The following is a 54,400-nucleotide window of genomic DNA, read 5'->3' on the forward strand; positions in this document are numbered from 1 at the left end:
ATGCCGAGTGACGGCGTCGGTGACAGCCTCTGGCAGGCCTGCGTCGACCAGCTCGCGCAGGAGCTGTCCGAACAGCAGTTCAATACCTGGATCAAGCCGCTGACCGCGAGGGTCGCGGACGATCTTTCACGGGTCACGGTCTTCGTCGCCAACCGCTTCAAGCTCGACTGGATCCGGGCCCAGTACGCCGGCAAGATCGCCTCCATGGCCGAGAAGCTCTATGGCCAGCCGGTGATCATCGAGTTAGCGCTCGCTCCTCGAGAAATCGTTGCCAGGCCTGTATCGATGGCCATCGTCTCCGAAACGGATGTGCCGCGCGACGTGGCCGGCCCGGGTGAGGACCTGAGCGGCACCGCATTCAAGAACAGGCTGAACTCCGGCCTCACCTTCGACACGCTGGTCGAAGGCACAGCCAACCGGATGGCGCGCGCAGCGGCGATGCACGTGGCCGGCATGCCCGGCCATCTTTACAACCCGCTTTTCATCTACGGCGGGGTCGGCCTGGGCAAGACCCACCTGATGCATGCGGTGGGCAACCGGCTCCTGTCCGACCGGCCGGACGCCAAAGTTCTCTACATCCATGCGGAGCAATTCGTTTCGGATGTGGTCAAAGCCTATCAGCGCAAGACTTTCGACGAGTTCAAGGAGCGCTATCACTCGCTCGACCTGCTCTTGATCGACGACGTCCAGTTCTTCGCCAACAAGGACCGGACGCAGGAGGAATTCTTCAACGCCTTCGAAGCCCTGCTCGCCAAGAAGTCGCACATCGTCATGACGAGCGACACCTATCCCAAGGGCCTGGCGGACATCCATGAGCGGCTGGTCTCGCGTTTCGATTCCGGCCTCACGGTCGCGATCGAGCCGCCCGAGCTCGAGATGCGCGTGGCGATCCTGATCAACAAGGCGCGCGCCGAAAGCGCAGAGATGCCCGAGGAAGTGGCCTTCTTCGTCGCCAAGAACGTCCGCTCCAACGTGCGCGAGCTCGAAGGCGCGCTGCGCAAGATCCTCGCCTACTCGCGCTTCAACCAGAAAGAAATTTCGATCGCGCTCGCGCGCGAAGCATTGCGTGACTTGCTCTCGATCCAGAATCGGCAGATCTCGGTCGAGAACATCCAGAAGACGGTGGCCGACTACTACAAGATCAAGGTCGCCGACATGTATTCGAAGAAGCGCCCGGCATCGATCGCCCGGCCGCGCCAGATCGCCATGTACCTGGCCAAGGAACTGACCCAGAAGAGCCTGCCGGAGATCGGCGAGCTGTTCGGCGGCCGCGATCACACGACGGTGCTGCACGCGGTGCGAAAGATCTCGGGCGAGCGCCAGCAGCTCACCGAGCTCAATCAGCAGCTGCACGTGCTGGAGCAAACCCTCAAGGGCTGAGGAATGAGCGTCATCGCAGATTCACGAAAGCCTGTCAAAGGACAACTCTGGGGACAGTTTCGGCACAAGCGGGTGCTTGTCCACAGCCGCGGTGCGCACCGCGAAGTTGTCCGCCTTTGCGCGACAGCAGCGAAGCGCGGCTGCACACAGCCAGCCGGCTCACCCAAGTGGCTGTCGCAAAAGCGGAAAATCGCCCTGTCCACAGCTGAGGGCATCCCTTATCTACTACTACTAAGTTGAATTAAAGAAATAAGGAAGAGGTAAGACACATGATCGTATTGAAGGCAACACAAGACAAAGTCCTCGCCGCGCTGCAATCGGTGGCAGGCATCGTGGAGCGACGCCACACGCTGCCGATCCTGGCCAATGTGCTGATCCGCAAGACCGGCGGCAACCTGCAGCTGACCACCAGCGACCTCGAGATCCAGATCCGCACCCATGCCGAACTCGGCGGGGACGAAGGCAACTTCACCACCACCATCGGCGCACGCAAGCTGATCGACATCCTGCGCACCATGCCGGCCGACCAGACAGTGAGTCTCGAATCGAGCGTGAGCAAGCTGGTGCTCAAGGGCGGCAAGAGCCGCTTCACGCTGCAGTCGCTGCCGGCCGAAGACTTCCCGCTGGTGCAGGAATCGGCCAACTTCGGCCCGGTGTTCAGCGTGCCGCAGAAGACGCTGAAAGACCTGCTGAGCCAGGTCTCGTTTGCGATGGCGGTGCATGACATCCGCTACTACCTCAACGGCATCCTGTTCGTGGCCGAGGGCAAGCAGCTGAGCCTGGTGGCCACTGACGGCCACCGCCTGGCCTTCGCATCGGCCATGCTCGACGTCGAGGTGCCGCGCCAGGAAGTCATCCTGCCGCGCAAGACCGTGCTCGAGATGCAGCGCCTGCTGTCGGACGCCGAAGGCGCGATCGAGATGCAGTTCGCGAACAACCAGGCCAAGTTCAGCTTCGGCGGCATGGAGTTCGTCACCAAGCTGGTCGAAGGCAAGTTCCCCGACTACAACCGCGTGATCCCCAAGACCCACAAGAACAGCGTGACTCTGGGCCGCGCGCCGCTCCTGGCCAGCCTGCAGCGCACTGCGATCCTGACCAGCGAGAAGTTCAAGGGCGTGCGGCTCAACATCGAGCCCGGCACCCTGCGCATCGCGTCGAACAACGCCGAGCAGGAAGAAGCGCAGGACGAGCTCGACATCGACTACGGCGGCGACGCCATCGAAATCGGCTTCAACGTGACCTACCTGATCGATGCGCTGGCCAACATGGGCCAGGACATGGTGAAGCTGGACCTCGCCGATTCCAACAGCTCGGTGCTGATGACGATTCCCGACAACGCGTCGTTCAAGTACGTCGTGATGCCGATGAGGATTTAGCACACCCCCAGGCTTGCCCACTTCGTGTGGCCTCCAACCCCCTTGCAGGGGGCAATACCAGCCGGCCGGCAAGGCCGGTTCCGCGGTATTCCTGGAATGGCGCAACAAACGCCGAGAGATAGAGAGAAGGATCCTGATGAGCGAAGAAAACAAGCCGGAAGTGCCGCACACCGAGCCGGTTTACACCCCCGAGATCGACAGCGCGATCCCGATCGAAGTGACACCGACCGCGGACAACTCCTACGGCGAAGGCTCCATCACGATCCTCGAAGGCCTGGAAGCCGTGCGCAAGCGCCCCGGCATGTACATCGGCGATACCTCCGACGGCACCGGCCTGCACCACCTCGTGTTCGAAGTGGTCGACAACTCGATCGACGAAGCGCTGGCGGGGTACTGCGACGACATTGTCGTGACCATCCATACCGACAACTCGATCTCGGTGGTCGACAACGGCCGCGGCATCCCGACCGGCGTGAAGATGGACGACAAGCACGAGCCCAAGCGCTCGGCGGCGGAGATCGCGCTCACCGAGCTGCACGCCGGCGGCAAGTTCAACCAGAACAGCTACAAGGTCTCGGGCGGCCTGCACGGCGTCGGCGTGAGCTGCGTGAACGCGCTCAGCAAGATGCTGCGCCTCACGGTGCGGCGCGAGGGCAAGGTGCACACGCTGGAGTTCAGCAAAGGCTTCGTGCAAAACCGCATCGTCGAGACGGTGAACGGCGTCGAGGTGTCACCGATGAAGATCACGGGCGATACCGAGAAGCGCGGCACCGAGGTGCACTTCCTGCCCGACGACGAAATCTTCAAGGAAAACGCCGACTTCCACTACGAGATCCTCAGCAAGCGCCTGCGCGAACTGAGCTTCCTGAACAACGGCGTGCGCATCCGCCTGCTCGACGAGCGCACCGGCAAGGAAGACGATTTCTCCGGTGCCGGCGGCGTCAAGGGCTTCGTCGAATTCATCAACAAGGGCAAGACGGTCCTGCATCCCAACGTGTTCTACGCGATGGGCGAGAAGCCGGCCGACACCTATGGCGGCATTCCGGGCACGCACATCGGCGTCGAGGTCGCGATGCAGTGGAACAGCGGCTACAACGAGCAGGTGCTGTGCTTCACCAACAACATTCCGCAGCGTGACGGCGGCACCCACCTGACCGGCCTGCGCGCCGCGATGACGCGCGTTATCAACAAGTACATCGAAGAGAACGAGTTCGCCAAGAAGGCCAAGGTCGAAGTCACCGGCGACGACATGCGCGAAGGCCTGTGCTGCGTGCTCAGCGTGAAGGTGCCCGAACCCAAGTTCTCGAGCCAGACCAAGGACAAGCTGGTGTCGAGCGAGGTGCGCGCGCCGGTGGAAGACATCGTCGGGCGGCTCCTCACCGACTACCTGCAGGAGCGCCCGAACGACGCCAAGATCATCTGCGGCAAGATCGTCGACGCCGCGCGGGCGCGCGAAGCGGCCCGCAAGGCGCGCGAGATGACGCGGCGCAAGGGCGTGCTCGACGGCATGGGCCTGCCCGGCAAGCTGGCCGACTGCCAGGAAAAGGACCCGGCGCTGTGCGAGGTGTACCTGGTGGAGGGCGACTCCGCCGGCGGCTCCGCCAAGCAGGGCCGCGACCGGAAGTTCCAGGCCATCCTGCCCTTGCGCGGCAAGATCCTGAACGTCGAGAAGGCACGCTACGAGAAGCTGCTGACCAGCAACGAAATCCTGACCATGATCACCGCGCTCGGCACCGGCATCGGCCGGGCCGGCGCGACGAGTGCGGGCGGCGGCGCCGACGACTTCAACGTCGCGAAGCTGCGCTACCACCGCATCATCATCATGACCGACGCCGACGTCGATGGCGCCCACATCCGCACGCTGCTTTTGACCTTCTTCTACCGGCAGATGCCGGAGCTGGTCGAGCGCGGCCACATCTACATCGCGCAGCCGCCGCTCTACAAAGTGAAGGTCGGCAAGGAAGAGCAGTACCTGAAGGACGGGCCGGCGCTCGATGCCTTCCTGCTCAAGGTCGCGCTCAAGGATGCCAGCGTCGAAACCGGTGGCGAGAAGCCGACCACTCTGAGCGGCGACACGCTGGCCGAGCTGGCACGCAAGCACCAGTTGGCCGAAGCGGTCATTGCACGCCTGGGCGTGTTCCTCGATGCGGCGGCCCTGCGTGCCATCGCCGATGGCGTGTCGCTGGATCTCGATACCACGGCCAGCGCCGAGGCTTCAGCCGTGGCGCTGCAGAACAAGCTGCGCGAACTCGACGCCACGGGCGTTCCCGCCGAGGTGGCCAGCGAGTTCGACGTGCGCACCGACAAGCCGCTCCTGCGCATCAGCCGCCGCCATCACGGCAACATCAAGAGCAGCGTGATCACGCAGGATTTCGTGCACGGCGCTGATTACGCGGCGCTGGCCGCTGCCGCCCAGACATTCCGCGGCCTGCTGGGCGAAGGGGCCGTGGTCAAGCGCGGCGAGGGCGACCGGGCCAAGGAAGAAAAGGTCAACGACTTCCGCGAGGCCGTGCGCTGGCTGATCGGCCAGGCCGAAAACGCCACCGCGCGCCAGCGCTACAAGGGCCTGGGCGAGATGAATCCCCAGCAGCTGTGGGAAACCACCATGGACCCGGCCGTGCGCCGGCTGCTGCGCGTGCAGATCGACGACGCGATCGAAGCCGACCGCGTGTTCACGATGCTGATGGGCGACGAGGTCGAGCCGCGCCGCGAGTTCATCGAGCAGAACGCGCTGCGGGCGTCGAACATCGACGTGTAATTGCGAACCCGGCTCAAGCCGGTTCGTGAAATACCGCATGCCGAGCCGCCCGCCGAGGCCGCTGCGCCGCGCCAATCCTCGTAAACGCTATACCTAGCCCGACTCTTGCTAAGCAAAATTCCGGCGGATTGACGCCGTTTTTTGGAGCGAGGACAGCAAGCGATGAAAGCAACCCGGTTTTGGTGGCCCACGGTGGCTCTGGCTTTCTTTGGTGCATGGACTTCGGCGCACGCACTGACGACGAACCCGCCCATCCGCATGGCGCAGGGCATCGAATACATGTGCGGCGGAAAAAGCAGCGCGGAGGCGGCGTTCATGCGCATGGTCTCGCCGCGCTGGGCGGCGACGCTGGAGTTCTCGGTCAACCGTGCCAAAACGGGCGAAGTACCGGCCGACGTGAAGGTGGTGGTGCGCGAACGCTATTCGGGCCGGCCGGTGATGGAGGCCGTTTCGAGCGCTCCCTTCATGCTGGCGCGGCTCGACCCCGGCGCCTACGAGGTCGAGGCCACGCTGGCCGGGATCACGCTGCAGCAGCCGCTGATCGTGTTCAACGGAATGGCGTCCCGCGCTGCCTTCGTCTGGCCATCCAACGTCGATTTCGCCGCCGCGACCGGGCAGCTCATGCCGGAACAACAAGCCGCAGCCCGCACCAGCGACTGAGAGTCCTCGCAGATTCAGCTTCGCCTAAGTCTTGCCGCCCATAGTCCGGGCGTGGAGTGCAGATGCCTGGCCTCCACCGATCTCATCAACCCGAGCAAGGACACGGCAATGAAGAACACAACCCGGATCTGGCGGCCCGTGGCCGCCCTGGCAATCGGTGGCGCGTCGCTTTTCGGTGCACTGGCGGCGCAGGCGGCCTACAACCCGCCGATCCGCATGACGAACGGCATCGAGTACATGAGCGGCGGCATCAGCAGCGACGAGGCGGTGCTGATGCAAAGCGTCGCGCCGCGATGGCCGGCGACCTTCGAATTCGCAATCAAGGACGGCACGCGCGCGGATTTCGCGGCCGACGTCTCCGTGTCGGTGCGCGATGCCGCCGGCCGCGACGTGCTGGCGCATGTGACGGCCGAAGGCCCGTTCATGGTGGCGCGCCTCGAGCCTGGCCGCTATGAGGTGCAAGCCACGCTGGCCGGCCGGACGCTGAAGCAGGCGGTCGAGATCCGCGCCGGCAGCCCGACCCGCACCCTCTTCCTGTGGCCCGCAGGCACGGACGTGAGCGCGCGTTCGTGATTCCGCGGATCCTCGAGAGCCGGGGCCTTTCGGCGCACATCCTGCCGACCTCGGCCACGATGATTGGCGTGTGCATGACGGTGCTGTCGATCGGCCACCTGCGTCCCGACGGCCACTCGCGCGTGCTGATCGACAAGCTGCTGGCCTTCGACGCGCTGATCTTCCTGGCGAGCGCGGTGCTGTCCTTCGTGTCGATGCGTTCCCGGCGCGAAGGACCGCGCCATGAGCGCCGTGCGGAACTGCTGTTTCTGGCCGGCCTCGCGATCCTGGCATTGGGCGCGGTCGCGATCGCCTTTGCCATCGACTGAGGCGCCATTTTCTTTGCTGGCACGCGCCTTGAATGTGAAGGCGGCGGCGCCCACATGCGGTGTCCGCACTGTGCGCACTGTTCAAGGCCTCGATGCCGCTCCCGCCCCTGATTCTTCTCACCACGCTGCTGCACGCCTATATCGGCCTGCGGCTGCTGCCGGCGCTCGCCTTGCTCACCGGCGCCTGGCCGATGCTGCTGGCGGCGCTGGTGCTCTCGGCCGCGACCATGCCACTGCCCTTTGTCGGTGCACGCTCCGCAGGCCGGGCGCCGCTGGCCGATGGGTGGAAATGGCTGGGCCTCCTCTGCATGGGATGGTTTTCGTCGATGTTCGTGCTCACGATGGCGCGTGACGCCGGCCTGCTGCTGACCTGGCTCGCCACCGCCCTCGGCGGCTGGGCCATCGATTGGCCGCGCGGGCAGGCCTGGAGCGCGGCGGCGGTGCCGCTGCTGGCGACGCTGATCTCGCTGATCGGCTTCTTCAACGCGCGGCGCACCGCCGGCGTGGTGCGGGTCGATGTGCCGATCCGCGACCTGCCCTCCGGGCTGAACGGCTTCACGATCGCCCAGCTCAGCGACATCCACGTCGGGCCGACCATCCGGCGCGGCTACATCCAGCGCATCGTCGATGCGGTCAATGCGCTGGGCGCGGACATGATCGCGATCACGGGCGACCTGGTCGACGGCACGGTGGCCGAGCTGCGCGAGCATGTCGCGCCGCTCGCCGGCCTGCGCGCGCGGCACGGCACCTTCGTGGTGACCGGCAACCACGAGTACTACGCGGGCGCACAGGCATGGATCGACGAGCTGCGCCGCCTGGGCCTGCGCGTGCTGCTCAACGAGCACGTGGTGCTGCAGACGCGCAATGTGCGGGGCGCGCAGACCGACGAGGAGGTGCTCGACAGCGCGCTGGTGGTGGCCGGCGTGACCGACTACACCGCCGCGCATTTCGATGCTGCGCATGCGAGCGATCCGCAGCGCGCGCTGCACGATGCGCCGCCGCTGGTGCGCACGCGCCTGCTGCTCGCGCACCAGCCGCGCAGCGCGCCGGCCGCGGCCGAAGCCGGCTACCAGCTGCAGCTTTCGGGCCACACGCACGGCGGCCAGTTCTTTCCGTGGAACCTGTTCGTGCCGCTGCAGCAGCCTTTCACGGCCGGGCTGCACCGGCTGCGCGAGATGTGGGTCTACACCAGCCGCGGCACCGGCTACTGGGGACCGCCCAAGCGCTTCGGCGCGCCTTCCGAAATCACCCTGCTGCGGCTGGTACCGGCGGCTTGATGTTGCGCGCCGTGCCCAGGAGCGTGGCACAGAGGCGTTCCTCCCCGTTCTCGCCAATGGCGTAGACCTCGGCCGCGCACACGGTGAGCAGCTGGCCGGCGCTCACCACGCGGCCGCGTGCGCGCACCGCGCGGCCCACAGCGGGTGCGACGAGCTTCAGCGTGGCGTCGACGGTCGCGTTGCTCCAGCCGTCAGGCAGCACGGAAGCGGCGGCGGACACCGCGGCGAAATCGGCGACCGCGAAGACCGGCGTCGCCTGAAGCTGGCCCGGCCTGAAGGTGAGCGGCTCGGTGATGGGCAGTTCGACTTCGACCTGTCCCGGTGCGAGTTGCGTGAAGCGCAGGCCCAGTGTGCGCGCCATCGGCATCGCGAGCACGGCCTGTTCGATCCGTTGAAGCTGAGGTGTGCGGGTCATCTCTTGTCCTTCGAGGAGGATGTGGTGGAGGTCTTGGGCCAGGGTGCTTTCTTCTTCGCCGCTGCCGGCGGCTTGCGCCGTTGCGCGCGCAGCCAGGCGGCGTGTTCGATCACCTGCGCGCGCAGGGCCTGCAGCTCGGCGATCTGCGCGTCCAGCGCGGCCACGCGTTCCTCCAGCGCATCGGTCATCCGCGTGATGCTGAGGCGGCCCGTACGATAGGCCGGCAGCAGCTCGGCGATCGCCGGAAGCGAGAAGCCGATGCGGCGCGCCATCGCGATGAACACCACTTCGCGTCGCATCGATTCAGGGTAATCGCGGTAGCCCGAATCGGTGCGTGCCGGCAGCAGCAGGCCGAGCCGCTCGTAGTGGCGCAGCGCGTGCACCGTGACGCCGGCGCGTTGGGCGAGTTCCGAGATCCGCATCGGCCCAAGGCTAGCAAGCCTCGCGTTGCACGAAGCTTGGAGCGGGCCGATTTTTTTCAGCCGGCGAGCCGTCGCGCGTTCGAGGTGGCCTTGGCGTGGATGGGCTTGAGCCCGCGTTGTGCGATGCGCGCGCCGGCGCTCGACAGCTGGGTCAGCGTGGCGGCGGAGCGGGCAGCGGCGCCGGCGAGCGCCCGGCCGTGTGTCTCGATCTGCGTCGGCGTGGTGCTGGTGCTGAGCGAAAAAAGCGCAACGGCGCCGCCCAGCCAGTGCTTGACGGCGCGGTTGACGAGCGCGAACTGGGTGCTGTGCAGCTGGTTCGCCATGGCCGCGCCCGATTCGCTCGCTGCCGCGAGTTTCTCGTGGCCCATGAGCTGCATTTCCGCCAGGTCCTCGGCACTGGGGGAGAGCCCGGCGCGGGCGATGCGTTCGGTGCGCAGCTGGATCACCGAGCCGGAAGACAGCAGCATCTCGTGGGTCTTGAAGGCGACGTCGACCCACAGCATGAGCGGATTGAAGAAGCGGGAAGAAGAGAAGCTGGGCGACATGGACGTTCTGGGTGGAAAGGTCCACCGACTATAGGCCTATCGACTGCTGCGTGCTGCACTGCAGCAACCGTTGAGCGAATATTTCCTACCTTTTGTCACGGCGAGCTTGGCCTGTCCGCTGCAGAGCGCGGAGGTCGCTCTCCCTTGCCGCTTCCGCCTTCGAAGATCGCAATGCCGCCATCAGGAAGCCGAACCCGGGCGAGAACTTCGTGCGGGTGCGCTATCTGCTATCTGTACCGCTTCTGAGCCCTGTCTCAGGCGAGGCATTCGCCGGCTCGCTCAAGATCGGCCAGCCATTGCGCGTAGGCCGATTCGCGTTCGGCTGGATCGCCGCGCAGCAGTGCCGACGGATGCAGCGTGACCAGCACCGGAAGCTCGCGCAGGCCGGTGTGCCAGCGGCCGCGTTCGCTCATGCAGGCCCTCTTGGGCGCGACGCCCGCAGGCGCTTGGCGTGCAGCTCGGTGACTGCATAGGCCACGGTGGCGATGGCGAGCGGCAGCAGATAGTAGATGGCGCGATAGGCGAGCAGCGCGCCGAGCAGCCGGCTCTGCGGAAACTGGTGCGCGAGCAGCGCGACGAAGACGGCTTCGAGCACGCCCAGGCCGGCCGGCACGTGGGTGATGACGCCCGCCACGGCGCCGACCAGCAGCACGCCGAGCACGTGCGGGTAGGGCAGTTGCCGCTGCAGCAGGAACCAGATCACGCCGCCGATCAGCGACCAGTTGATGCAGGACATCACGAGCTGCAGCAGCGCCATGCCCAGCGCCGGCGTCTCCAGCTCGTGGCCGCGGATGTTCCAGACATGCTCGCGCGCGATCGCGCACAGCGCCAGGTAGGCCGCGGCCAGCAGCAGCAGGGTGGCGCCGAGGATGCGCAGGCCGCCCTCTCCGATCTTCCAGTCGGGCGGCAGCGTCATCGGCCAGAAACAGAAGGCAGCGCCCGCGACCACCAGGTAGCCGAGCCAGTTGGTCAGCATGCTGAAGCCGAGTACCCGCGTGATGGTGATGCCGCCCAGGCCCAGGCGCGAATAGAGGCGGTAGCGGAAGGCCACGCCGCCGATCAGCGCGCCGAGGTTGAGGTTGAAGGCATAGCTGATGAAGGTGACGCCCATCACCGAGCCGGTGCCCAGCGTGTGGCCCGTCATGTGGCGCCCCAGCAGGTCGTAGCTGCTGTAGAGCGTGAAGCTGCAGGCGGCGAGGGCGGCCGCGGCGAGCAGCATCGGCAGCGGGATCTGGCCGACCGATTCGAAGACCTCGTCCCAGTCGATGGCGCGCGCCTGCCGCAGCAGCAGCCAGGCGACCAGGCCGAGGAAGACCCAGCTGCCGATCCGCTTCGCCCAGACCCACCAGGCGTGGCGTCGCGAGGGGTTCACGCCGTGTCCGTCTGCGTCGCGCCGCCGCCGCGCGGCGCGGGCGCTTCGAGGGGATGGAGTCGCGGCGCGTGGCGCGGCAGCCAGCCGACCCAGGATGGATACCAGCGCAGTAGGTGGAAGAGGAAGAAGCTGCGCACCAGGCGCCAGCCGCTCCATTCGGTGAGATCCGAGGTCTGGATCTGCTGGCAGTGGTCGCGCATAAGGCGATCGAGCCGCTCCGACATGAGCTGGTTGAAAGCCCGGTCGCGCACGACCACGTTCGCTTCCAGGTTCAGCGACAGGCTCAGCGGGTCCAGATTGCTGGATCCGACCGTGCTCCACTGTTCGTCCGCCAGCGCGACCTTGCCGTGCAGCGGGCGCTCGCAGTATTCGTAGATGCGCACGCCGGCGTGCAGCAGGTGGTGATACAGCATGCTGGCTGCCGTCTTGACGATCGGCATGTCGGGCTCGCCTTGCAGAATCAGCCGCACGTCGACGCCGCGCCGCGCCGCGCGCCGCATCTCCTTGATCAGCCGGTAGCCCGGGAAGAAATAGGCATTGGCGATCACGATGCGCTGCCGGGCGCTGCGGATGGCGGCGCGGTAGTGGCGCTCGATGTCGTTGGTGTGGCGGCGGTTGTCGCGGGTGACGAACTGCACCTCGGCATCGCCGGCCGGCGCGTTATCGTGCGGCGCGGCGGCGCGCAGGCGGCGCCTGAACCAGCCACGCCCCTTGCCTCCGATCGCGATCGCGCGCAGCACGAAGCGGTGGATCTCGGTGACGATCGGGCCCGCGAGTTCGACCGCATAGTCCTGCTTCGCCTTCGGGCCGAAGTCCATCACGTGGTCGGCGGAGAAGTTGATGCCGCCGACGAAGGCGCGCGTGCCGTCGACCACCATGATCTTGCGATGCATGCGCCGGAAGACATTGAGCCGCTGGCCGAGGAAGCGCTGGCCTGGATCGAAGACGCGCACCTTGACGCCCGCCGAGGTCAGCCCCTCGATGAATTCATCGGAAAGATCGGGCGAGCCGAAACCGTCGACCATGAGGTCGACCTTCACGCCGCGTTGCGCCGCCGCCCGCAAGGCGCCATGGAGCTCCTTGCCGACCTTGTCCTCGAACAGGATGAAGGTCTCGATGATCACTTCGCGCTGCGCGTGGCGGATGGCGTCGAACACGCGTGGGAAGAACTGCTCGCCGTTCTCGAGCAGCTCGACGCGATTGCCCCCGACCCAGCGATTGCCCATCATGGTCACAGCTCGATCTCTGCCACCAGCGGCGCGTGGTCCGACAGGTGCGACCAGGGCTTGCGCGGCAGCACCACCGGTGCGTGCACGCCGGCATTGCGCACGTAGATGCGGTCCAGCGGGAGCAGCGGAAAGCGCGCGGGGAAGGTCTTCGCCGCGCTGCCGTTGGCCTGCACGAACACCTCCCGCAGCGACGCGCCCTGTTCGAGGATCTCGTGCGCGCGGCCGCGCCAGTCGTTGAAGTCGCCGGCCACGATCAGCGGCGCATCGGCCGGCACCTCGTCGCGCACCATATGGCACAGCAGCTCCAGTTGCTGCAGCCGGTGGCCTTCGGCCAGGCCCAGGTGGGCGCAGATCACGTGCACGTCGACCGGCCGGCCGGGCAGGCGCAGCACGCAATGCAGGAGCCCGCGCTTCTCGGGGCCCACGATCGACACGTCGTGGTTCTTGAAATGGATGATCGGAAACTTCGACAACACGGCATTGCCGTGATGCCCCTTGGGATAGACCGCGTTGCGGCCGTAGGCGAACTGCGGCCACATGGTGTCGGCCAGGAATTCGTAGTGCGGTGCCTCCGGCCAGTTGTCGACCTTGCGGGAATGGCGCGAATGGGTCCCCAGCACCTCCTGCAGGAATACCACGTCGGCACCCACCGTGCGCACCGCCTCGCGCAGCTCCGGCAGGATGAACTTGCGGTTGAGCGCCGTGAAGCCTTTGTGGGTGTTCACGGTCATGACCTTGAGGGAGGTGGGCGATGCCGTCACGCCGGCCGAAGGGGAAGAGGGCTTCACATGTGCAGTTGTAAGCCGAGGTACGCATGGCGGCTGTAGGAACTTGCGCCGGCCTGCGCCCGGCGCGGGTCAACTCCTACAGGCAGGCCTGCCGCATCCCCACACGGGGCTGCCTTGGGTGCTCCTACGCTGAATCCGGAGTCTTGATGAAGAAGGGGCTCACATTCGTTGAACTCGAGAGACAAGGAGTCATCATGAAGCAAAGTTTCATCGCCACCACGCTTCTCGCCGGCCTGATGGGCTTGGCCGGCGTCGCCGTCGCGCAGAGCACCGCGACCCAGCGGCCCGACGGAAGCGAACCGGCTTCGCGCGAGGCCGTGAGGGCCGAGGCGCGCGCCCACAACCGCAACAACGCCAACAACCCGGTGCCCAAGGGCGAGGCGACCACCACCGTGAACAGCCAGCCCAACGCGATGCCGCAGCCGACCGGCGAGCAAACGCGCATGGACGTGAGTCAGCAGGCGCGCAAGGTCAAGCCGCGCTTTGGGGAGAGGGGTGAGCGGCCTGAGGTTCCGACCAACCCGACCGACAAGACCGGCACGCCGCAGTAAGGTGCGAGTCGACCAGGAAAAAGCCCGCATCGCTGCGGGCTTTTTTATGGGCCGGAGTCGGGCTCAGCTCTTGGCGGCTTCGCCATGGCCATGGTGGTGATGGCCGTGTCCGCGATGGCCGAAGCGCATGCCTTCCGCATCGAAGGTCTTTTGCTGCTCGGGCGTGAGCGCCGCATAGAAGCTGCGCGTGGCATCGATGCGCTTGGCGAACATCGCGCTGCGTTCGGCGTGGCGCGTCTGCATCAGATCCAGGCGCTGCGGCGTCGTCATCTTGGCCAGCTCGGCGCGATCGGGACGGGCTTGCCCTGCCTTGCGGGCCGGCGGCTGTTGCGCCGTCGCGAAGCTGCTCCAGGCGCCTTCCTGCGCCGGGGTGAGCTGGAGCTTCTGCTTCAGCGCGGCCAGGCGCTCGGCGCGATGGGCTTGCATGCGCTCGAAGCGCTCGGCCCGATCCATGCGCTTGGCTTGCGCCGGGGCCTTGGAGGCGCCCACCTGTGCCTCAGCAGCCGGCGGCGCCGGCGCCGCGAGGGGCGCCTGGGCGAAAGCAGCGGAGGAGGCGAAAGTGGCCGAGGCAAGCAGGCCGGCCAGGAGAAGGCTTTGGCGAGACGAAATCATGAGGGTGCTTCCTTTCGAAGAAGCCCGCCGCCGATGGGCAGCAGGTGAGAGGGAGTGTCGAAGCGCTCTGTATCCCGGCCGTGAGCTCAGCGTTGTGCCTGCGTAAAGAAAAATTTCGGCGCGTACCGAGGCGGGGGCTCTATTTGGGCCGCGGAGGCGCCAGGCCGGCATCGGGCACCTCGAGCCGGCCCGCGCGCAACCGGGCCACGCGCGGGCGACGGCACGCGTGATGTTGCGCACTTCTTCCTGCACGCCGGTGTCCTCGTCGAGCGCGTCGTGGCTGGTCGCGTAGGGCGTGTAGTAGCCGATGTAGCGGTCCAGCCGCGCCTGGGCCCCGGCATGGCCTTGCTGGTAGGCCTCCCAGGCGATGACTTCGATGCGGCCGAGCGCTTCGGCCTCGGCCTGGAAGGCCGGGTCCCGGTACGACTGCATGAAGCGTTCGTGGAATTCGGCGCGTTCGAGCATGGGCGGCGCCTGGCCCTTGCGGACTTCGGTCATGCGGCCGAATGTAAGCAGCCGCCGCGCATCGGTCCCGCGCCGCCACGGCCGAAATACCGTAGGCGCGCGACTACAGTTCAGCTCAGCTTGCCGTTTTGGAAATCGTGCACGGCCTGCATCACCTGTTCGCGCGTGTTCATGACGAAGGGGCCGTACTGCGCGATCGGCTCGTGCAAGGGCTTGCCCGCGATCAGCAGCGCGCGCGCCGGGCTGTGGTTGGAGGCGGGCGCACGCAGCAGCACGCCGTCGCTTTCGGGGTCGTTGGCGAGGATCGCCATGCGCTTGGTAGGGATCTCGCTGCTCCCGATAAAGAGCGATTCGCGAAACACGTGGAGCAACGCATTGCGGTCAGGCGCCAGCGGCTGGGCGAACTCGGTGCCGGGCGGCAGCGTGAGATCGAGGTAGAGCGGCTCGGTGTGCTCGCGCTGCACCGCGCCCTGGATGCCATGGCTTTCGCCCGCGATCACGCGCACGTGCACGCCCGCGGGTGTGGTGAACGCGGGAATCTCGTCGCTCTGAATGTCGCGGTACCAGGGCTTGCGCATCTTGTCCTTGGACGGCAGGTTGAGCCAGAGCTGGAAGCCTTCCATCAGCCCTTCTTCCTGCTCGGGCAGCTCGCTGTGCACCAGGCCGCGGCCGGCCGTCATCCACTGCACGCCGCCGTTTTCCAGCAGGCCTTCATGGCCCTCGCTGTCGCGGTGTCGCATGCGGCCCGCGATCATGTAAGTCACTGTTTCGAAGCCGCGGTGCGGGTGGCTCGGAAAGCCGCCGATGTAGTCGCCCGGGTTGTCGCTGCCGAAGGCGTCGAGCATCAGGTAGGGATCGAGCCGCTGCTGCAGCGTCTGGTTCAGCACGCGCGTGAGCTTGACGCCGTCGCCATCGCTGGTGGAGACGCCGGCGACGATCTGGTCGATGCCGCGCGGGCTGGCCAGCGCGGCAGGTTCGACGGCATGGGTGGTGGTCTTGGAGGTGCTCATGCAACCCATGGTGGCACGGAGCGGAGACCGCGTCAGGGGTGGGGCTGCCGCCCGTTCAGCGCCTCGAGCTCCCAGGACACGCCCTGCCAAGCCACCTCGGGGCCGGCCGCCCGCGGCCCGGCTGCTGCGCGCCCGGCCTCGATCGCCCAGCGCGCGCCTGCGCTCACGCTGTCGATCAAAGGCACTGCAAGCTCGGGCGCGATGGCGGCGGCCATGCCGGCCAGCCCGGCACCGCCCAGGATCACGGCCTGCGCGTCGAAACGCGCTGCCGCCTCGCGGCAGGCTTCGGCCAGCAGCGCGTGGGCGCCTGCCGGGTGGGCGGCGAGCTCGGCGCCGCTCGCAGCCACCGTGTGGATGCCGGCGAGCGAGGGCGCGTGACCGAGCGCCAGGGCCAGGCGCTCGAGCATCGGCCGCCAGCGCTCGCCGCCCGTCACGACGGCGAAGCGCCCGTGCCGGGCCGCGGCCGCGAAGGCCGCTTCCGCGAGGCTGCCAACCGGGACGCTGCAGGCCTCGCGCAGGGCGAACAGGCCCGGATCGCCGAAGCAGCCGATCAGCACCGCGTCGGGCCGCTCGCCGCGCGCCAGCGCTGCGGCCCAGGCATCGAGCACCGCGTGCTGCGCCACCGCGTAGCTGGCCTCGCTGGCGATGTAGGGCGCGCCGAAGCGGGCGGTGACGGTGTGCACCTTCAAGGCCGGGCTCACTTCGTTCTGCACGTGGCGCTGCAGCAGCGCGCTCACCGTCGCCGAGGTGTTGGGATTGATGACGAGCAGGCGGGGCATCAGCGCCGCCGTGTAGCGCGCCGGCGCAGCCAGGCGGCGGAACCGAGCGCAAGCGCCATCACCATGAAGGAGACCACGGTGGTGACCGTGCCGAGCGCGTAGATCGATGGCGTGGTGACGGTCGAGGTCAGGCCCTGGAGTTCGAGCGGCAGCGTGTTGACGTCGCCGATGGCCTGCGAGGTGCGAGCGATCTCGTCCCACGAAAGCGTGAAGCCGAACATGCCGATGCCGACGACGGACGGTCCGATCAATGGCAGCACCACATGGCAGAAGCCCTGCCAGGGGGTGGCGCCGAGGTCGCGCGCAGCTTCCTCGAAAGCCGGGTTGAAGCGGTTGAAGACCGCGAACATGATCAGCAGGCCGAAGGGCAGCGTCCACGTCAGGTGCGCGCCGAGTGCGGAGGTGAGCAGGCCCAGCGCGGTACCGTAGTTCTCGAGCGTCCCGTCGGCGCCCGCCGCCGCGAGCGCGCCCTTGATACCGCTGTCGAGCAGCCGGAACTGCAGCCCGATGCCCAGCGACACGATGATCGAAGGCATGATCAGGCTCGCGACCGTGACGAAGAACAGCGCGTTGCCGCCCGCGAGCTTCTTGCGGAAGGCGAGGCCCGCGAGCACCGAGAGCACGACGGTGAACAGCATCACCACCGCGCCCAGCATCAGCGAGCGCCGGAAAGCCGCGCCGATGTCGACCGTGCCCAGGCCCTCGGCGAGCTTGTAGAACCAGTGCAACGAGACGCCGCGCAGCGGAAAGGTCAGGCCGCCTTCGGGGCCCTGGAAGCTCAGCACGAAGATCGTGATCATCGGGCCGTAGAGAAAGAGCACGAAGAGCGCGAAGACGATCGCCAGCGGCCAGAAGCCTGCGCTGCGCTGCTCGCCGATCCTTGCGCTCACGTCAGAGCTCCTTGCGGATATCGACCAGGCGCGTCAGGCCCCAGATGATCATCAGCACCACGGCCAACAGGATCATCGCGTTGGCCGCCGCGAGCGGGAACTGCAGGTAGGAGGTCTGCACCTGGATGATCTTGCCGATCGAGGCGATCTGCTGGCCGCCCATCACGCCGATGGTCACGAAGTCGCCCATCACGATGGTGATGACGAAGATCGAGCCGATCAGGATGCCGGTTCGCGAGAGCGGCACGATCACGTTCCAAAGCGTCTGCCAGCCGGAGGCGCCGGCGTCGCTCGCGGCCTCGAGCAGCGAGCGGTCGATGCGCATCATCGAGTTGAAGATCGGCACGATCATGAACATCGTGTAGAGATGCACGAAGGCCAGCACCACCGAGAAGTTCGAGAACAGCAGCCACTCGACGGGCGCGTCGACCAGGCCCAGCCCCACCAGGCCCTGGTTGACGAGCCCGTTGCGCCCGAGCAGCGGCACCCACGAGATCATGCGGATCACGTTCGAGGTCCAGAAGGGCACGGTGCACAGCACGAAGAGCAGGGTCTGCATGCCCGGCGAGCGCACGTGGAAGGCCAGGAAGTAGGCGACCGCGAAGCCGATGACAAGCGTGATGCCCCAGACCAGGAGACAGAACTTGAGCGTGCTCAGGTAGGTGGAGAGCGTGACGCAGAAGTCGCCGTTGTCCGTGAGGTGCGAGCAGCCTTCGAAGATGCTCGCGTAGTTGCGCAGCGTGATTGCAGGAATCAGCTCGTACTCGTTGAAGTTCCAGAGGCTGACCATCGCGATCAGCGCCAGCGGGATCAGGAAGAAGAGCAGGAAGACCAGCGAGAAGGGCGCAGCCTGCCACCAAGGCTTGATGGCCTGAATGCTCGTTGCAGTTGCCGGTGGGTTCATGGTTTTGTTCCCTCTCCCTCTGGGAGAGGGCTAGGGTGAGGGCAGGTGATGGGCGCTGCTTGCCCTCACCCCCGCCCTCTCCCAGAGGGAGAGGGAGTCAAACCCCTCACGCTGCAACGAACTCGTTCCATTTCCTCACCATGTACTCGTTCTCGTCCATCACTGCGTTCCAGCACGCGATGCCGCCCATGCGCTGCTCGTAGCTGCCGCCGTCGCGCACCGAGCCGGTCTTGGCCAGCAGGTCGCCGTTGGGGCTCTTGATGTCCTGCGTGGCGGGCTTGCCTTCCATCCAGTAGGCCCACTCGTAGGACTCCATCTTGGCCTTGGCGGTCTCGAGCACGGCGCTGTAGTAGCCCTGGCGGTTGAGATACGCGCCGGCCCAGCCGTCGAGGAACCAGTTGATGAACTCGTAGGCGCCGTCGAGCTTCTTGCCCGAGAGCGTGGCCGGCAGGCCGAAGCCGGCGGCCCAGGCGCGGTAGCCCTCCTTGAGCGGCTGGAAGTTGCAGGCGATGCCCTTGGTGCGCACGGCCGTCACGGCGGGCGACCACATCGACTGGATCACGACCTCGCCCGAGGCCATCAGGTTGACCGACTCGTTGAAGTCCTTCCACAGTGCCCGGAACTGCCCGGCCTTCTTGGCTTCGATCAAGGTCTTGATCGTCAGGTCGATCTCCGCCTTGGTCATGTTGCCCTTGTCGGCGTATTTGTGGATGCCCTTGGACTCCACCACCATCGCCGCGTCCATGATGCCGATGGAGGGGATGTTCAGGATCGCGGCCTTGCCCTTGAACTCGGGGTTCAGCAGCTCGGCCCAGGATTCGATCGGGCGCTTGATCAGGTCGGGGCGGATGCCCAGCGTGTCGGCGTTGTAGACGGTCGGGATCAGCGACATGAACTGGGTCGGCGACTTCGCGAACACCTTGCTCTTCTCGCCCTCGAGAAAGATCACCTTCTTGGGCGCGGTGCCCTGGTCGCCCACTTTCTTGCCGGCCACTTCGCCCTTGGTGAAGAGCGAAGTGATCTTGTCGGCGTTCTTGATCTTCGTGGTGTCGATGCCCTTCAGGTTGCCGGTGGGCACGATCTTCTTGAGCGAGAAGTACTCGGTGTCGATCAGGTCGAAGCTGTTGGGCGCAGTGACGGCGCGCTTGGTGACGTCGTCGGTGGTGACGGCCACGTACTGGATCTCGATGCCGGTGTCGGCCTTGAACTTCTCGGCGATCGCCTTGTCCTGGTTGACGGCGGTGCCGAGGTAGCGCAGCACGATCTTTTCCTGCGCGTGGATGGCGGGGAACACGCCGGCCGCCAGGATGCCCGCGGTGCCCTGGAGCAGGGTGCGGCGCTGTACGCCCTTGTTGGTGGATGAATCGATCGGTTCGGACATGGCTTGGCTCCTGATGGTGCGGTGATGAATCTGGACAAATGAGCGGCGGCGATCAGGCCGCCATCGCCGCGAGTGCGGACAGGGGCGCAGGCCGCGACACCGGCCCGGCGGGCGGTTCGCCCTTGGGGCGGACGGCGCCGGGGCCCAGGGGACGCGCATCGGCCGGCGACCAAGAAAGGCACACGCCGTCGCCGACCGCATAGGGATGCATGCCGAAGGCCTTCTCCGACAACAGGACCGAGACGCCGCTGCGCTCCGGCGCCACGCCCGTGAGCCTGACGCCCATCAGCACGTAGGTGCCCTGGTATTCGACGTCCGTCACGTGGGCTGCGAGGCCGGCTTCGCCGTTGGCGCCGGCGGGCGCGATCTGCATGTGGTCGTTGCGCACCGCGATCAGTCCCTCGGGGGTGTCCAGCACGTTGTGGCCCCCCATGAAGCGCGCGACGAATTCGCTGGCCGGATGGTCGTAGACCTGGTGCGGCGAGCCGACCTGCTCGATCAGCCCGTGGTTCATCACCACCATGGTGTCGGCCAGCGCCATCGCCTCCTCCTGCGAGTGCGTGACATGGATGAAGGTGAGGCCCAGCTCCTTCTGCCAGCGCCGGAGTTCGGCGCGCATCTGGATGCGAAGAAAAGGGTCGAGTGCCGACAGCGGCTCGTCGAGCAGCAGCACGCGCGGCTCGGTGATGAGCGCCCGCGCCAGCGCCACGCGCTGCTGCTGGCCGCCCGAGAGCTCGCCCGGCTTGCGCTCGGCCAGGTGCCCCATGGCGACGCGCTCGAGCAGGTTCGCCGCCCGCTTGTGGCGCTCGGTCTTGGAGACGCCCTTCATCTTGAGGCTGAAGGCCACGTTGTCGAGCGCCGAGAGGTGCGGAAACAGCGCGAAGCTCTGGAACATCATCGCGGTGCCGCGCGCCGCGGCGGGCAGGTTGGTGATGTTGCGGTTGTCCAGCAGGATGTCGCCGCCGGACACCGACTCGTGCCCCGCGACCATGCGCAGCGTGGTGCTCTTGCCGCAGCCCGAGGGGCCGAGCAGGCAGCAGTAGCTGCCGCTGGCGATGCGCAAATCGATCTGGTCCACCGCCGGCGGTGCGCCGGAGGCATAGCGCTTGGAGAGCGCGACGATTTCAACGGCTGCGGGCGGGAGGGCGGTGACAGCATCCATTGATGCCGACTTCGCAAGACATGTGCCAGCGGTCCCAGGTCTTCGCAGAACGCCCGTGCGCCGACTTGGTGCGCCGGTCATCGCGGCCATTGCGTTCAATGGAACCTATGGGTAATAATTTATCCTAAATAAAGGAGCCTATGAGTTTCTTTATCTTATATTAAAAGAAATCTATGAGTATCGAAAACAGCCGCTTTCGAGACCTTCAGCTGCGTCAGACCGACGCGTCGCTTAAGGTGTGGAGAGAAGCGGCTCTTCCTCCCTCGCCGCTCGCCGGCTGGGCGAAGGCGATTCGCGAAGCCTTGGGCATGAGCGGGGCTGCGCTCGCGCGCCGGCTTGGCCTGACCCCTGCGGGTGTGCGCAAGCTCGAACAGGCCGAAGCGCAAGGCACCATCACATTGGCGAGCCTGCGCAAGCTCGCGCAGGCACTCGACTGCGAGCTCAAGTACGCGCTGGTCCCCCGGACATCGCTTTCGCAGCAGCTGCAGGACCGTGCACTCGAGGTCGCGCGCGAGCGCATGTACCCGGTCTCGCACTCGATGTCCCTGGAAGACCAGAAAGTAGGGGAAGCGATGAGCGACGTTCAAGGCGAACTTCTGGCCAGGGAACTGCTTCAGGGTTCGCGGCGGGAGCTGTGGTGACGGCGTTCGTGGACGCGAAGGGGGCGACACCCCTGGATCCGAACGAAGCCCGAGGCCTCATTCCCGCACACATCGCCACCCAGGCCGACCTCAACGCATGGGAAGAAGCCAACATCCTCCAGGGTGTGCGCTGGGCGGCACGCCAGCGAAAACGCGAACTGCTCGATGAAGGCTTCGTTCGCGATCTGCATCGCAAGATGTTCGACCGGACTTGGGCGTGGGCGGGCACTCTCCGCTCGAGCAACAAGAACATCGGCGTCGATTGGACGCAGGTTTCGATGCGCTTGCGCGACCTGCTCGACAACATGCGCTACCAGGTCGAACACCGAAGCACGGCGCCGGATGAAATGGCCGTGAGCTTCCACCACCGGCTGGTATCGATCCATGCCTTCCCCAACGGCAGCGGACGCCATGCGCGCCTGATGGCCGATGAGCTGGTGCTGCGGCTTGCCCGTCCGCGCTTCACCTGGGGCAGCAACTCGCTGGTGGGAAGCGGCGACCCGCGCACCCGTTACCTCGACGCGCTGCGGGCCGCCGATGCGGGCGAGGTGGCGCCCTTGCTCCGGTTCGCGCGAAGCTGAGCGTTACAGCGGGTCGCTTCAGGGTGGTGCAAAGCGCGCGTTGGCCACGTTCCGGATCAGCGCCTCGCGCTGGAGCCGCGTGATGCCGCGCAAGCCCTCGGCCACCGACTTGGCGCGTTCGCCGTCGATCCTGCCGTCGCGCTGCCACTTCTCGACCGCCAGGCCCGGGTTGTTCAGCATCGCGGCCAGCCAGACCGCCTGGGCCGGCTCGAGGTTGCGCGCGCTGCGCTTGAAGTAGCGGCGCGCGGCGGCCTCGGCGCCGCAGAGATTGGGGCCCCAAGGCGCGTTGTCGAGGTAGAGCTGCAGGATGCGCGCCTTGCCCAGGGTCTGCTCCATCTCGACCGCATAGAGCAGCTCGCGCAGCTTGCGCTCGGCGCTGCGCTCGCCGCCGGTCGCGACCAGTCGCGCGAGTTGCTGCGTGAGCGTGCTGCCGCCGCGCTCCACCTGGCCGGCCTTCTGGTTGGCTTCGATCGAGGCGGTGAGCTCGGCCAGGTCGTAGCCGGGGTGGGTGAAGAAGCGCTGGTCCTCCGCCGCGATCACGGCGCGCGCGAGCCAGCTGTCGTTGGCCAGCCGCGCGGGCGCGCCGCAGCTGCTGCGGGCGTTGAGCATGGCCTCGGTGCCCAAGCCCTCGACCGTGAACTGCTCGATGCGCGGATGCAGCGAGAAGCTGCCGGCCGGCAGGTCGACCTGCGCGCGCAGGCCCAGCGTGCCGCCGATGCGGGCGCGCTGCAGCTCGGGCAGGCCGGGCGCCAGCACCGTGTACCAGCGCGCGATCGGCGCCTCGGGCGCATCGATATGGAGCTGCAGGGTCTTCTGCGTGAGCCGGCCGTCCCAGCGAGCGCGCAGCACGTTGTCGCCTGCGACGGTGGACACCGTGGTCGCGGCCGGCGCCGCTTCGAGCATGCCGTTGAGCGAACCGGCATCGCGCCGCGCCGTGATGCGCAGGCTGTCGAGCCGGATCGGCGCGCTGCCGAGCGCCGGCACCGAGGCGCTGCAGGGCTCGCAGCGCAGTTCGAGCGTGGTGGTGGGCTCGTTCCAGCCGAAGCGGATGACGCCATGGCGCGTGTCGAGCGAACGGCCGTCGAGCCAGGGCGCGAACCACGAGGAGGTGGCGAGGCGGATCGCCGTGGGAACGCCGACGTTGAGGCTGAAGGGGCCCGTCTTGACGCGGGTCGGCCACTCGTCGGGGCCGGGCGCGAGCGCCAGTTTCACGACCAGGTAGATGGCCACTGCGGCCGTCAGCACCAGCGCCAGAAACGCAAAAAACAGGTAGAGCAGCGCTTTCTTCAAGAAATGTCTCTCACTCGATCGGTCTTGCCAGGGTCACAGCCTGCCAGGGTCCGTGGGATCGGCCGCTCACTGCGGCCCAGTACCAGGCTGAAGTGTCGGTGAAAGCCGTGCCTTCGGCGTCCACGATGCGCTCGCAAACGCGCAACTTTTGCGCGCCGGGGCCCTCGGTGACGAAACAACGCCACAGTCGGGCCTGGGCATCGCGCGAAAGGAGCGTCTGCTCGATGCGATAGCCGAGCGCGCGGTAGCAGTCGGCGGCCGGGTGCAGCATGCGGGTGGGCGCGTTGACCTCGCGCAGCACCAGCGTCTGTCGGCCGTCGGTCAGGCGTGCGATGGCGCCGGGAAAGCGCTCGGCAAAGCGCTGCTCGACCTCGCTCAGGGCCAGCGGGCGCAGCGCGGCGCCGTCCCATTGGCTGGGCCACTCGTGAAAGGCCGCGGCCATGGCCGGCGCGGCCTGCGGACGCAGCGCGAAGGCGGCCGACCAGAGGAGGCACAGGCCCATGACGAAGGCGAAGACCGCCTTGTGCGCGATGCGGTTGACGAAACGGTTGGCGAAGCAGCGTTCAAGAAAGAGCGGTGTCGACACGGCGACCTCCTGCGGAAGTGATCAGACCGGGGATGGCGGCGGCGACGAAGCGCTCCTGCGGCCGGCGCGCCGGTGCCATCGCCCACGCGATGCCGCCGCACACCAGCGCGAGCACGGCCAGGCCGAGCGCCTCGTGCAGCCAGGGCGCGAGCGCGAGGCCCGCACCTTCGAAGCCGACCAGCACGCTGTTGCGCAGGATGTTGCCGGCCAGCACCAGCAGGCCCACGGCCGGCAGCCGGCCCAGGAAGCCGCGGTCGCCGCGCCGGGCCCAGAGGGCTACCGCGCAGGCCGTGAAGTAGCCGAGCCAGACCATCTGCACGCCGGAGCAGGGTGCGTCGACGATCACCAGCCGGCCTTCGACGAGAAGGCTGGTGCCCTCGCGCGCCATGCTGAAACCCGGCGCCAGCAGCCAGCGGCTGGCTTCGGCCGTGATCACGCGCAGCGGGTAGCCGGCATAGAACTGCAGCGATGAGAGCAGCGGCAGTGCGAGCACCGCCAGGCCGACGACCGGCAGGGCTGCGACGCGCCTGGGCAAGAAGGCCAGCAGGCCTGCGGCCAGCGCCAGCACGGCGATCAGGCCGGCGGCGAGCGGCGGCAGCGCCGGCATCACGCCGGGCCCGGTGCGCAGCAAGGTCGCGGCCAGCGTGCCGGCGCTGGCCAGCGCGAGCCAGCCGAGCCGGGGCGCGGCGCGCAGCGAATGCCGAAGCCTCCAGGCCAGCACGGCCAGCGCCGCGAGCGCGAGCAGACCGAGCGGATCGTCGGAGCCGTCGCGCAGGCGCCGGGCCATCCAGAGCCAGGTCGGCGTCAGCGCGGCGGCCTGCAGCGCCAGCCAGGCGGCGGCCGGTGCGCGGTCGAGTTGGATGCCCCAGTCGAAGACGCGGGGATGGGTTTGGGCGAGCTGAGCGAGGGTCATCGCGAGGTCCTCAAGCTGTGTACCGGCGTGCGTCGTGGCGGCGTGCGCGGCGGCGCAGCATGGCCAGCATGGAGAGCACGACCGCGATCGCGCCCAGGGTTTCGGGTTCGGGCGTACTCGGCACTGCGGCGCCCAGGCTCTGGCCCTGGCCCAGCGCCAGTTCGCTCACGCCCTTGGGCAACGGCTGCGGCTGGTCGACGCTCGTGGCGTCTTGCGGCGCCATGTTGCGCACCACCTTGTCGACCGCGATGAAGCTGGTGTACTGCGTGAGCAGGCCGTAGCGCAGGCCGAGATCGGTGATGCGCTGCTTGAAGGCGTCGCCGCCTTCCAGCGCTTCCTGGTCGCTCAGGCTCGCGATGCGGTGGCGGGCCCAGAGGCTGCGCAGCGCGGCGGCGTCCTGGCGCGTCGCGTCGTCGATGCGCACTTCCTCGCGGTACGGGCCGTCGGCGCTTTGGCCCTCGATGATGACGCGGCCCTTGGCTTCGCCGCGCCACTTGCCGAACACGATCACTGGGCGTTCACCGAGCACGTCGGGCAGCGCCTGCGGCTCCACGTCGTACACGTCGAGGCCGCCGAAGGTGGCTTTCACATTGGTGAGCACCGGCGACTCGACCATGCGGCGGAAGCGCGCCGCCTGCTCCGGTGCCTGGATCGGGTCGGTGATGATGAAGGGCTCGCCCATGCCGGCGCGGGCCAGGCCTTCCATCAGGTGCCGGTTGACCGAGCTGCCGATGCCGAAGGCGAAGACGTTGGCACGGCCGAGGTTCTTGCGCACCAGCTCGAAGGCTTCGCGCTCGACCGTCACGTAGCCGTCGGTCACGACCACCACGGTGCGCGACACGTTCTCGGCCTTGGGCTCGGCATAGACGCGCTTCAGCGCCGGGATCAGCTCGGTGCTGCCGCTGCCGTTGTAGTTCTTGATGGTGGACAACGCCTGCTCGATGTTGGCACGCGTCGCGGGCACCGATTGCGGCGAGAGCATCCTGTTGCTGCCCGAGAACAGCAGCACGTTGAAGGTGTCGCTGGGACGCAGCCCGCCGATCAGTCTTTCGAGGACGACCTTGGCCGTGTCGAGCGGGAAGCCGTGCATCGAGCCCGAGATGTCGACCACGAAGATGTAGTCGCGCGGCGAGATCGCATTGGCCGCGACCGACTTGGGCGGCTCGACCATCGCGAGGAAGAAGTTCTCCGCGCCATTCCCGTCATTGCCGCCTTGGCCCCTATAGAGCATGAGGCCCGACTCGATCTTCTCGCCGGCGAGCCGGTAGTCGAGCACGAAGTCGCGGTTGTTGGCGGGCTCGCCGCTCTGCGCAAGTGCGACGTCGGCGTGCTGGTCGTCGTTGTTCTTGCGGATGTCGATCGCGTGCGTGGCCGAGCGGATTTCCTTGATCCCGAGCGGCGTGTCGAGCGCGACCTTCAGTTTGAACGCGGTGTTCGGCGCCACGCCTTCGCGCAGCGTCGGCTGCGCCACCCACTTCGCATCCCTGTTCTGCGACTGCGGGCTGTTGTAGCGCGGCCCCACCACCGTCGGAAACACGAACTGGTAGTTGCCCGCCTGCGGCACCAGCAGTTCGGTGTAGCGCAGCTCCACCTTGACGTCGTCGCCCGGCAGGATGTTCGCGACGTTCATCTGGAACACGTTGGGCAGGTGCTGCTCCAGCAGCGCGGCGGTCTTGCCTTCCTTCTTCGCGTTGTCGTAGTCGATGCGCGCCTGCTGCTTCTCGCGGATCTGCGCGGTGATCAGGCGGTCGGCGAGCCGCACGTTGAGGCCGCCGACCGCGGCCTTGGTCGAACCCGGGAACACGTACTTCGCCTCGATCGCGCGCGAACCCTCGTTGCGGTAGGTCTGCGTGACGCGAACGTCGGCGATCACGCCCGAGATCTTCACGTCGACCTCGGTGTTCTTGAGCGGCAGGCGGTCGATCGAAGGGTCGTCGCTCTTGACGAAGAAGTAGGGGCTCTCGGTCGCGAGGCGCGGGCCGGTCGCTTCCTGCGCATGCAGCGGCCGGGCGACGAGCAGCAAGAAGCATGTGCTTGCGAGACCCAGTGTCGCGAGCCAGAGCCAGCGGCCGGGACGGGTTGTGGTGGCTTCCATGGTGGTGATCCGGTGGTCGTGCAACGGTGCACGGCAGCCACTGTCGAGCGCGGACTCGAAGACAGTTGGAAGCCTGTTTGAAGCGAATAGCGCTGTGTGAAGTCCGTGTGAAGTGCGCGAGAGGCCGCACTTCATATGCGCTTCGGATCGTGGCGCGAGCATCGCCGCATCGTCATCGACGAGGAGAGAACCCTCATGCTTCAGACACTTCGAAATTCCGTGCTGCTCAAGGTCTTCGGCCTCCTGGCCCTGACCCTGCTGTTGTGCATCCCGCTCGGCCAGATCGAATCGCTCAACCGCGAGCGCGGCCACAGCCAGCAGGAGGCAGCGCATGAGCTCGCCGCCACCTATGCGGGCGCACAAACCGTGATCGGGCCCTTGCTGGTCGTGCCCTACGTGGAGCGCTGGATGGAACCGCTGCGCGACGCGCAGGGCCGAATCGTCGGCCAGGAAGGGCGCAGCAAGGAGCTGGCGCACCTGCTCTTCCCGGACAAGCTGCACATCGAGGGCAGCCTGGCGCCCCAGGAGCGCTATCGCGGGATCTTCAGGATTCCCTTCTACACGCTGAACGCGTCGCTGGCCGGCGCCTTCGCGGCCTTCGATCCGGCCGTGGTGCCGTCGAGCGAGAAGGGTTCGACGATCGAGTTCAAGCCGCCGTACGTGGCCTTCAACGTCAGCGACCTGCGCGGGCTCGACGGTTCGCCCGCGCTGCAGGTCGGCGCCGAGACGCTGCGCTTCCAGCAGCGCCTGCCTGGCCTGGCCGACGAGGCCTGGCTTGCGAGCGGCATTCATGCGCCGCTCGCAGGCAGCGCGCTGGCGGCATGGCAGGCGAAGCAGCCGCTGCCCTTCCAGCTCAAGCTCGGGCTGGTCGGTCAGGAGAAGCTGTCGATGGTGCCGATCGGCGAGGAGACCACGGCGCATCTGACATCGCCCTGGGCGCATCCGAGCTTCGGGGGACGCTTCCTGGCTTCGGAGCGCACCGTGACCGATCAGGGCTTCGATGCGCGCTGGCGCGTCTCCTCGCTCGTGACTTCGGCGCGTGAGGAAGTGCGCGGCGGCATGAAGAGCGCCAAGGCGCCTGCAGCGCTGCAGAGCTTCGACGTCTCGCTCGCGCAGCCGCTCAACGTCTATTCGATGTCCACGCGGGCGGTGAAGTACGGCCTCCTGTTCATCGGCCTGGTGCTGATGGCGGCCTTCATGTTCGAGCTGTTCCGCAAGCTGCGTCTGCATCCGGTGCAGTACGGGCTCGTCGGTCTCTCGATCGCGCTGTTCTTCCTGCTCCTCCTGGCGCTGTCCGAAAAGGTGGCGTTCTGGCTCGCCTATGCCGGCGCGGCGGGTGCCAGCGTGCTGCTGCTGGCGGCGTACTTCAGCGCGGTGCTGGGCGGCTGGCGGCGTGGCGCCTCCTTCGGCGCCTATGTGGCGCTGCTCTACGGCGCGCTCTACGGGCTGCTTGCGTCGGAGAGCAACGCGCTGCTGCTCGGCGCCTTGCTGATCTTCGGCATGCTCGCCGTGCTGATGCTGGCGACGCGCAAGGTCGACTGGTATGCCTTGTCGACCGGAGGCGGCAAGACTGTCGCCGCTGCCGGAGCGCAGTCATGAAGCCCGGCTTGCGACGCCTTCTGTTCTGGAGCGCGACCGTGGCGGCGGGCGGCGCGGTCGCGCTGCTGTGCGCTGCCGGCATCGCCGTGGCGGTGATCTATCCGAAGCTGCCGGATGTCTCGGAGCTTTCCGACTACCGGCCCAAGCTGCCGCTTCGGGTCTTCACTTCCGACGGCGTGCTGATCGGCGAGTTCGGCGAAGAGCGGCGCCAGCTCATCCCGATCGCCGACATGCCTCGGTCGCTGAAGGACGCGGTGGTCGCGGTCGAGGATGCGCGCTTCTACGAGCATGGCGGCGTCGATGCCAAGGGCCTGCTGCGCGCGGTGCTCGCGAACCTGCGGCATGGCACGCGCCAGGGTGCGTCCACCATCACCCAGCAGGTGGCGCGCAACGTCTACCTGAGCTCGGAGCGCACGCTGACGCGCAAGATCTACGAGGCGCTGCTCGCGTTCCGGCTCGAAGAGTGGCTCAGCAAGGACCAGATCCTCGAGATCTACCTGAACCAGATCTTCCTCGGCCATCGCGCCTATGGCTTCGCCGCGGCTTCGGAGGTTTATTTCGGCAAGCCCTTGAAGGACATCACGCTCGCGGAGGCCGCCATGCTGGCGGGTGTGCCGAAGGCGCCCGATGCCAACAACCCGCTGAAGAACCCGCGTCGCGCGCGGGCCCGCCAGTTGTACGTGCTCGACCGCATGCAGGAAGTCGGTGCGATCACCGCCGCGCAGGCGGTGGAGGCGAAGAAGGAGGTGCTGCATCTGCGCGACCCTTCCGAGCCGAAGCGCCTGCATGCGGAATACGTGGCCGAGACGGTGCGCCAGTTGATGTACGCGCAGTACGGCAGCAGCATCTACACGCGCGGCCTCAAGGTCACGACCTCGCTCGTCGCGGCCGACCAGGCGGCGGCGTACAAGGCGCTGCGCCGCGGCATCATGGACTACGAGCGGCGCCAGCCCTATCGCGGTCCCGAGCGCTTCGTCGACCTGCCCGCCGATCCCGCCGAGCTCGACGATGCCGTCGATGAGGCCCTGGCCGAGCATCCCGACAACGACGACGTTCTCTCCGCCGTGGTGCTGCAGGCCGACGCGAAGGAGGTCAGCGCCGTGCGTGCCAACGGCGACCAATTGAGCATCACGGGCGAGGGCCTGCGCCTCGCGCAGGCCGGCCTGTCGCAGCGCGCGGCCCCGAACGTGCGCGTGCGGCGCGGCGCGGTGATCCGCGTCGCGAAGACGCCCAAGGGCGCGTGGGAGATCGTCCAGATGCCGGAAGTCGAAGGCGCCTTCGTTGCGCTCGACCCGCGCGACGGTGCGATCAAGGCGCTGGTGGGCGGCTTCGATTTCGGCAAGAGCAAGTTCAACCACGTGACGCAGGCCTGGCGCCAGCCGGGCTCGAGCTTCAAGCCCTTCATCTATTCGGCCGCGCTCGAGAAAGGCTTCACGCCGGGCACCATCGTCAACGATGCGCCGCTGTTCTTCGACCGGGCCGCGACCGGAAGCCAACCGTGGGAGCCGAAGAACTACGACGGCACTTTCGGAGGGCCGATGTCGCTGCGCCATGCGCTCGAACAATCGAAGAACATGGTCACGATCCGGGTGCTCGAATCGATCGGCCCGCGCTACGCGCAGGACTGGATCGGCAACTTCGGATTCGAGCGTGCGAAGCATCCGGCCTACCTGCCGATGGCGCTCGGCGCAGGCTCGGTCACGCCGATGCAGATGGCGGCCGCGTACGGTGTCTTTGCGAACGGGGGCTATCGCGTCAGCCCCTGGCTCGTGACGCGCATCACCGACCCCAAGGGCCAGGTGCTGGTCGAGGCCGAGCCGCCGGCGCGCGACGAAAGCGCGCGCGCCATCTCGCAGCGCAACGCCTTCGTCATGAGTTCGCTGCTGCAAAGCGTGGTCACGAACGGCACCGGCTTCAAGGCCTATCAGGCGCTCCAGCGCCGCGACCTCTACGGCAAGACCGGCACCACCAATGATTCGATCGACACCTGGTTCGCCGGCTTCCAGCCGAGCCGCGTCGGCATTGCCTGGATCGGCTACGACACGCCGCGCCAGCTGGGCGTTCGCGGCGAGACCGGTGGCAGCCTGAGCCTGCCGATCTGGACCGGCTACATGCAGGCGGCGCTGCAGGGCGTGCCGGTGGCCGAGCTGCCGGTGCCCGACGGCGTGGTGAAGGTGGACGGCGAGTGGTACTACGACGACTACGCGCCGGGCCGCGGCATCACCAGCCTGGGCATCGAGACCGGCCCTACACCGCCGGCCGAGGCGCTGGCCGCGGTGCCGGTCAGCGCGATGCCGCCGCCGGAGGAACGCAACCGGATCCTCGACTTTTTCAGATAGAGCCTTAGCAGGGTGCTGAAATACCTCTCCCGCCGGTCGGCGTGTGACGGCCCTCAAGCGTTGGAAGTTGATCCCCCGACAGTTGCAAGACAAGACCCCAGACGATGCGCGGAGCCGACACCTTCACCGAGAGCTTGTTCACGATGCGCCGCCTGGAGGACTTCGTACCCGCGAATCATCCTCTGCGCCCGATCCGCGCGATGGTCAATGAAGCGCTGCTCAAGATGGACAACCTATTCGCCGGCATGTATGAGGCCGACATCAAGGGCGGGCGTCCCAGCATCGCACCAGAGAAGCTGCTGCGCGCGATGCTCTTGCAGATCTTCTTCAGCGTCCGCTCGGAGCGTCAACTCATGGAGCAGACCCAGTACAACCTCTTGTATCGCTGGTTCATTGGCTTGGCCATGGACGATGCGGTCTGGGTGCCCAGCGTCTTCACCAAGAACCGCGAACGGCTGATCGCGCACGACGCGATCATCGAACTGTTCAACCACATCGTCGAAACCGCGGATCGCAAGGGCTGGCTGTCGGGCGAGCACTTCAGCGTCGATGGCACCCTTATTCAGGCGTGGGCCAGCCACAGGAGCTTTGTGCGCAAGGACGGCGGCGACGATGATGCGGGCAACAACACAACGGGTAGCACCAGCTTCAAAGGCCAGAGCCGCAGCAACGACACTCACGCCTCGCGCACCGATGGCGATGCGCGTCTGTACCGCAAGGGCAAGACCGCCAGCGAGTTGCGCTACATGGGTCATACCCTATCGGACAACCGCCATGGCCTGATCGCCAACGCGATGGTCACACAGGCTGACGGCTTTGCCGAGCGCGAAGCGGCCAAGGTCATGATCAAGGATGCCCGTCAAGCGGCCGCGAGTCCGGATACCGAGGTCACACTCGGTGCAGACAAGGGCTACGACGCGCAGGAGTTCGTCCAGGCATGTCAGGACATGGGCGTGATACCGCACGTAGCCCAGAACACTTCGGGGCGGCGCTCCGCGGTGCCCGATGCCATCGCTGCGAGCGAAGGCTATGCGCTGTCACAGCGCAAACGAAAACTCATCGAGCAGGGCTTCGGCTGGGCCAAGACGGTGGGCGGAATTCGTCAGGTGATGGTGCGTGGACTCAAGCGCGTGGACCACCTGTTCGTGCTGACGATGACGGCCTACAACTTGACGCGCATGCGTTCGCTGGGACAAATCCGTCCGCAGGGGCTCTGAGGCAACCAGAGGCGCGCAAAACATCCTCAAATCAGAGAAAACGGCTCGCAAAACCCTGCCTGACGCACCATGTGAAAAGCGAACCCTCGGCCGGCAGGGAGGACTCGCTTTGAAGGGGAGTATTTCCGCACCCTGTTAGTGCGACGCCAGCGGCAGCGTGAGCGTCGCGAGCGCGCCGCCGCGCGGCGCGTTCGCAAGCTCGATGCGGCCGCGGTGCAGCGCCGCGATCTCTTTCACGAAGGCCAGGCCGAGGCCGGTGCTCTTCTTCTGGCTGTGCGGGCGCGCAAGCGAATAGAACTTCTCGAACACCTTGTCTTTCGCGTAGTCGGGAATGCCGCGGCCGTGGTCGCGCACGGTGATGCGGGCCTCGCGCGCGCCGGCGTGCAGCGCGAGCGCGACCTCGGCGCCCGGCGGCGAGAAGTCGATCGCGTTGTCGAGCAGGTTGCTGACCGCGCGGCGCAAGAGGAAGGGATCGCCCTCGACGCGGACCTCGGTGTCGATCGCGACATGCAGGCGGATCTCACGCGCCGCCGCTGCGCCCTGGGCGCTCGCCGCCACTTCCCGCAGCAGCGGCGCCAGCGCGACCGGCTCGCTGCGCTCCAGCGCGCGCTGGGTTTCGAGCGCCGTCAGCTCCATCATGCGGTCGACGATCTCCTGGATGCGCTCGGTCTCGCTTGCGATGTTGGCGAGGAAGCGTTCGCGCTCGGCCTGGGGCATCGAGGGTTCCTGCAACAGCTCGGCCGCGCCGCGGATCGCCGACAGCGGGCTCTTGATCTCGTGCGTGAAGGTCTGCACGTAGTCGGCGACATAGCTGCGGCCGGTTAGCGCGTCGCGCATCTCGCCGAAGCCGCTGCGCAGCGTATCGACCGCGCGGCGCACCATGCGCGCGAGGCTCCAGCTGCGCTGGCTGCGCAGCCAGCGCAGGTAGTCGGAGATCAGCCCGAAGGGCCGCACCAGCCAGACCGACATGATGAGCGCCAGCACCAGCAGTGCGAAGGCCGAGCCGACGCCGACCCACAGCGTGCGGGCGCGTGCGTCCTCGACGAACTGGCCGAAGCTTTGCACCGGCTTGCCGACGCTGACCACGCCGACGATCTCGTTGTTCCAGCGTATCGGGGCAGCCGCGTACATCACGGAGGTCATCGGGTCGCCTTCGATGTCGCGCGAAGTGCGCGCGCCGTAGACGCCGGCCAGGGTGCGGCTCACGTCGCTCCACTTCGAGAAGTCGGCGCCGACGCTGCGTCCGAGCGAATCGAAGAGCACGCGGCCGCTGCGGTCGGTGACGTAGATGCGCAGCTCGACGCGGCTCTTGTGCAGGTTGTAGATCTGGGCCGAGAACTGGCGCGCGTAGGCCGAGCGGAACACCGGCTCCAGCCGCGCGGTGTTGATCGCGCCGGCGATCACGTCCTGCTCGATCAGGCTGGCCATCAGCTGCGAGGTCTCGACCAGCGACTCCTCGGCCGACTCGCGGTAGCGCGGGTCGATGTCGGACACCACGCGGTAGAGCAGGAAGGCGATGCCCGCCGTGTAGATCAGCAGGATGCCGATGAAGATGCGGGTTCTGCGACTCAAGGGATGGCCCCCACGTTCGGCACTGCATGTCCTCGCTGCCCCCCGAGGAGGAAGCTGCAGGCCGCCCGTGTGCGCGAAGCGCGGACTTCGCCGCGCTGGCGGCCCGGCGCCGGCCTGATGCTCATCTCCGATTCGCCGGCAGCTCTTCGTTGAGCGCATAGCCTGTGCCGCGCAAGGTTCGGATGGCCTCGACCTCCGGCGCGATGGCGCGCAGCTTGGCGCGCAGGGTCTTGACGTGCGCGTCGACCGTGCGGTCGAAGCTGTCGCTGGCATCGTCCCAGACCAGTCGCAGCAACTCGTCGCGTGTGAACACGCGGCCCGGGCGCTGGATCAGCAGGCGCAGCAGCCCGTACTCGTAGCGCGAGAGTTCGAGCAGGCGGCCGTAGTAGCGGATCTGCATGCGCTCGGCGTCGAGCGCGAAGGGCGTGGTGGGTGGAGTGGCCGCCGGTGCAACGGGCGTTGCCGGCATCGAGGCGCCATTGCCGCGCCCGCTGCGCCGCAGGATCGTGCGCACGCGCGCCACCAGTTCGCGCGGCGAGAAGGGCTTGGCGATGTAGTCGTCGGCGCCGAGCTCGAGGCCGACCACGCGGTCGATCTCGTCGCTGCGCGCCGTGAGGAAGAGCATCGGCACCTCGGCGCCGCCGGCTTCGCGGTTCAAGGCCTGCAGGCGCTTGAAGAGCTCGAAGCCGTTCATGTCGGGCAGGCCCACGTCCAGGATCGCGAGCGCGGGCGGATCGGCCGCGAACTGCGCGATGGCCTCCTCGGCCGTGGCGCACCAGACGGGCACGAAGCCGTCGGTCTTGAGCACGTACTGCAGGGTGTCGGCGATGCCCGACTCGTCTTCGGCGATCAGGATCCGGGGGTTGAAGGGCATGGGCCGGATGGTAGCCGGCCGGAACCTTTGCGCTGCAGCTCGAACGAACAGGGTCTTGCATTCTGGAGAACCGCACCGTGACCCCATCCGAAACCCGGGCCATCGTCACCCTCAGCCTGCTGGCAGCCTTTGTCGACGGCGAGAAGCACGAGCGCGAACGCGCCGAGATCAAGCGCATTGCCGAAGGACTCTCTGAGGCCGACGGCGTGCAGCTGCCGATGCTCTACCAGGACGTGCTGATGAAGCGCGTTTCGCTGCCTGCGGTGGCTGCTGAATTGAAGAGTTCCGAATCGAAGCAGCTCGCCTACGAGATGGCGGTCTGCGTCTGCGATGCCGACGGCACGCAGTCGGAGGCCGAGCGCATGTTCCTCGCTGACGTGCGCACTTCGCTCGGGCTTGATGCGCCGGCGGCGAAGCAGTTCGCGAAGGAGGCCGAGGAGATCGCGGCGGTGCCGCTGTCGACGGCCGTTGCCGCTGCTGCACCGTCCGCCACGGTCGACAACGCCGAGCTCGACCAGGCGATCCTCAACGCCGCGATCCTGAACGGCGCGCTCGAGCTGCTGCCCGAGACGCTCTCGACCATGGCCATCATCCCGCTGCAGATGAAGCTGGTCTATCGCATCGGCCGCGCGCACGGCTACGAGCTCGACAGCGGCCATGTGAAGGACTTCCTCGCCACGGTGGGCGTCGGCCTGACTTCGCAGTACCTCGAACAGGCCGGCCGCAAGCTGCTGGGCGGCCTGCTCGGCAAGGTCGGCGGCGGAATGCTGCGCGGCCTCGCCAAGCAGGCGGTGAGCTCGGGCATGAGCTTCGCGACCACCTATGCGCTGGGCCATGTCGCCAAGCGCTACTACGCAGGCGGCCGCACGCTGTCGACGCAGATGCTGAAGGAAGCGTATGCGAGCGTCACGCAGGAAGCGCAAGGCCTGCAGACGCGCTACCTGCCTGCGATGCAGGAGAAGGCGCGCACGCTCGATGCCGGCAAGATCTTGTCGATGGTGCGCAGCGCCTAGCTGGCCCCCACGCTGCGTCACTTCGTGTACTCGCTGCCCCCCGAGGGGGTGCAGGCCGCCTTGGGGCGGCCCGGCGCCGGCCTAGTGCAAATCGAAGCAGCAGCCCGCGTAGTAGGGCTTGTCGCCGCCGTCGACGAAGGGCACCTCGATCGGCTTGCCCTCGTTGCGCCAGGCGTCGCGCCGCTTGTAGCCGGATTCGGCGAGCTCGGCGAGGAGCTCGTCGTGGTGCTGGATCCGGTAGGGACAGACGGCAAAGCCGATGCTGTTGAGCGTGTAGAGCGTGCGCTCGGGATGCACCGCCGTCGTGTTGAGCACGATGCGCCGTGGCTTCACGGGCAGCGCGGCAATGATCTCGGACATGCGCGTCGGCAGGTACTGCAGGCTGCCCGAGGCGTAGAGCACGTCGCAGCCGCTCGCGTCGCGCCAATCGGTGGTGAAGCTGAGCTGCGCGCTGGCCTCGCGCTGCACCGCGAGCTCCCGGCCGCTCGCCACCACGTTAGGCACGTCGCAGACGGTCCAACGCAGGTCGGCAGGGTAGTTGAGCATGCGGCGGAAGGCGTAGTACTTGATGCCGACATGGCCGCCCAGGTCGAAGATGCTGCGCATGCCGTCGTCGAGCGCGCGGCCGAGCCAGAACAGGCCGGGGTAGTCGTAGAAAGCGACCTGGTGACTGTAGAAGGCGTCCGCCGGGGCGTTGTCGTATCCGATGGCCTTGGAGGGCGGCGCGCCGGCTTCGGCAGCGGCGAAGCTCTCGAAGGAACCCATGAACAGGTTCTCTTCGCGGTTGTCCAGGAACTTGCGCCGGTAGGCAGCTTCGCGGACCGATGACGGCAGCAGATTCGACAGCATGGAAGCCTCTTTGCTCACGGTGGATGCAGCGCATATTTTGCACTTTGAAACAAAAGTATTCAACTGTTTCGTGCATTCTCGGTGTCGCCGGTCGGCATCCGGGCCGGGCCGGGGCTCACTGTGCCTGGTAGCCGGCGTTCTCGATCGCCACGATGATGTCCTGCCGCGGCTGATGGCTCAACACGTCGACATGGCCGGTTTCGAGATCGACCGTGACCTGCGCCTCGGGGTCCACCGTCTGCACCGCGTTCTGCACGGCGCTCGCGCAATGGGCGCAGCTCATGCCCAAGACCTGGAATTTCTGGCTCATCGTTGCTCCTTTCATGGGGATGATGCGCAAGTGTCAACCTTCTCACGTTGTCAATGTCCAGTACAGGGGCGCTCGTCCCTTGCCGTATCCTCGCCTGCGGCCCGCGGTAAGCCCCGGTAACGAACTCTCTTTTCCCTTTCCATGCGAATCCTGCTGGTCGAAGACGATGCGGTGCTGCGCGGCGTGATGCTGCGCAGCCTGGGCGATGCCGGACACCGCGTCGACGTGGCGGCGAATACCGAGGACGCCGACCACCTGTGGCGCGTGCAGCTGTTCGATGCGGTGCTGCTCGATCTCAGCCTGCCGGCAACGGCCAGCCCGACCAGCGGCCTCGCGAGCGGCCTCACCGTGCTGCGCCACGCACGCGCGCGCGGCGACCGCACGCCGGTGCTGGTACTGACCGCGCGCGATCGCACCGAAGAGCGCATCGCCGGCCTCGATGCGGGCGCCGACGACTACCTCGGCAAGCCCTTCGACCTGGCCGAGGTCGAGGCCCGCCTGCGGGCGCTGGTGCGGCGCGCACAGGGCACCGAGGACATCGCCACGCTGGGCCGGCTGCGGCTCGACCGCAAGGCGCGCCGTTTCTCGGTGGCCGGCGCGCCGCTGGACCTGCCGGCGCGCGAGTTCGAGGTCTTGTGGGAGCTGATGAGTCCGCCGGGCCGCACAGTCAGCAAGCGGGCCATGTCCGACAAGCTGTCGAGCTTCGATGAAGCGCTGGGCGACAACGCGCTGGAGGCCTTCATCTCGCGCCTGCGCAAGAAGCTCGCGGGCAGCGGCGCGGCGATCCGCACGCTGCGCGGCATCGGCTATCTGCTGGAAGCGGCCGAGTGAAGCCGGCGCCGCGCCGGGCGTCGGCGGGCGCGCCTTCGCTCACTTCGCGCGTGCTGCGGCGCGTGCTGCTGCCGCTGGCCCTGACCTGGCTGGTGGGCACCGCGGTCGCGGTGGCGGTGGCCGGCCACTTCACCGAGCAGGCCTTCGACCGCGCCTTGCTCGACGATGCCTATTCGGTGTCGGCCAACGTGGAGGCCGGCGAGCGCGACATCCAGCTGCAGCTGTCGCCGCGCGAGGTCACGAGCGTGCTGTTCGACCAGTCGGAGCAGGTCTACTTCGCGGTGCTGCGGCCCGACGGCTCGCGGCTCGCCGGGCACGCGGGCCTGCAGGCACCGGCGCCGGAGGAGGGCGCGCGCTATCGCTTTTCCGATGTGAACTACGAGGGGCGAGCACTGCGCGCCGTGGTGTTGAACCATGACGCGCCCAAAGCCTTCCGCGTCGTGATCGCGCAGACCACGCGCGCCCGCGCCGCGCTGGTCGAACGGCTGCTGCTCTATTCGCTGGCGCCGCAAGGTGTGCTGTTGGCGCTTCTGGCCCTGTGGCTGTGGCGCGGCATCGAAGGCGAGCTGCGTCCACTCGGCGAACTGCGCCGGACGCTGGACCAACGCGATGCCCACGACCTGGCACCGGTGCCGGTGGCACGCAGCTCGCGCGAGCTCGAACGCCTGGGCGAGACGCTCAACGCCCTGTTCGAGCGCTTGGGCCACAGCGTGCGTGCGCAGCGCGAGTTCGCGGGCAACGTGGCGCACGAGTTGCGCACGCCGCTGGCCGGCATCCGCGCGCTGGCCGACTATGGTCTCGCGCAGCAGGCCCCGGCCGTGTGGCGCGAACAGCTGCAGCACATCGCCGCCAGCCAGGCGCGCGCCAGCCACCTGGTGGACCAGCTGCTCGCGCTGGCGCTGGCCGACGAGGCCCGCACCGGCCTGCAGCGCGCGCCGCTTCGGCTCGACGAGCTGGTGGAGCAGGCGGTGCTGCGCCATCTCGCGCGCGCCGATGCAGAGGGCGTGGATCTGGGCGCGCTGGGTCTCGACCAGCCGGTGACGGTGCAGGCCAATGCGGCGCTCGTCGAAGGCATCCTCGACAACCTGATCGACAACGCGCTGCGCTACGGCGGCCGCACCATCACCGTCGAGCTGGCGGGCCGCACGCTCGGCGTGGTCGACGACGGCCCCGGCATTGCGCCCGAGGTGCAGCGCGACCTGATGCAGCGCTGGTCGCAAGGACCCGCCGGGCAGAAGCTGGGGCAGGGCGCCGGCCTCGGGCTCGCGATCGTGGCGCGCCATGCCGCGCTGCTGGGCGCGGAGCTGCGCTTCGACAAGGCGTCCGAAGCGGGCGGGCTGCGGGTCAGCGTGGCCTTCGCGCCGAGCCCGCCCGGGGACGATCAGCCCAGCGCCGGATAGTCGATGTAGCCCTTCGCGCCGCCGCCGTAGAAGGTGTTCTTGTCCCAGGGATTGAGAGGCGCGCCCTCGCGCAGGCGGCGCACCAGGTCGGGATTGGAGATGAAGGGCTTGCCGAAGGCCACGAGGTCGTCGCCTTCCTTCAATGCCTCTTCGGCCAGCGGCTTGTCGTAGCCGTTGTTCACCATCCAGGCGCCCTTGCCGCCGGCCTGGCGGTAGGCGGCCTTGAGGGCTTCGTAGTCGAAGGGGCGGTCTTCCAGCTCGCGCGGGCCGCCGGTGGCGCCCTCGACGACGTGGATGTAGGCCAGCTTGAGCGTGGCGAGCTGTTTCACGACGTACTCGAAGAGCGGCTGCGGATTCTCGTCGTGCACGTCGTTGGCCGGCGTCACGGGCGAGATACGGATGCCGGTGCGGCCGCCGCCGACCGCGTCGACCACGGCACGCGTCGCTTCGAGCAGCAGGCGGGCGCGGTTCCCGATGCTGCCGCCGTAGTCGTCGCTGCGCTTGTTGCTGCCGGTCTTGAGGAACTGGTCGAGCAGGTAGCCGTTGGCGGCATGCACCTCGACGCCGTCGAAGCCGGCGGTCTCGACGGCGTTGCGCGCGGCGGCGGCGTAGCCGTGGACGATGCCCGGCAGCTCGCTCGCGTCGAGGGCGCGCGGCTCAGAGGTTTCGACGTAAGTGGGAACGCCGTCCTTGATCAGCACGGTCTTGGTCTTGGCCGTGATGGCCGAGGGCGCGACCGGCTGGCCGCCATCGGGCTGCAGCTCGTTGTGCGAGACGCGGCCCACGTGCCAGAGCTGGACCACGATCTTGCCGCCCTTGGCGTGCACCGCATCGGTCACGCGCTTCCAGGCTTCGAGCTGCTCGCTGCCGTAGAGGCCGGGCACGTCGGCATAGCCCTGGCCCTGCTGGCTGATCGCGGTGGCTTCGGTGATCAGCAGTCCGGCGCTGGCGCGCTGCGCGTAGTAAGTGGCCGCGATATCGCGCGGCACGGCGTTGGGCGAGCGGTTGCGCGTGAGCGGCGCCATGACGATGCGGTTGGCCAGCTTCAGGTCGCCGGCCTGGATGGGGTCGAAGAGGGAGGACATCGGTTCTGCTTGTTGGGGTGGATGAACAGCGCGAACGGTAAACCGGCGCGCCTAACCGCGCTGCGACGGGGTTGTCGGTTTGCTGCTAGGGGATGCAGCAGAATGCCCGCACTCCATGACGATGCATTCCGCCACGCTCACGCCCGCGCAGGCCCTGCGCCTCGCGCTTGCGTTGTCGATGGGTGCCGCGGTCTCGCTCGGCATCACGCGCTTTTCTTATGGCTTGCTGCTGCCGCCGATGCGCGCGGATTTGGGCTGGAGCTACACGCTGGCCGGCGCGATGAACACCGCGAATGCGGCCGGCTATTTGCTGGGCGCATTGATGACGCCGGCCTTGATGCGGCGCCTCGGGCCGCTGCGTCTGCTGGTCTGGGGTGCGGTGTGGGCCAGCCTGTTCATGGCGGCCAGCGGCTTCTTCACCTCGGCCTCGGCGCTGCTGTTGCAGCGCCTGCTGGCCGGGCTGGCGAGCGCCTGGGTGTTCGTCGCGGGCGGCCTGCTGGCGGCGCGGCTCGGGACGCTGCAGCCGTCGCGCGCAGGCTTTCTGCTGGGCCTGTACTACGGCGGCACGGGCTTCGGCATCACCTTGTCGGCGCTCCTGGTACCGCCGGTGCTGCACGCTGCCGCGGGCGAAGCGCATGGCTGGGCCTGGGCCTGGTGGGCGCTGGCGCTGGCGAGCTTCGCGGGAACGGCCGTGCTGGGGTACGCGGCGCATGCGATGCCGAGGGAGGCGCGTGCACCCGCTGCGCCGGCGTCAGCGCACGAGGCGGCCGCGCAGCCCGCGCGCGCAGTACGTCGTTTCGGCTGGGCGCTCGCGGGCTATGCGCTCTTCGGCGCCGGCTACATCGGCTACATGACCTTCGTGATCGCGCTGCTGCGCGAGCAGGGCGCGAGCCCGGCGAACATCACGATGTTCTATGCGCTGCTCGGCGTCGCCTGCGTGGCTTCGGCGCGGCTCTGGGCCGGCTTGCTGGATCGCTTTCATGGCGGCCAGCCGCAGGCGGTGCTCAATGCCTTGCTGGGCATGGCAACCCTGCTGCCGGTGCTGAGCGCCGCGTGGCCGGTGACGCTGGTCTCGGGACTGCTGTTCGGCGCAGTGTTCCTGTCGGTGGTGGCCTCCACCACCGCGCTGGTGCGCCACAACCTGCCGGCCGAACAATGGGCCACCGGCATCAGCGCCTTCACGATCATCTTCGCGCTGGGGCAGATCGTGGGGCCCACCGTGACCGGCTGGATCTCCGACGGGCCGGGCGGCCTGGCGCGCGGCCTGGTGGCCTCGGCGATCACGCTGTGGGCCGGGGCTGCGCTCGCCTCGCGGCAGCGGCCGCTGCTGCTTACTTGAGCAGGCCTTCGGTCTTCATGGCTTCCTGCACGGCCGGGCGGGCGCCGACGCGTGCATGCCAGGCCTGCACATTCGCGTAGGGCGAGATGTCGACGCCGGTCGGCTTGGTCCAGTTGGTGACGGTGAACAGGTAGCCGTCGGCCACCGTGAAGTGCTCGCCCATCAGGTAGTCCTTGCCTTCGAGCTCGCCGTTGAGCCACTCGTAGCGCGACTGGAGCTTGGTCCTGAAGATGGCCTTGGCTTCTTCGGGCATGTTGGGGTTGAACATCGGCGAGTAGGTCTTGTGCATTTCGGTGCCGATGAAGGTGAGCCACTCCTGCAGCCGGTAGCGCGAGAGCGTGCCGCTGGCGGGGGCGAGGTTCTTGTTCGGCGCGAGGTCGGCGATGTACTGCACGATGGCCGGACCTTCGCGCAGGCGCGTGCCGTCGTCGAGCTCGAGCATCGGCACGTAGCCGAGCGGGTTGATGCCGTAGTAGTCGGTGCCATCCTGCAGCTTGTGGCTCTTGGTGCTGGCGAGCACGGGTTCGAAGGCGAGGCCGGCTTCGCGCAGCGCGATATGGGGCGAGAGCGAGCAGGCGCCCGGCGAGTAATACAGCTTCATGCGAAAAACTCTCCAATGGATGTTCGGGAAACGTTCTTTCTTGCAGACGCGAGGCCGATGCTAGCGGGTTCGCCGCGAGCGCGTTTGTCCTACGGGGCCTTGGGCGCGGCGACTATCGGGCCGGCCGGCGCGCCTTTCTATGCTCCCGGCACCGCGGGCGGATGACCGCACGCAAGGAGCTCGCTCATGTTGAAGTACGCCATCATTTTTGCGGTGATCTCGCTGATCGCCGGCGCCCTCGGCTTCGGCGGCGTGGCGGCCGGCGCGGCCGGCATCGCGAAGGTGCTGTTCGGGCTGTTCCTGATCCTGGCGGTCGTGTTCCTCGTTCTTGCGGCGCTCGGGGTGGGCGCGGTGAAGAAAGCGCTGGATTGACGCACTACTCGAACGTGGAGACGGTGCTCGACTACGAGGTCGAGGCGCCGTCGCATTTGCTGCTCAACATCGAGGCCGCGCGCAGCGGCGCACAGACTGTGATCAGCGAGGATCTGGCGATCGAACCGGCGGTGGAAATGCAGGTTTTCTGCGACGAGGGCAGCGGCAACCGCTTCATTCGTTTCGATGCGCCGCCGGGGCCGCTGAAGATCCGCTACCGCGCCAGCGTCCAGCGCGCGCACGTGGAAGTGCCGCCCGATCTGGCCGAAGTGCCGGTGAACCAGGTGCCCAACGAGATCCTCCACTACATGATGCCGACGCGCTACTGCGAGTCGGACCTGATGTCGCGCTGCGCGCAGCAGCTCTTCGGCGACCTGCCGCCGGGCATCGGACGCGTGCAGGCCATGGCCGACTGGATTCACGACAGCATCACCTACGAACCGGGCAGCAGCGACTCGACCACCACCGCGCGCGAGGTCTTCGTCGAGCGCGCCGGCGTGTGCCGCGATTTCGCGCACCTGGGCATCACTTTCTGCCGCGCGCTCAACATCCCGGCGCGGCTGGTGGTGGGCTATGTGTGGTTCGACGAGCCGCCGCAGGATTTTCATGCGCTGTTCGAGGCCTGGCTGGGCGGGCGGTGGGTCTTGTTCGATGCCACGCGCATGGCGCCGGTCGATCGCCTGGTGCGCGTGGGCACGGGGCGTGATGCGAAGGACGTCGCCTTCTGCACCATCTTCGGGCCGGTGCGCATGACGGGCAAGTCGCTGGTCGTGCGCGAACTGCAGGACGAAAGCCTCACGCCGCCGGCCGAGCCCGAGCCCAGCGGGCAGCTGGTCGGGATCGAGAAGCCGGCGCCGGTGGCGGCGGCCGGCGAATCCTTGAATTGCTATCAAAATGATAGCAATCGGCCCAGGCAAATAGCCGGGCCCGGCTTGCCCCTCCACACCGCACGGAGCACGGTGCGCGATTAAAATTAGCGCCCCTTTCCGCGAGCGCACGCGCATGTGCGCCCCCACTCTCCATGCTGTACCCCGAAGAATTCGATGTGATCGTCGTCGGTGGCGGCCATGCCGGCACCGAAGCCGCGCTGGCCTCCGCGCGCATGGGCGCGCGCACGCTGCTGCTCACCCACAACATCGAGACGCTGGGGCAGATGAGCTGCAATCCCTCGATCGGCGGCATCGGCAAGGGGCACCTGGTGAAGGAGGTCGATGCGCTGGGCGGTGCGATGGCGATCGCGACGGACGAGGGCGGCATTCAGTTCCGCATCCTCAATTCGAGCAAGGGGCCGGCGGTGCGGGCGACGCGCGCGCAGGCCGACCGCGTGCTCTACAAGGCCGCGATCCGGCGCCGGCTCGAGAACCAGCCGAACCTGTCGCTGTTCCAGCAGGCAGTCGATGATTTGATGATCGAGGGCGACCGCGTGGTCGGCGCGATCACGCAGGTCGGCATCGCGTTCCGCGCGCGCGCGGTGGTGCTGACGGCAGGCACCTTTCTCGACGGCCGGATCCATGTCGGGCTCGACAACTACCAGGCCGGCCGCGCCGGCGATCCACCGGCGGTCAGCCTGTCGGCGCGCCTCAAGGAACTGAAGTTGCCGCAAGGCCGGCTCAAGACCGGCACCCCGCCGCGGCTGGACGGGCGGAGCATCGACTTCTCGAAGTGCGTCGAACAACCGGGCGACGGCATGCCGGGCGGTGCCGGGCCGATGCCGGTCTTCAGCTTCATGGGCCGGGCCGACCTGCACCCGCGGCAGATGCCGTGCTGGATCACGAACACCAACGCGCGCACGCACGAAATCATCCGTTCCGGCTTCGACCGCAGCCCGATGTTCACCGGCAAGATCGACGGCATCGGGCCGCGCTACTGCCCGAGCGTGGAAGACAAGATCAACCGCTTCGCGGACAAGGAAAGCCACCAGATCTTCCTGGAGCCCGAAGGCCTGACGACCAACGAGTACTACCCGAACGGGATCTCGACCAGCCTGCCTTTCGACATCCAGTACCAGTTGGTGCGTTCGATGGCGGGTCTGGAGAACGCCCACATCCTGCGCCCGGGCTACGCGATCGAGTACGACTACTTCGATCCGCGCGAACTCAAGAGCAACTTCGAGACGCGCGCGATCCAGGGGCTCTTCTTTGCGGGGCAGATCAACGGCACCACCGGCTACGAAGAGGCGGCGGCGCAGGGCTTGTTTGCCGGCATCAATGCGGCGCTGCAATGCAGAGGGGAGGCCGCCTGGATGCCCCGCCGCGACGAAGCCTACCTGGGTGTGCTGGTCGACGACCTGATCACCAAGGGCGTGACCGAGCCCTATCGCATGTTCACCAGCCGGGCCGAGTTCCGGTTGCAGCTGCGCGAAGACAACGCCGACATGCGGCTCACCGAGATCGGGCGCAAGCTGGGCTTGGTGGACGATGCGCGCTGGGACGCCTTCTCGCGCAAGCGCGATCTTGTTTCACGTGAAACAGACAGGCTGCGCTCTATTTGGGTGAATCCGAGGAACCTGCCGGCTGCCGAGTCCGAACGCGTGCTCGGCAAGGCGATCGAGCGTGAGTACAACCTGGGCGACCTGCTGCGCCGGCCCAATGTAAGTTACGCCTCGCTGATGTCGCTGGACGGCGGGAAGTACGGCTCGGACCAGCCCCTGGGCGAATCGGAGATCGAGCAGATCGAGATCGCGGCCAAGTACGCCGGCTACATCGACCGGCAGCATGACGAGGTCGAGCGCGCGGCGCACTTCGAGAATCTCAAGCTGCCGGCCGACCTCGACTACAGCCAGGTCGCGGCGCTGAGTTTCGAGGTGCGGCAGAAGCTGAGCAAGCATCGTCCGGAAACCCTGGGGCTGGCTTCGCGCATCTCCGGTGTGACGCCGGCAGCCATCTCGCTCTTGATGATTCACCTGCGCAAAGGCGGTCATCGCGCCTTCGCTCGAGACGCAGCGGCCGAGCCGCAGCAGATCGACGAATGAGCCAGGATCTGGTGCTGCGCGAGGGCGCAGCCAAACTCGGCCTCGCGCTGAGCGATCGCCAGTGCGAACGGCTACGGGCCTACGGTGCGCTGATCCTCAAGTGGAACAAGGTCTACAACCTGACTGCGCTGCGCGATCCGACGACGGTGCTGACGCATCATCTGCTCGACAGCCTGTCGGTGATCGGGCCGCTGAACCGCGAGTGGCCGGGGAGGGCGAAGCTGCTCGACGTCGGCGCCGGCGCTGGTCTTCCGGGCGTGGTGATTGCGATCCTGCGCGAAGACATCGATGTCAGCTGCCTCGATGCCGTGGCCAAGAAGGCGGCCTTTGTTCAACAGGTCGCGGCCGAGCTGGGGCTGCCCAATCTGCGAGGCGTGCACGCGCGTGTCGAATCGCTGGCCGGAAATTACGAACTCATCAGTTCACGCGCCTTTGCTTCGCTCCCCGATTTCTTCACCGGCTCGATACGCCTGCTGGCGCCCGGCGGGCTTTGGTTGGCCATGAAGGGCAAGGTGCCCAGCGACGAATTGACAGAGCTGCCGCCGGGAATCGATGTGTTTCACGTGGAACAATTGAGCGTTCCGGGCCTCGATGCCGAGCGCTGCATCGTATGGGCGCGAAAAGCTGCCTCCTGACAGGCGCCCGACGCGTCGACCTCGCTTAGACTCGACGCTCTCCCATCCAAGGCAATTTCATGTTCGGCATCGCTGACTACGGCGCGTTCGTCGTCGCCATCATCATATTTCTCGCGATTCCCGGACCCGGGAACCTGGCGATCATCACCTCCACCGGCAAGGGCGGAATCCGTGGCGGGCTGGCCGCCGCCCTGGGCTTGATCGCCGGAGACCAGATGCTGATGTGGGCTGCCGTGGCCGGTGTCGCCGCCTTGCTGGGCGCCTATCCGCCCGCGTTCAAGGCCGTCCGATGGCTGGGTGCGGCCTACCTCGCCTGGTTGGGATTCAAGATGCTGACGGCCAAGCCGGGCGCCGCGCCAGTCCTGAACATCCGTCCGCAGCAGTACTTCCGGCAGGCCTTGATGATCACGCTGCTGAATCCGAAGGCGATCGTCTTCTATATGGCCTTCTTCCCGCTCTTCGTCGACCCGGCTCGCCACCAGGGGCTCACGACCTTCGCGGTGATGGCACTGACCATCGCCGCGCTGACCTTCATCTATTGCCTGATCGCGACGCTGCTCACGCATTTCCTGGCCGAGCGCCTGCGCGCCAATCCCCGCATCTCGGCCACGCTGGAAAAGCTCGCCGGCGTCTTCCTGATTGCCTTCGGCCTCAAGCTGGCGGTGTCCAGATAGCATGGCGAAGATCTTCTGCATCGCGAACCAGAAGGGCGGCGTCGGCAAGACCACGACCGCCGTCAACCTGGCCGCCGGGCTGGCCAAGGTGGGCCAGCGGGTCCTGATGATCGATCTGGATCCCCAGGGCAACGCCACCATGGGTTCGGGCATCGACAAGCGGCAGCTGGAAACGACGGTGTACGACGTGCTGCTCGAGTCCGCTTCCGTGGCCGAAGCACGGGTGAAGTCCGAAAAATGCGGCTATGACGTGCTGGGCGCGAACCGCGAGCTGGCCGGCGCCGAGGTGGAAATGGTCGCGCTCGACCGGCGCGAAAAGCGCCTGCGTACCGCGCTGGCCGCCGTCGGTGCCGAGTACGACTTCATCCTGATCGACTGCCCGCCCAGCCTGAGCCTGCTCACGCTCAACGGTCTGTGCTCCGCCCACGGCGTGATCGTGCCAATGCAGTGCGAGTATTTCGCGCTCGAAGGGCTGACCGACCTCGTCAACACCATCAAGCAGGTGCACGCCAACCTCAACAAGAATTTGCAGATCATCGGACTGCTGCGCGTGATGTTCGATCCGCGCATCACGCTGCAGCAGCAAGTCAGCGAGCAACTCAAGTCCCATTTCGGCGAGAAGGTGTTCGACACCGTGATCCCGCGCAATGTGCGACTGGCCGAGGCGCCGAGCTATGGCCTGCCGGGCGTGATCTTCGATCCGGCGGCCCGGGGCAGCCAGGCTTTCATCGCTTTTGCGCAGGAGCTGGTCGAGAAGATGCCGCCGGCCAGTGCGCTGGCCGGCGCTTCGCCCGTGCCCGCACCGGAACCGATGGATGCGCCGCCGGTTGCGATCCAGGATCCGAACGGCCTCTGAGGCCCGCGGGATCGATCTCTTTTGCTATCAATTTCGCAGCAGATGACTGTCCCGAAAATCCTGTTGTTGCCCGGCTGGCAAGACAGCGACCCGCCGCATTGGCAGAGTCGCTGGGAGGCGGTTCATGGCGATCATCGAGTCGAGCAGCATGACTGGATGCGCCCCTTGCGCGGTGACTGGTCGGCCCGCCTCGAAGAAGAGATCCTGGCTGCGCCGGGGCAGGTCGCGCTGGTGGCGCACAGCCTGGGTTGCATCCTCGTCGCCGCCTGGGCCGCGCATTCGCGCAACACGCACAAGGTGGCGGCCGCGCTGCTGGTCGCGCCGGGCGATCTGGAGCGCGAGGACCTGCGCGAGCTGATCCCGGGCTGGGCGCCGATCGTGCGCCAACCCTTGCCATTCCGCGCTCTCATGATCGCGGCCAACGACGACCCCTACTGTGCTGCCGAGCGCTCGCGCGCAATGGCCGGCGACTGGGGAGCCCGCTACATCGACGCAGGTCGAGGCGGCCACCTCAACGGCGAATCCGGCCTGGGCGACTGGCCCCATGGCCGTCAATTGCTGAACGATCTATGGAAAGAAGAATGACCTCGATGGCCACCAAGAAACCCAAGGGCCTCGGCCGCGGACTCGAAGCCCTGCTGGGCCCGACCTTCAACGGTCCGGACAGCTCCGCCAACGACGATGCCGCGCCGCCCAACCCGACCGCGCTGAACCTCGACCAGATGGTGCCCGGCGTCTACCAGCCGCGCACGCGCATGGACGAGGGCGCGCTTTACGAGCTGGCCGAGAGCATCAAGGCGCAGGGGATCATGCAGCCGATCCTGGTTCGCCGCCTCGACGGAGATGCGGCGCGCACCAAGAACGCCGAGTTCGAGATCATCGCGGGCGAGCGCCGCTTCCGCGCGGCCAAGCTGGCCGGCCTCGACAGCGTGCCCGTGCTCGTGCGCGACGTGCCGAACGAAGCCGCCGCTGCCATGTCGCTGATCGAGAATATCCAGCGCGAAGACCTCAACCCGCTGGAAGAGGCCCAAGGCCTGCAACGCTTGGTCGCCGAGTTTGGGCTCACTCACGAATCTGCGGCCCAGGCGGTGGGCCGTTCGCGCAGCGCCGCCAGTAATCTGTTGCGTCTTCTGAACCTGGCCGAACCGGCTCAGGCGATGCTGATGGCGGGCGACATCGACATGGGCCATGCGCGCGCGCTGCTTTCGCTCGACAAGGGCACCCAGATCACCGCGGCCAACCAGATCGCCGCCAAGAAGCTCTCGGTGCGCGAGGCCGAGGCGCTGGTCAAGAAGCTGGCCGCCGAGTTCAGCCTCACGCCGTCGCCGCGGCGCGGCGCCGCCGAGAAGTCGCGCGACCTCCAGCGCGTGGAGGAAGAGCTGGCCGATCTGCTGGCGGCCGAAGTCGAAGTGCGCATCAAGAAGCGCAGCAAGCGCAACGGGAAGGTGGAGGAGAGCGGCGAACTCGCGATCCACTTCGGCTCGCTCGATGCGCTCAACGGTCTGATCGACCGCATCCGCCAAACGGCATAACTCACCACATCTCGGATCCCTTCCTTCCGGGCGATTGATTCGCCGGCTTCTTTGCGCATATGCTCAGGAGTTACTTTTTTTAACTTTAGCCCGAAAGTTCTCGGAGGAGATTCCACCATGCACATCGCTCGACTTCCGCTTGCCGCCGTCGCCGTGGGGGCGCTTCTTTTGACCGGTTGCCAGACCACGGACATGCAGATGGGCAGCCAGAGCGCGAAGACCGTGGCGACCGGCAGCGCAGCCGGCAGTGCATCGGCCAATACCAGCAGCTCGCTCGAGCGCTGCGCCTCGCCACTGGGCACCGTGTCGCTGATCGAGAACCAGTCGGCGGGCTGGTACACCATCCTGCGCAACGAATACAAGCTGCCCCCGACGGCCAACCTGCTGCGCCTCTTGATTCAGCAATCCAACTGCTTCGTGGTGGTCGAGCGCGGTGCGGCCGGCATGAACGCCATGTCGCGCGAGCGCGATCTCATGCAGTCGGGCGAAATGCGCCAGGGCAGCAACTTCGGCCGCGGCCAGATGGTGGCTTCCGACTACGGCATGTCGCCCGAGATCGTGTTCAGCAACAGCAATGCCGGCGGTGTCGGCGGCTCCTTGGGCGGCCTGGTGGGCGGGCGCTACAGCGGCGTGCTGGCAGCGGTCGGCGGCAACCTGCAGACCAAGGAAGCCAGCGCACTCTTGACGCTGATCGACAACCGATCCGGCGTGCAGGTCGCGGCCTCGGAAGGCAGCGCCTCCAAGACCGACTTCGGCGCCTTCGGCTCGGTCTTCGGCGGCAGCGGTGCCGGCGCTCTCGGCGGCTACACCAACACCGCGCAGGGCAAGGTGATCAGCGCCGCCTTCATGGACGCCTTCAACCAGATGGTCGTTTCGCTGCGCAACTACAAGGCGCAGACGGTGCAAGGGCAGGGCCTGGGCGGCGGCGGCCGGCTGGGTGTCGATGGCGGCGTGGCGCCGTCGCAGACCTCGGCGCCGGCAGAGCGTGCGCCGGCGCGCCGCAACGGCACCAAGAAATAAGGCACGGCGCTCAGGGTGCAAACCCCGGCGGCTCTTCGAGCCCCGGGCTTTTTGCATTCTTCTTCAGAGGCTGAAGATCTTGCCGGGGTTCATGATGTTCTTCGGATCGAGCGCGCGCTTGATCGTGCGCATCATGTCGATCGCGCCGGCGCCGGCTTCGGCGACCAGGAAATCCATCTTGTGCAGGCCCACGCCGTGCTCGCCGGTGCAGGTGCCTTCGAGCGCCAGCGCGCGCGACACCAGCGCGTGGTTGAGCTTCTCGGCCGTCACGCGCTCCTCGGGCGCATTCGGATCCAGCAGATAGCCGAAGTGGAAGTTGCCGTCGCCCACGTGGCCGACCAGGAAGTAGGGGATGCCGCTGGCATCGGCCTCGGCCACCGATTCGAGCAGGCAGTCGGCCAGCCGCGAGATCGGCACGCAGGTGTCGGTCGAGATCACGCGGCAGCCGGGGCGCGACTGCACGGCCGCGAAATAACTGTTGTGCCGCGCGGTCCACAGGCGCGTGCGCTCTTCCGGCGTGCTGGCCCATTCGAAAGCCTTGCCGCCGTGGCCGCTGGCCAGTTCCTGCACGGTCTCGGCCTGTTCCTTGACGCCGGCCGGCGAACCGTGGAACTCCATCAGGAGCATCGGTTCCTCGCGCAGGCCGAGCTTGGCGTAGGCGTTCACCATGCGCACGGTGTTGACGTCGATCAGCTCCACACGCGCGATCGGCACGCCCAGCTGGATGATCTCGATGGTGGTGCGCACGGCCGCCTCGATGCTCGGGAAGGAGCAGATCGCGGCCGACACCGCCTCGGGCAGCGGATAGAGGCGCAGCGTGATCTCGGTCACCACGCCCAGCGTGCCCTCGCTGCCGACCATGAGACGCGTGAGGTCGTAGCCGGCCGATGACTTCTTCGCGCGCGTGCCGGTGCGGATCACTTCGCCGCTCGCGGTGACCACCTCGAGCGCCAGCACGTTCTCGCGCATGGTGCCGTAGCGCACCGCGTTCGTGCCGCTCGCGCGGGTGGCGGTCATGCCGCCGATCGAAGCGTCGGCGCCGGGGTCGATGGGAAAGAAGAGGCCGGTGCTCTTGATCTCGTCGTTGAGCTGCTTGCGCGTGACGCCGGGCTGCACCGTGACCGTGAGGTCGTCGGCGTTGGTCGAGAGCACGCGGTTCATGCGGCTCACGTCGATGCTGATGCCGCCCTGCACCGCGAGCAGATGCCCTTCGAGCGAGGAGCCGACGCCGAAGGGGATCACCGGCACGCTGCAGTCGCTCGCAAGCTTGACCGCATCGGCCACGTCCTGCGTGCTCTCGGCGAAGACCACGGCCGAGGGCGGCGGCGCATCGAAGGAGGACTCGTCGCGCCCGTGCTGCGTGCGCACCGCCATCGCGGTCGAGCAGCGCTCGGCAAAGCGCGCCTTCAAGGCTGCGATCAGCGCATCGGGCACCTCGCGCAGCGCGATCTCGGGCGTGAGATGGGAACGGGCGGCGGGGGCGTTCATCGGCGGGTCTCCTGAAGGGTCTACCATTCTACGAACCGCATTCGAAAAGGGCCCCGACATGGGCAATCGACTCACTCAGATCGCCACGCGCACCGGCGACGACGGCACCACCGGCCTCGGCGACAACACGCGCGTGCCCAAGGACCACCTGCGCGTGCACGCGATGGGCGACGTGGACGAACTCAACTCGCACATCGGCGTGCTGCTGTGCGAGCCGATGCCGGCGCCCGTGCGCGAGCTGCTGGTCGACGTGCAGCACCAGCTCTTCAACCTCGGCGGCGAGCTCTCGATGCCGGGCTACACGCTGCTCAAGGCCGATGCGCTGCTGCAGCTCGACAACGCGCTGGCCGAGCACAATGCGGCGCTGCCGCGCCTGGCCGAGTTCATCCTGCCGGCCGGCACCCGCGCCGCCTCGCAGGCGCACGTGTGCCGCACGGTCGCGCGGCGCGCCGAGCGTGCGGTCGTCGCGCTCGGCGCCGGGGCCGAACTCAACGATGCGCTGCGCCAGTACCTCAACCGCCTGAGCGATCTGCTGTTCGTGCTGGCGCGCGTGCTCAACCGCGTCGACGGCGGCGACGACGTGTACTGGAAGAGCGAGCGCATGGCGCGTGCCGCTGCCAGTGAAGAATGACGACTTGAACCCAGGAACCCGAACCATGCCCATCGAACCCCGTTCTCCCGCATTGATCGCCGCGCTCGCATTCGCGGCCATGCTCGCGCTGCCGGTTGCCGCGTCGGCCCAGAGCGCCGACAACCCACCGAAGGCGCAGCGTGCCAACACCCTGAAAACCCCGCCGCGCGACAACAAGGTCCTCGGCGGCATCGAGCGCGGTTCCGATGCCGCCGGCCGCGGCATCGACCGCGCGGGCAGCGCCACCGAGCGTGGCGTCAACAACGTGTCGGAGCGCGCGAGCCGGCCGGTGCGCAGGGTGGGCGAGGCCTTCGGGCGCAAGCTCGGCGGCGGCCATGCCGCGCCGCCGCCGGTCGGGCCGCAGGGCAGCGCGCCCTAGCTTTACCTTGCTTCACCTCGCGCGTACATGCATGGCGCGCGAGCGACACACGGGCCTTCGACACTGAACTCCTCATCAACGCGAAGGAGTTCCAAGATGATCGAGTCCAAGAGCATGGCCGTGGCCGCAGCGGCGCTCGCGATGTGCATGGCGGGCAGTGCCTTTGCGCAGGACCGCCGGTTCGACCACGACGATCGCCGGGGCCCGCAGCACTACCAGCAGCAGCAGCAGCAGCAGCAGCAGCAGCAGCAGCAGCAGCAGCAGCAGCAGCAGCAGCGTCATTTCGAACGCCACGGTGCTCACCAGGACTTTCGGGAGGGCCGCCATTTCGACCGCCACGGCTATTCGCATCCGCGTGCCGAATGGCGCCGCGGCGGCTACGTGCCGCGCGAATACCGCGGCCGCAACTACGTGGTCAGCGACTGGCGTGGCCACCGGCTGCATGCGCCCCCGCGTGGCTACCAGTGGGTCGGCGTCGGAGGCGACTATGTGCTGGCAGCCATCGCCACCGGCCTGATCGCGCAGATCATCGCGGGCCAGTAAGGCTTCAGACGGCGGTCGGCGCCATCTGGGCGCACACGTTGCGCCCGGTGATGGTCAGGCGCAGCCCGCCGCCATGCCATTCGAGCCAGTTCAGTTTCACGTAGGCGTCGATGTCCTTGTCGTCGATCCGGTCGGCCTGGCGCTGGGTCAGCAGATCGACCGTGGCAGGCAGCGCCTGCCGCAGCCGCTCCCGGGCCGCGGCTTCATCGGCCGCCGTCGGGGAAGTGCGCGTGGAAGTGGAAGTCGATGCCATGGCTGGTTCTTTTCCGATCGCTGAGGAATGGGGACCAATGTACGCTTCCTGTGTGAAGCGTCACGGACCTTTTTCTCGGATCAGGCCATAAGACATCGGCGAGGCATCATTTGCGCTTCGGCTGCAGCAGCTTGCTGACCTCGTCCACGTTGGACCGGATGCGTTCGCTCACGATGTCAAAAGCCTCGGCCTGCGACTTGGCCGCCAGTTCCGACAGCTCGCGGATGTCGTCGAGCGCCTGCTTGAAGGCGGCCTTGCCCATGGCATCGAGCTTGGCGAGATTCTCCCGCGGGTCGGCGGGCGACATCCCCTTCACCGTGCCCTGCCATTCGACGATCGATGCCTTGAGCATCTCGGTCTGGCGCTGCACCACCGCCTGCAACCCCTGGTAGGACTTCTCGTTGGCCTGCACCAGCGCCTGCAGGTCCTTGCGCCCGCTCTCGACGATGGCGCCTGCGGCGCCCGCCAGCGGAAGGTTCTGCAGGCGTTCGGCCATGCCCTTGAGGGGCTTGATGAAGGCGTCCTGGACATCCTCCGCGGCCGTGGGGCGCGCTTTCTTGGCGGCGGTGGCGCCGCTCGATTTGCTGCTTGTTGCCATGCTTTTCTCCGTTCTGTGGTTGGGGCTGCCACGATACGCCCACACCAGGGCTTCATGGAAGTGGCTTGCAATTTCGCACGTATGTGCTAAATTGGCTCGCATGGACGCCAAGACCCAGAAGAGCGAGATGACCCGCACCGCCATCGTCGGTGCGGCGATGGATCTCGCCTCGGCCGAGGGCCTGGAGGCCATCACGCTGCAAGCGGTGGCCACGCGGCTGGGCTTGTCCAAGAGCGGGGTGTTCTCGCGCGTGGGGTCGCGCGAGGCCTTGCAGAAGGCGGTGATCGAGGAATTCGGCCGCCGCTTCCTGGCCGATGTCTTCGTGCCTGCGATGCAAAAGCCCAAGGGCCTCGCGCGCCTCGACGAGATCGTGTCTCGCTGGATCGTGCGCACGCGCGACGTGGAGATCGAAACCGGCTGCATCTACACCGCCGGAGCCTTCGAGCTCGACGACCG

The 54,400-nt window shown here is 67.4% G+C and carries 57 protein-coding genes and 1 pseudogene (1 of these 58 cut by a window edge); 30 read left to right on the forward strand and 28 right to left on the reverse strand.

Annotated elements, in window-relative coordinates:
• From dnaA to ACSQ9I_RS00035, 7 genes are all read left to right on the forward strand, one after another.
• The coding region (gene dnaA / locus ACSQ9I_RS00005) for a chromosomal replication initiator protein DnaA (protein WP_093107053.1) at window positions 1–1,380 on the forward strand (1,380 nt) is incomplete at its 5' end.
• 269 nt (window positions 1,381–1,649) lie between these two features.
• Entirely contained in the window at window positions 1,650–2,756 is a 1,107-nt protein-coding gene (dnaN, locus tag ACSQ9I_RS00010) for a DNA polymerase III subunit beta (protein ID WP_436311851.1), read from the forward strand.
• Between the two features lie 133 nt (window positions 2,757–2,889).
• On the forward strand, window positions 2,890–5,514 hold the full coding sequence (gyrB, locus tag ACSQ9I_RS00015; protein ID WP_436315686.1) for a DNA topoisomerase (ATP-hydrolyzing) subunit B: 2,625 nt from the start codon (window positions 2,890–2,892) through the stop codon (window positions 5,512–5,514).
• Window positions 5,515–5,676: 162 nt separating this feature from the next.
• Complete coding sequence (locus ACSQ9I_RS00020) at window positions 5,677–6,174, forward strand: hypothetical protein (RefSeq protein WP_436308254.1); 498 nt, start codon at window positions 5,677–5,679, stop codon at window positions 6,172–6,174.
• Between the two features lie 108 nt (window positions 6,175–6,282).
• Complete coding sequence (locus tag ACSQ9I_RS00025) at window positions 6,283–6,747, forward strand: hypothetical protein (protein WP_436311852.1); 465 nt, start codon at window positions 6,283–6,285, stop codon at window positions 6,745–6,747.
• Window positions 6,744–7,055, forward strand: coding sequence for a hypothetical protein (locus tag ACSQ9I_RS00030; protein WP_244503867.1), 312 nt, complete (start codon window positions 6,744–6,746; stop codon window positions 7,053–7,055). The genes ACSQ9I_RS00025 and ACSQ9I_RS00030 overlap by 4 nt, the downstream gene beginning before the upstream one ends.
• A gap of 92 nt (window positions 7,056–7,147) precedes the next feature.
• The gene (locus tag ACSQ9I_RS00035) at window positions 7,148–8,332 is read left to right on the forward strand and encodes a metallophosphoesterase (protein WP_436311853.1); all 1,185 of its coding nucleotides are present in this window, start codon (window positions 7,148–7,150) and stop codon (window positions 8,330–8,332) included.
• Here ACSQ9I_RS00035 and ACSQ9I_RS00040 read toward each other — a convergent pair.
• The 7 genes from ACSQ9I_RS00040 to ACSQ9I_RS00070 form a co-directional block, all read right to left on the reverse strand.
• Window positions 8,301–8,747, reverse strand: coding sequence for a PaaI family thioesterase (locus tag ACSQ9I_RS00040; protein WP_436311854.1), 447 nt, complete (start codon window positions 8,745–8,747; stop codon window positions 8,301–8,303). The two genes, ACSQ9I_RS00035 and ACSQ9I_RS00040, sit on opposite strands and share 32 nt — an antisense overlap.
• The gene (locus tag ACSQ9I_RS00045; RefSeq protein WP_436308257.1) at window positions 8,744–9,169 is read right to left on the reverse strand and encodes a MerR family transcriptional regulator; all 426 of its coding nucleotides are present in this window, start codon (window positions 9,167–9,169) and stop codon (window positions 8,744–8,746) included. The genes ACSQ9I_RS00040 and ACSQ9I_RS00045 overlap by 4 nt, the downstream gene beginning before the upstream one ends.
• 56 nt (window positions 9,170–9,225) lie before the next feature.
• Window positions 9,226–9,714 (reverse strand): polyhydroxyalkanoate granule-associated phasin, encoded by a 489-nt coding sequence (locus ACSQ9I_RS00050; RefSeq protein ID WP_436302234.1) that lies wholly within the window; start codon window positions 9,712–9,714, stop codon window positions 9,226–9,228.
• Window positions 9,715–9,968: 254 nt separating this feature from the next.
• The gene (locus tag ACSQ9I_RS00055; protein WP_436308258.1) at window positions 9,969–10,127 is read right to left on the reverse strand and encodes a hypothetical protein; all 159 of its coding nucleotides are present in this window, start codon (window positions 10,125–10,127) and stop codon (window positions 9,969–9,971) included.
• A complete protein-coding gene (locus ACSQ9I_RS00060; RefSeq protein WP_093107039.1) occupies window positions 10,124–11,086 on the reverse strand; it encodes a lysylphosphatidylglycerol synthase domain-containing protein in 963 nt (320 codons plus the stop codon). The genes ACSQ9I_RS00055 and ACSQ9I_RS00060 overlap by 4 nt, the downstream gene beginning before the upstream one ends.
• A complete protein-coding gene (clsB, locus tag ACSQ9I_RS00065; protein ID WP_436308259.1) occupies window positions 11,083–12,315 on the reverse strand; it encodes a cardiolipin synthase ClsB in 1,233 nt (410 codons plus the stop codon). The genes ACSQ9I_RS00060 and clsB overlap by 4 nt, the downstream gene beginning before the upstream one ends.
• Window positions 12,316–12,317: 2 nt before the next feature.
• The gene (locus tag ACSQ9I_RS00070; RefSeq protein WP_093107034.1) at window positions 12,318–13,046 is read right to left on the reverse strand and encodes an endonuclease/exonuclease/phosphatase family protein; all 729 of its coding nucleotides are present in this window, start codon (window positions 13,044–13,046) and stop codon (window positions 12,318–12,320) included.
• Between the two features lie 251 nt (window positions 13,047–13,297).
• Between ACSQ9I_RS00070 and ACSQ9I_RS00075 the strand changes: the two genes are divergently transcribed.
• The gene (locus ACSQ9I_RS00075) at window positions 13,298–13,654 is read left to right on the forward strand and encodes a serine/threonine protein kinase (RefSeq protein ID WP_093107032.1); all 357 of its coding nucleotides are present in this window, start codon (window positions 13,298–13,300) and stop codon (window positions 13,652–13,654) included.
• 63 nt (window positions 13,655–13,717) lie between these two features.
• Here ACSQ9I_RS00075 and ACSQ9I_RS00080 read toward each other — a convergent pair whose 3' ends face one another.
• From ACSQ9I_RS00080 to ACSQ9I_RS00115, 8 genes and pseudogenes are all read right to left on the reverse strand, one after another.
• A complete protein-coding gene (locus tag ACSQ9I_RS00080; protein WP_436311855.1) occupies window positions 13,718–14,437 on the reverse strand; it encodes a Spy/CpxP family protein refolding chaperone in 720 nt (239 codons plus the stop codon).
• Window positions 14,406–14,605 (reverse strand): annotated as a pseudogene (locus ACSQ9I_RS00085) (NADPH-dependent FMN reductase); the annotation flags it as partial. The pseudogene ACSQ9I_RS00085 and the gene ACSQ9I_RS00080, both read right to left, overlap by 32 nt.
• Before the next feature lie 236 nt (window positions 14,606–14,841).
• The gene (locus ACSQ9I_RS00090; RefSeq protein ID WP_093107027.1) at window positions 14,842–15,741 is read right to left on the reverse strand and encodes a pirin family protein; all 900 of its coding nucleotides are present in this window, start codon (window positions 15,739–15,741) and stop codon (window positions 14,842–14,844) included.
• A gap of 32 nt (window positions 15,742–15,773) precedes the next feature.
• Window positions 15,774–16,520 carry an aspartate/glutamate racemase family protein gene (locus ACSQ9I_RS00095; RefSeq protein ID WP_436311856.1) on the reverse strand — a complete coding sequence of 249 codons (747 nt, stop codon included), beginning with the start codon at window positions 16,518–16,520 and terminating at the stop codon, window positions 15,774–15,776.
• Entirely contained in the window at window positions 16,520–17,410 is an 891-nt protein-coding gene (locus tag ACSQ9I_RS00100) for an ABC transporter permease (protein ID WP_436311857.1), read from the reverse strand. The genes ACSQ9I_RS00095 and ACSQ9I_RS00100 overlap by 1 nt, the downstream gene beginning before the upstream one ends.
• Before the next feature lies 1 nt (window position 17,411).
• Window positions 17,412–18,314: an ABC transporter permease gene (locus tag ACSQ9I_RS00105; protein WP_436311858.1), complete on the reverse strand. Its 903-nt coding sequence runs from the start codon at window positions 18,312–18,314 to the stop codon at window positions 17,412–17,414.
• Between the two features lie 106 nt (window positions 18,315–18,420).
• Window positions 18,421–19,695: an ABC transporter substrate-binding protein gene (locus ACSQ9I_RS00110; protein WP_436311859.1), complete on the reverse strand. Its 1,275-nt coding sequence runs from the start codon at window positions 19,693–19,695 to the stop codon at window positions 18,421–18,423.
• Window positions 19,696–19,747: 52 nt separating this feature from the next.
• Entirely contained in the window at window positions 19,748–20,857 is a 1,110-nt protein-coding gene (locus tag ACSQ9I_RS00115; RefSeq protein WP_436311860.1) for an ABC transporter ATP-binding protein, read from the reverse strand.
• Between the two features lie 173 nt (window positions 20,858–21,030).
• Here ACSQ9I_RS00115 and ACSQ9I_RS00120 point away from each other — a divergent pair, with 173 nt between their 5' ends.
• Together ACSQ9I_RS00120 and ACSQ9I_RS00125 are read left to right on the forward strand one after the other, a co-directional pair.
• Window positions 21,031–21,498, forward strand: coding sequence for a mobile mystery protein A (locus ACSQ9I_RS00120; RefSeq protein WP_436311861.1), 468 nt, complete (start codon window positions 21,031–21,033; stop codon window positions 21,496–21,498).
• Window positions 21,495–22,079, forward strand: a complete 585-nt coding sequence (locus tag ACSQ9I_RS00125) for a mobile mystery protein B (RefSeq protein WP_436311862.1) — start codon at window positions 21,495–21,497, stop codon at window positions 22,077–22,079. Before ACSQ9I_RS00120 ends, ACSQ9I_RS00125 begins: the two co-directional genes overlap by 4 nt.
• Before the next feature lie 18 nt (window positions 22,080–22,097).
• On the opposite strand, the gene ACSQ9I_RS00130 is transcribed toward ACSQ9I_RS00125, so the two are convergent.
• The 4 genes from ACSQ9I_RS00130 to ACSQ9I_RS00145 are packed head-to-tail and all read right to left on the reverse strand — an operon-like array spanning window position 22,098 to window position 26,963.
• Complete coding sequence (locus ACSQ9I_RS00130) at window positions 22,098–23,369, reverse strand: biosynthetic peptidoglycan transglycosylase (protein WP_436311863.1); 1,272 nt, start codon at window positions 23,367–23,369, stop codon at window positions 22,098–22,100.
• Between the two features lie 10 nt (window positions 23,370–23,379).
• Window positions 23,380–23,955 carry a hypothetical protein gene (locus ACSQ9I_RS00135; protein ID WP_436294813.1) on the reverse strand — a complete coding sequence of 192 codons (576 nt, stop codon included), beginning with the start codon at window positions 23,953–23,955 and terminating at the stop codon, window positions 23,380–23,382.
• Window positions 23,933–24,868: an exosortase Q gene (gene xrtQ / locus ACSQ9I_RS00140; RefSeq protein WP_436311864.1), complete on the reverse strand. Its 936-nt coding sequence runs from the start codon at window positions 24,866–24,868 to the stop codon at window positions 23,933–23,935. Before xrtQ ends, ACSQ9I_RS00135 begins: the two co-directional genes overlap by 23 nt.
• Window positions 24,869–24,878: 10 nt before the next feature.
• Complete coding sequence (locus ACSQ9I_RS00145; protein WP_436311865.1) at window positions 24,879–26,963, reverse strand: VIT and vWA domain-containing protein; 2,085 nt, start codon at window positions 26,961–26,963, stop codon at window positions 24,879–24,881.
• Between the two features lie 195 nt (window positions 26,964–27,158).
• Between ACSQ9I_RS00145 and creD the strand changes: the two genes are divergently transcribed.
• The 3 genes from creD to ACSQ9I_RS00160 all read left to right on the forward strand — a co-directional run bounded on the left by creD (window position 27,159) and on the right by ACSQ9I_RS00160 (window position 32,118).
• Window positions 27,159–28,562: a cell envelope integrity protein CreD gene (gene creD, locus ACSQ9I_RS00150; protein ID WP_436311866.1), complete on the forward strand. Its 1,404-nt coding sequence runs from the start codon at window positions 27,159–27,161 to the stop codon at window positions 28,560–28,562.
• Window positions 28,559–30,901 (forward strand): penicillin-binding protein 1A, encoded by a 2,343-nt coding sequence (locus ACSQ9I_RS00155; protein ID WP_436311867.1) that lies wholly within the window; start codon window positions 28,559–28,561, stop codon window positions 30,899–30,901. Before creD ends, ACSQ9I_RS00155 begins: the two co-directional genes overlap by 4 nt.
• A 104-nt stretch (window positions 30,902–31,005) precedes the next feature.
• Window positions 31,006–32,118, forward strand: a complete 1,113-nt coding sequence (locus ACSQ9I_RS00160; protein ID WP_436311868.1) for an IS5 family transposase — start codon at window positions 31,006–31,008, stop codon at window positions 32,116–32,118.
• A gap of 135 nt (window positions 32,119–32,253) precedes the next feature.
• Here ACSQ9I_RS00160 and creC read toward each other — a convergent pair whose 3' ends face one another.
• Both creC and creB read right to left on the reverse strand, forming a co-directional pair.
• A complete protein-coding gene (creC, locus tag ACSQ9I_RS00165) occupies window positions 32,254–33,690 on the reverse strand; it encodes a two-component system sensor histidine kinase CreC (protein WP_436308267.1) in 1,437 nt (478 codons plus the stop codon).
• A 121-nt stretch (window positions 33,691–33,811) separates the two neighbouring features.
• Window positions 33,812–34,564 (reverse strand): two-component system response regulator CreB, encoded by a 753-nt coding sequence (gene creB, locus ACSQ9I_RS00170; protein WP_436302248.1) that lies wholly within the window; start codon window positions 34,562–34,564, stop codon window positions 33,812–33,814.
• 77 nt (window positions 34,565–34,641) lie between these two features.
• On the opposite strand from creB, the gene ACSQ9I_RS00175 reads away from it, so the two are divergent.
• A complete protein-coding gene (locus ACSQ9I_RS00175) occupies window positions 34,642–35,577 on the forward strand; it encodes a YcjF family protein (RefSeq protein ID WP_436308268.1) in 936 nt (311 codons plus the stop codon).
• An 81-nt stretch (window positions 35,578–35,658) separates the two neighbouring features.
• Here the strand turns inward: ACSQ9I_RS00175 and ACSQ9I_RS00180 are convergent, their stop codons facing one another.
• Window positions 35,659–36,426 carry a TIGR04325 family methyltransferase gene (locus ACSQ9I_RS00180; protein ID WP_436302250.1) on the reverse strand — a complete coding sequence of 256 codons (768 nt, stop codon included), beginning with the start codon at window positions 36,424–36,426 and terminating at the stop codon, window positions 35,659–35,661.
• A 115-nt stretch (window positions 36,427–36,541) separates the two neighbouring features.
• A complete protein-coding gene (locus tag ACSQ9I_RS00185) occupies window positions 36,542–36,736 on the reverse strand; it encodes a heavy-metal-associated domain-containing protein (RefSeq protein ID WP_093106988.1) in 195 nt (64 codons plus the stop codon).
• 141 nt (window positions 36,737–36,877) lie between these two features.
• Between ACSQ9I_RS00185 and ACSQ9I_RS00190 the strand changes: the two genes are divergently transcribed.
• Window positions 36,878–37,567, forward strand: coding sequence for a response regulator transcription factor (locus tag ACSQ9I_RS00190; protein ID WP_093106985.1), 690 nt, complete (start codon window positions 36,878–36,880; stop codon window positions 37,565–37,567).
• Window positions 37,564–38,967: a sensor histidine kinase gene (locus ACSQ9I_RS00195; protein WP_436311869.1), complete on the forward strand. Its 1,404-nt coding sequence runs from the start codon at window positions 37,564–37,566 to the stop codon at window positions 38,965–38,967. Before ACSQ9I_RS00190 ends, ACSQ9I_RS00195 begins: the two co-directional genes overlap by 4 nt.
• Here ACSQ9I_RS00195 and ACSQ9I_RS00200 read toward each other — a convergent pair.
• Window positions 38,949–40,052: an alkene reductase gene (locus ACSQ9I_RS00200; RefSeq protein WP_436311870.1), complete on the reverse strand. Its 1,104-nt coding sequence runs from the start codon at window positions 40,050–40,052 to the stop codon at window positions 38,949–38,951. The genes ACSQ9I_RS00195 and ACSQ9I_RS00200 overlap by 19 nt on opposite strands.
• Window positions 40,053–40,167: 115 nt before the next feature.
• On the opposite strand from ACSQ9I_RS00200, the gene ACSQ9I_RS00205 reads away from it, so the two are divergent.
• A complete protein-coding gene (locus ACSQ9I_RS00205; protein WP_436311871.1) occupies window positions 40,168–41,391 on the forward strand; it encodes a YbfB/YjiJ family MFS transporter in 1,224 nt (407 codons plus the stop codon).
• Here ACSQ9I_RS00205 and gstA read toward each other — a convergent pair.
• Window positions 41,384–41,992, reverse strand: a complete 609-nt coding sequence (gene gstA / locus ACSQ9I_RS00210; protein WP_436311872.1) for a glutathione transferase GstA — start codon at window positions 41,990–41,992, stop codon at window positions 41,384–41,386. The genes ACSQ9I_RS00205 and gstA overlap by 8 nt on opposite strands.
• Window positions 41,993–42,178: 186 nt before the next feature.
• Here gstA and ACSQ9I_RS00215 point away from each other — a divergent pair, with 186 nt between their 5' ends.
• The 9 genes from ACSQ9I_RS00215 (at window position 42,179) to ACSQ9I_RS00255 (ending at window position 50,052) form a co-directional block, all read left to right on the forward strand.
• Complete coding sequence (locus ACSQ9I_RS00215) at window positions 42,179–42,364, forward strand: DUF1328 family protein (protein WP_093106971.1); 186 nt, start codon at window positions 42,179–42,181, stop codon at window positions 42,362–42,364.
• Window positions 42,361–43,335, forward strand: coding sequence for a transglutaminase-like domain-containing protein (locus ACSQ9I_RS00220; RefSeq protein ID WP_436311873.1), 975 nt, complete (start codon window positions 42,361–42,363; stop codon window positions 43,333–43,335). The genes ACSQ9I_RS00215 and ACSQ9I_RS00220 overlap by 4 nt, the downstream gene beginning before the upstream one ends.
• Window positions 43,336–43,385: 50 nt before the next feature.
• Window positions 43,386–45,335 carry a tRNA uridine-5-carboxymethylaminomethyl(34) synthesis enzyme MnmG gene (gene mnmG, locus ACSQ9I_RS00225; RefSeq protein ID WP_436311874.1) on the forward strand — a complete coding sequence of 650 codons (1,950 nt, stop codon included), beginning with the start codon at window positions 43,386–43,388 and terminating at the stop codon, window positions 45,333–45,335.
• Window positions 45,332–45,970: a 16S rRNA (guanine(527)-N(7))-methyltransferase RsmG gene (rsmG, locus tag ACSQ9I_RS00230; protein WP_436311875.1), complete on the forward strand. Its 639-nt coding sequence runs from the start codon at window positions 45,332–45,334 to the stop codon at window positions 45,968–45,970. The genes mnmG and rsmG overlap by 4 nt, the downstream gene beginning before the upstream one ends.
• Window positions 45,971–46,029: 59 nt before the next feature.
• Window positions 46,030–46,644: a LysE family transporter gene (locus tag ACSQ9I_RS00235; protein WP_436311876.1), complete on the forward strand. Its 615-nt coding sequence runs from the start codon at window positions 46,030–46,032 to the stop codon at window positions 46,642–46,644.
• Between the two features lies 1 nt (window position 46,645).
• Window positions 46,646–47,500: a ParA family protein gene (locus ACSQ9I_RS00240; protein WP_436311877.1), complete on the forward strand. Its 855-nt coding sequence runs from the start codon at window positions 46,646–46,648 to the stop codon at window positions 47,498–47,500.
• Between the two features lie 42 nt (window positions 47,501–47,542).
• Complete coding sequence (locus ACSQ9I_RS00245) at window positions 47,543–48,085, forward strand: RBBP9/YdeN family alpha/beta hydrolase (RefSeq protein WP_436308272.1); 543 nt, start codon at window positions 47,543–47,545, stop codon at window positions 48,083–48,085.
• 5 nt (window positions 48,086–48,090) lie between these two features.
• Complete coding sequence (locus ACSQ9I_RS00250) at window positions 48,091–49,032, forward strand: ParB/RepB/Spo0J family partition protein (protein ID WP_436311878.1); 942 nt, start codon at window positions 48,091–48,093, stop codon at window positions 49,030–49,032.
• A gap of 117 nt (window positions 49,033–49,149) precedes the next feature.
• Window positions 49,150–50,052, forward strand: a complete 903-nt coding sequence (locus ACSQ9I_RS00255; RefSeq protein WP_436311879.1) for a CsgG/HfaB family protein — start codon at window positions 49,150–49,152, stop codon at window positions 50,050–50,052.
• Window positions 50,053–50,115: 63 nt separating this feature from the next.
• On the opposite strand, the gene ACSQ9I_RS00260 is transcribed toward ACSQ9I_RS00255, so the two are convergent.
• Window positions 50,116–51,540: an FAD-binding oxidoreductase gene (locus ACSQ9I_RS00260; protein ID WP_436311880.1), complete on the reverse strand. Its 1,425-nt coding sequence runs from the start codon at window positions 51,538–51,540 to the stop codon at window positions 50,116–50,118.
• A 58-nt stretch (window positions 51,541–51,598) separates the two neighbouring features.
• Here ACSQ9I_RS00260 and ACSQ9I_RS00265 point away from each other — a divergent pair, with 58 nt between their 5' ends.
• The 3 genes from ACSQ9I_RS00265 to ACSQ9I_RS00275 all read left to right on the forward strand — a co-directional run bounded on the left by ACSQ9I_RS00265 (window position 51,599) and on the right by ACSQ9I_RS00275 (window position 53,093).
• The gene (locus ACSQ9I_RS00265; protein WP_436311881.1) at window positions 51,599–52,171 is read left to right on the forward strand and encodes a cob(I)yrinic acid a,c-diamide adenosyltransferase; all 573 of its coding nucleotides are present in this window, start codon (window positions 51,599–51,601) and stop codon (window positions 52,169–52,171) included.
• A 25-nt stretch (window positions 52,172–52,196) separates the two neighbouring features.
• On the forward strand, window positions 52,197–52,550 hold the full coding sequence (locus tag ACSQ9I_RS00270) for a hypothetical protein (RefSeq protein ID WP_436302261.1): 354 nt from the start codon (window positions 52,197–52,199) through the stop codon (window positions 52,548–52,550).
• 96 nt (window positions 52,551–52,646) lie between these two features.
• Window positions 52,647–53,093: an RcnB family protein gene (locus ACSQ9I_RS00275; RefSeq protein ID WP_436311882.1), complete on the forward strand. Its 447-nt coding sequence runs from the start codon at window positions 52,647–52,649 to the stop codon at window positions 53,091–53,093.
• A 4-nt stretch (window positions 53,094–53,097) separates the two neighbouring features.
• On the opposite strand, the gene ACSQ9I_RS00280 is transcribed toward ACSQ9I_RS00275, so the two are convergent.
• On the reverse strand, window positions 53,098–53,346 hold the full coding sequence (locus ACSQ9I_RS00280) for a hypothetical protein (protein ID WP_093106939.1): 249 nt from the start codon (window positions 53,344–53,346) through the stop codon (window positions 53,098–53,100).
• 106 nt (window positions 53,347–53,452) lie between these two features.
• Entirely contained in the window at window positions 53,453–53,944 is a 492-nt protein-coding gene (phaP, locus tag ACSQ9I_RS00285; RefSeq protein ID WP_093106936.1) for a TIGR01841 family phasin, read from the reverse strand.
• 100 nt (window positions 53,945–54,044) lie between these two features.
• Here phaP and ACSQ9I_RS00290 point away from each other — a divergent pair, with 100 nt between their 5' ends.
• Window positions 54,045–54,400: the 5' portion of a TetR/AcrR family transcriptional regulator gene (locus tag ACSQ9I_RS00290; RefSeq protein WP_093106933.1), read on the forward strand. 247 nt of this gene lie beyond the right edge of the window; the window shows 356 of its 603 coding nt (coding positions 1–356); it begins with the start codon at window positions 54,045–54,047; its stop codon lies beyond the right edge, outside the window.

This window comes from Variovorax sp. LjRoot84 (assembly GCF_964254305.1).
GTDB lineage: Bacteria > Pseudomonadota > Gammaproteobacteria > Burkholderiales > Burkholderiaceae_C > Variovorax.

Excerpts from the sequence above, each read along its gene's own strand:
- ACSQ9I_RS00250 (WP_436311878.1), top strand. The coding sequence starts at position 48,091 with ATGGCCACCAAGAAACCCAAGGGCCTCGGCCGCGGACTCGAAGCCCTG.
- ACSQ9I_RS00025 (WP_436311852.1), top strand. The coding sequence starts at position 6,283 with ATGAAGAACACAACCCGGATCTGGCGGCCCGTGGCCGCCCTGGCAATC.
- ACSQ9I_RS00280 (WP_093106939.1), bottom strand. The coding sequence starts at position 53,346 with ATGGCATCGACTTCCACTTCCACGCGCACTTCCCCGACGGCGGCCGAT.
- ACSQ9I_RS00090 (WP_093107027.1), bottom strand. The coding sequence starts at position 15,741 with ATGAGCACCTCCAAGACCACCACCCATGCCGTCGAACCTGCCGCGCTG.
- ACSQ9I_RS00180 (WP_436302250.1), bottom strand. The coding sequence starts at position 36,426 with ATGCTGTCGAATCTGCTGCCGTCATCGGTCCGCGAAGCTGCCTACCGG.
- ACSQ9I_RS00245 (WP_436308272.1), top strand. The coding sequence starts at position 47,543 with ATGACTGTCCCGAAAATCCTGTTGTTGCCCGGCTGGCAAGACAGCGAC.
- creD (WP_436311866.1), top strand. The coding sequence starts at position 27,159 with ATGCTTCAGACACTTCGAAATTCCGTGCTGCTCAAGGTCTTCGGCCTC.
- ACSQ9I_RS00075 (WP_093107032.1), top strand. The coding sequence starts at position 13,298 with ATGAAGCAAAGTTTCATCGCCACCACGCTTCTCGCCGGCCTGATGGGC.
- creB (WP_436302248.1), bottom strand. The coding sequence starts at position 34,564 with ATGCCCTTCAACCCCCGGATCCTGATCGCCGAAGACGAGTCGGGCATC.
- ACSQ9I_RS00105 (WP_436311858.1), bottom strand. The coding sequence starts at position 18,314 with ATGAACCCACCGGCAACTGCAACGAGCATTCAGGCCATCAAGCCTTGG.
- mnmG (WP_436311874.1), top strand. The coding sequence starts at position 43,386 with ATGCTGTACCCCGAAGAATTCGATGTGATCGTCGTCGGTGGCGGCCAT.
- ACSQ9I_RS00255 (WP_436311879.1), top strand. The coding sequence starts at position 49,150 with ATGCACATCGCTCGACTTCCGCTTGCCGCCGTCGCCGTGGGGGCGCTT.
- ACSQ9I_RS00235 (WP_436311876.1), top strand. The coding sequence starts at position 46,030 with ATGTTCGGCATCGCTGACTACGGCGCGTTCGTCGTCGCCATCATCATA.
- ACSQ9I_RS00020 (WP_436308254.1), top strand. The coding sequence starts at position 5,677 with ATGAAAGCAACCCGGTTTTGGTGGCCCACGGTGGCTCTGGCTTTCTTT.
- ACSQ9I_RS00240 (WP_436311877.1), top strand. The coding sequence starts at position 46,646 with ATGGCGAAGATCTTCTGCATCGCGAACCAGAAGGGCGGCGTCGGCAAG.
- ACSQ9I_RS00270 (WP_436302261.1), top strand. The coding sequence starts at position 52,197 with ATGCCCATCGAACCCCGTTCTCCCGCATTGATCGCCGCGCTCGCATTC.
- ACSQ9I_RS00055 (WP_436308258.1), bottom strand. The coding sequence starts at position 10,127 with ATGAGCGAACGCGGCCGCTGGCACACCGGCCTGCGCGAGCTTCCGGTG.
- ACSQ9I_RS00260 (WP_436311880.1), bottom strand. The coding sequence starts at position 51,540 with ATGAACGCCCCCGCCGCCCGTTCCCATCTCACGCCCGAGATCGCGCTG.
- ACSQ9I_RS00095 (WP_436311856.1), bottom strand. The coding sequence starts at position 16,520 with ATGCCCCGCCTGCTCGTCATCAATCCCAACACCTCGGCGACGGTGAGC.
- gstA (WP_436311872.1), bottom strand. The coding sequence starts at position 41,992 with ATGAAGCTGTATTACTCGCCGGGCGCCTGCTCGCTCTCGCCCCATATC.
- phaP (WP_093106936.1), bottom strand. The coding sequence starts at position 53,944 with ATGGCAACAAGCAGCAAATCGAGCGGCGCCACCGCCGCCAAGAAAGCG.
- ACSQ9I_RS00155 (WP_436311867.1), top strand. The coding sequence starts at position 28,559 with ATGAAGCCCGGCTTGCGACGCCTTCTGTTCTGGAGCGCGACCGTGGCG.
- ACSQ9I_RS00120 (WP_436311861.1), top strand. The coding sequence starts at position 21,031 with ATGAGTATCGAAAACAGCCGCTTTCGAGACCTTCAGCTGCGTCAGACC.
- rsmG (WP_436311875.1), top strand. The coding sequence starts at position 45,332 with ATGAGCCAGGATCTGGTGCTGCGCGAGGGCGCAGCCAAACTCGGCCTC.
- ACSQ9I_RS00080 (WP_436311855.1), bottom strand. The coding sequence starts at position 14,437 with ATGCCGGCCTGGCGCCTCCGCGGCCCAAATAGAGCCCCCGCCTCGGTA.
- ACSQ9I_RS00275 (WP_436311882.1), top strand. The coding sequence starts at position 52,647 with ATGATCGAGTCCAAGAGCATGGCCGTGGCCGCAGCGGCGCTCGCGATG.
- ACSQ9I_RS00205 (WP_436311871.1), top strand. The coding sequence starts at position 40,168 with ATGACGATGCATTCCGCCACGCTCACGCCCGCGCAGGCCCTGCGCCTC.
- ACSQ9I_RS00145 (WP_436311865.1), bottom strand. The coding sequence starts at position 26,963 with ATGGAAGCCACCACAACCCGTCCCGGCCGCTGGCTCTGGCTCGCGACA.
- ACSQ9I_RS00115 (WP_436311860.1), bottom strand. The coding sequence starts at position 20,857 with ATGGATGCTGTCACCGCCCTCCCGCCCGCAGCCGTTGAAATCGTCGCG.
- xrtQ (WP_436311864.1), bottom strand. The coding sequence starts at position 24,868 with ATGACCCTCGCTCAGCTCGCCCAAACCCATCCCCGCGTCTTCGACTGG.
- clsB (WP_436308259.1), bottom strand. The coding sequence starts at position 12,315 with ATGATGGGCAATCGCTGGGTCGGGGGCAATCGCGTCGAGCTGCTCGAG.
- ACSQ9I_RS00045 (WP_436308257.1), bottom strand. The coding sequence starts at position 9,169 with ATGCGGATCTCGGAACTCGCCCAACGCGCCGGCGTCACGGTGCACGCG.
- ACSQ9I_RS00070 (WP_093107034.1), bottom strand. The coding sequence starts at position 13,046 with ATGACCGTGAACACCCACAAAGGCTTCACGGCGCTCAACCGCAAGTTC.
- dnaN (WP_436311851.1), top strand. The coding sequence starts at position 1,650 with ATGATCGTATTGAAGGCAACACAAGACAAAGTCCTCGCCGCGCTGCAA.
- ACSQ9I_RS00035 (WP_436311853.1), top strand. The coding sequence starts at position 7,148 with ATGCCGCTCCCGCCCCTGATTCTTCTCACCACGCTGCTGCACGCCTAT.
- ACSQ9I_RS00050 (WP_436302234.1), bottom strand. The coding sequence starts at position 9,714 with ATGTCGCCCAGCTTCTCTTCTTCCCGCTTCTTCAATCCGCTCATGCTG.
- ACSQ9I_RS00200 (WP_436311870.1), bottom strand. The coding sequence starts at position 40,052 with ATGTCCTCCCTCTTCGACCCCATCCAGGCCGGCGACCTGAAGCTGGCC.
- ACSQ9I_RS00160 (WP_436311868.1), top strand. The coding sequence starts at position 31,006 with ATGCGCGGAGCCGACACCTTCACCGAGAGCTTGTTCACGATGCGCCGC.
- ACSQ9I_RS00185 (WP_093106988.1), bottom strand. The coding sequence starts at position 36,736 with ATGAGCCAGAAATTCCAGGTCTTGGGCATGAGCTGCGCCCATTGCGCG.
- ACSQ9I_RS00110 (WP_436311859.1), bottom strand. The coding sequence starts at position 19,695 with ATGTCCGAACCGATCGATTCATCCACCAACAAGGGCGTACAGCGCCGC.
- ACSQ9I_RS00215 (WP_093106971.1), top strand. The coding sequence starts at position 42,179 with ATGTTGAAGTACGCCATCATTTTTGCGGTGATCTCGCTGATCGCCGGC.
- ACSQ9I_RS00265 (WP_436311881.1), top strand. The coding sequence starts at position 51,599 with ATGGGCAATCGACTCACTCAGATCGCCACGCGCACCGGCGACGACGGC.
- ACSQ9I_RS00040 (WP_436311854.1), bottom strand. The coding sequence starts at position 8,747 with ATGACCCGCACACCTCAGCTTCAACGGATCGAACAGGCCGTGCTCGCG.
- ACSQ9I_RS00190 (WP_093106985.1), top strand. The coding sequence starts at position 36,878 with ATGCGAATCCTGCTGGTCGAAGACGATGCGGTGCTGCGCGGCGTGATG.